The 56138-nt window shown below is 63.9% G+C and carries 54 protein-coding genes (1 of these 54 cut by a window edge); 34 read left to right on the top strand and 20 right to left on the bottom strand.

Annotation, left to right across the window (positions count from 1 at the left end):
- Positions 1-187 carry the 3' end of a GNAT family N-acetyltransferase gene (locus tag VPH41_RS11785; RefSeq protein WP_328570140.1) on the top strand. Its footprint begins 269 nt before the window's first position, so only the last 187 of its 456 coding nucleotides appear in the window; its start codon lies off the left edge, out of view; the stop codon is at positions 185-187.
- On the opposite strand, the gene VPH41_RS11790 is transcribed toward VPH41_RS11785, so the two are convergent.
- Entirely contained in the window at positions 184-579 is a 396-nt protein-coding gene (locus VPH41_RS11790; RefSeq protein WP_328570519.1) for a winged helix-turn-helix transcriptional regulator, read from the bottom strand. The two genes, VPH41_RS11785 and VPH41_RS11790, sit on opposite strands and share 4 nt — an antisense overlap.
- 162 nt (positions 580-741) lie before the next feature.
- Here VPH41_RS11790 and VPH41_RS11795 point away from each other — a divergent pair, with 162 nt between their 5' ends.
- The 4 genes from VPH41_RS11795 (at position 742) to VPH41_RS11810 (ending at position 3103) form a co-directional block, all read left to right on the top strand.
- Entirely contained in the window at positions 742-1314 is a 573-nt protein-coding gene (locus tag VPH41_RS11795) for an FMN-dependent NADH-azoreductase (RefSeq protein WP_152281439.1), read from the top strand.
- A gap of 121 nt (positions 1315-1435) precedes the next feature.
- Complete coding sequence (locus VPH41_RS11800; protein WP_328570141.1) at positions 1436-1723, top strand: putative quinol monooxygenase; 288 nt, start codon at positions 1436-1438, stop codon at positions 1721-1723.
- 79 nt (positions 1724-1802) lie between these two features.
- Positions 1803-2369 (top strand): hypothetical protein, encoded by a 567-nt coding sequence (locus tag VPH41_RS11805; RefSeq protein WP_287773629.1) that lies wholly within the window; start codon positions 1803-1805, stop codon positions 2367-2369.
- A complete protein-coding gene (locus VPH41_RS11810) occupies positions 2369-3103 on the top strand; it encodes a hypothetical protein (RefSeq protein WP_328570142.1) in 735 nt (244 codons plus the stop codon). Before VPH41_RS11805 ends, VPH41_RS11810 begins: the two co-directional genes overlap by 1 nt.
- 30 nt (positions 3104-3133) lie before the next feature.
- Here the strand turns inward: VPH41_RS11810 and VPH41_RS11815 are convergent, their stop codons facing one another.
- From VPH41_RS11815 to VPH41_RS11835, 5 genes are all read right to left on the bottom strand, one after another.
- Positions 3134-3832, bottom strand: coding sequence for a hypothetical protein (locus tag VPH41_RS11815; RefSeq protein ID WP_328570143.1), 699 nt, complete (start codon positions 3830-3832; stop codon positions 3134-3136).
- A 21-nt stretch (positions 3833-3853) separates the two neighbouring features.
- A complete protein-coding gene (locus VPH41_RS11820; protein WP_328570144.1) occupies positions 3854-6313 on the bottom strand; it encodes a penicillin-binding protein 1A in 2460 nt (819 codons plus the stop codon).
- A gap of 74 nt (positions 6314-6387) precedes the next feature.
- The gene (locus VPH41_RS11825; protein WP_328570145.1) at positions 6388-6783 is read right to left on the bottom strand and encodes a hypothetical protein; all 396 of its coding nucleotides are present in this window, start codon (positions 6781-6783) and stop codon (positions 6388-6390) included.
- Positions 6780-7592: a class D beta-lactamase gene (gene blaOXA, locus VPH41_RS11830; protein WP_328570146.1), complete on the bottom strand. Its 813-nt coding sequence runs from the start codon at positions 7590-7592 to the stop codon at positions 6780-6782. The genes VPH41_RS11825 and blaOXA overlap by 4 nt, the downstream gene beginning before the upstream one ends.
- Positions 7593-7683: 91 nt before the next feature.
- Positions 7684-10020 (bottom strand): heparinase II/III domain-containing protein, encoded by a 2337-nt coding sequence (locus tag VPH41_RS11835; protein WP_328570147.1) that lies wholly within the window; start codon positions 10018-10020, stop codon positions 7684-7686.
- A gap of 153 nt (positions 10021-10173) precedes the next feature.
- Here VPH41_RS11835 and VPH41_RS11840 point away from each other — a divergent pair, with 153 nt between their 5' ends.
- The gene (locus VPH41_RS11840) at positions 10174-10776 is read left to right on the top strand and encodes a hypothetical protein (RefSeq protein ID WP_328570148.1); all 603 of its coding nucleotides are present in this window, start codon (positions 10174-10176) and stop codon (positions 10774-10776) included.
- Positions 10777-11017: 241 nt separating this feature from the next.
- Here VPH41_RS11840 and VPH41_RS11845 read toward each other — a convergent pair whose 3' ends face one another.
- On the bottom strand, positions 11018-11191 hold the full coding sequence (locus tag VPH41_RS11845; RefSeq protein WP_328570149.1) for a hypothetical protein: 174 nt from the start codon (positions 11189-11191) through the stop codon (positions 11018-11020).
- 46 nt (positions 11192-11237) lie between these two features.
- The gene (gene folE2 / locus VPH41_RS11850) at positions 11238-12161 is read right to left on the bottom strand and encodes a GTP cyclohydrolase FolE2 (protein WP_328570150.1); all 924 of its coding nucleotides are present in this window, start codon (positions 12159-12161) and stop codon (positions 11238-11240) included.
- 128 nt (positions 12162-12289) lie between these two features.
- Here folE2 and VPH41_RS11855 point away from each other — a divergent pair, with 128 nt between their 5' ends.
- Genes VPH41_RS11855 through VPH41_RS11865 form a run of 3 tightly spaced genes read left to right on the top strand, consistent with a single transcriptional unit; the run spans position 12290 to position 13378 of the window.
- The gene (locus VPH41_RS11855; RefSeq protein WP_328570151.1) at positions 12290-12625 is read left to right on the top strand and encodes an ArsR/SmtB family transcription factor; all 336 of its coding nucleotides are present in this window, start codon (positions 12290-12292) and stop codon (positions 12623-12625) included.
- A gap of 15 nt (positions 12626-12640) precedes the next feature.
- Positions 12641-12898 (top strand): hypothetical protein, encoded by a 258-nt coding sequence (locus tag VPH41_RS11860; protein ID WP_152281429.1) that lies wholly within the window; start codon positions 12641-12643, stop codon positions 12896-12898.
- A gap of 39 nt (positions 12899-12937) precedes the next feature.
- The gene (locus VPH41_RS11865) at positions 12938-13378 is read left to right on the top strand and encodes a hypothetical protein (RefSeq protein WP_152281428.1); all 441 of its coding nucleotides are present in this window, start codon (positions 12938-12940) and stop codon (positions 13376-13378) included.
- Here the strand turns inward: VPH41_RS11865 and alkB are convergent.
- A complete protein-coding gene (gene alkB, locus VPH41_RS11870; RefSeq protein ID WP_328570152.1) occupies positions 13350-14012 on the bottom strand; it encodes a DNA oxidative demethylase AlkB in 663 nt (220 codons plus the stop codon). The two genes, VPH41_RS11865 and alkB, sit on opposite strands and share 29 nt — an antisense overlap.
- Before the next feature lie 94 nt (positions 14013-14106).
- Between alkB and VPH41_RS11875 the strand changes: the two genes are divergently transcribed.
- Positions 14107-14589 (top strand): heme-degrading domain-containing protein, encoded by a 483-nt coding sequence (locus VPH41_RS11875; RefSeq protein WP_152281426.1) that lies wholly within the window; start codon positions 14107-14109, stop codon positions 14587-14589.
- Here VPH41_RS11875 and VPH41_RS11880 read toward each other — a convergent pair whose 3' ends face one another.
- The 3 genes from VPH41_RS11880 to VPH41_RS11890 are packed head-to-tail and all read right to left on the bottom strand — an operon-like array spanning position 14590 to position 16782.
- Positions 14590-15282: an aspartate/glutamate racemase family protein gene (locus tag VPH41_RS11880; RefSeq protein ID WP_328570153.1), complete on the bottom strand. Its 693-nt coding sequence runs from the start codon at positions 15280-15282 to the stop codon at positions 14590-14592.
- 17 nt (positions 15283-15299) lie between these two features.
- Complete coding sequence (locus tag VPH41_RS11885) at positions 15300-16055, bottom strand: SDR family NAD(P)-dependent oxidoreductase (protein ID WP_328570154.1); 756 nt, start codon at positions 16053-16055, stop codon at positions 15300-15302.
- The gene (locus VPH41_RS11890) at positions 16042-16782 is read right to left on the bottom strand and encodes a GntR family transcriptional regulator (RefSeq protein WP_328570155.1); all 741 of its coding nucleotides are present in this window, start codon (positions 16780-16782) and stop codon (positions 16042-16044) included. The genes VPH41_RS11885 and VPH41_RS11890 overlap by 14 nt, the downstream gene beginning before the upstream one ends.
- 135 nt (positions 16783-16917) lie before the next feature.
- Between VPH41_RS11890 and VPH41_RS11895 the strand changes: the two genes are divergently transcribed.
- Positions 16918-17370: an acyl-CoA thioesterase gene (locus tag VPH41_RS11895; RefSeq protein WP_226941064.1), complete on the top strand. Its 453-nt coding sequence runs from the start codon at positions 16918-16920 to the stop codon at positions 17368-17370.
- Here VPH41_RS11895 and VPH41_RS11900 read toward each other — a convergent pair.
- On the bottom strand, positions 17367-18050 hold the full coding sequence (locus VPH41_RS11900; RefSeq protein ID WP_328570156.1) for a YoaK family protein: 684 nt from the start codon (positions 18048-18050) through the stop codon (positions 17367-17369). The genes VPH41_RS11895 and VPH41_RS11900 overlap by 4 nt on opposite strands.
- A 189-nt stretch (positions 18051-18239) precedes the next feature.
- On the opposite strand from VPH41_RS11900, the gene VPH41_RS11905 reads away from it, so the two are divergent.
- The gene (locus tag VPH41_RS11905) at positions 18240-19604 is read left to right on the top strand and encodes an amino acid permease (RefSeq protein ID WP_328570157.1); all 1365 of its coding nucleotides are present in this window, start codon (positions 18240-18242) and stop codon (positions 19602-19604) included.
- An 83-nt stretch (positions 19605-19687) separates the two neighbouring features.
- Here VPH41_RS11905 and VPH41_RS11910 read toward each other — a convergent pair whose 3' ends face one another.
- The gene (locus tag VPH41_RS11910; RefSeq protein WP_328570158.1) at positions 19688-21307 is read right to left on the bottom strand and encodes a hypothetical protein; all 1620 of its coding nucleotides are present in this window, start codon (positions 21305-21307) and stop codon (positions 19688-19690) included.
- Between the two features lie 257 nt (positions 21308-21564).
- Here VPH41_RS11910 and VPH41_RS11915 point away from each other — a divergent pair, with 257 nt between their 5' ends.
- The 3 genes from VPH41_RS11915 (at position 21565) to VPH41_RS11925 (ending at position 23899) form a co-directional block, all read left to right on the top strand.
- Entirely contained in the window at positions 21565-22908 is a 1344-nt protein-coding gene (locus VPH41_RS11915; protein WP_328570159.1) for a sensor domain-containing protein, read from the top strand.
- A 49-nt stretch (positions 22909-22957) separates the two neighbouring features.
- The gene (locus VPH41_RS11920) at positions 22958-23353 is read left to right on the top strand and encodes a hypothetical protein (protein ID WP_328570160.1); all 396 of its coding nucleotides are present in this window, start codon (positions 22958-22960) and stop codon (positions 23351-23353) included.
- Between the two features lie 102 nt (positions 23354-23455).
- Positions 23456-23899 carry a DUF411 domain-containing protein gene (locus tag VPH41_RS11925; protein ID WP_328570161.1) on the top strand — a complete coding sequence of 148 codons (444 nt, stop codon included), beginning with the start codon at positions 23456-23458 and terminating at the stop codon, positions 23897-23899.
- Positions 23900-23994: 95 nt separating this feature from the next.
- Here VPH41_RS11925 and VPH41_RS11930 read toward each other — a convergent pair whose 3' ends face one another.
- Positions 23995-26226 (bottom strand): NADP-dependent isocitrate dehydrogenase, encoded by a 2232-nt coding sequence (locus tag VPH41_RS11930; RefSeq protein ID WP_328570162.1) that lies wholly within the window; start codon positions 26224-26226, stop codon positions 23995-23997.
- Between the two features lie 364 nt (positions 26227-26590).
- Here VPH41_RS11930 and VPH41_RS11935 point away from each other — a divergent pair, with 364 nt between their 5' ends.
- The 11 genes from VPH41_RS11935 (at position 26591) to VPH41_RS11985 (ending at position 41686) form a co-directional block, all read left to right on the top strand.
- Positions 26591-28744: a TonB-dependent receptor gene (locus tag VPH41_RS11935; RefSeq protein WP_328570163.1), complete on the top strand. Its 2154-nt coding sequence runs from the start codon at positions 26591-26593 to the stop codon at positions 28742-28744.
- A 664-nt stretch (positions 28745-29408) separates the two neighbouring features.
- Complete coding sequence (locus tag VPH41_RS11940; RefSeq protein WP_328570164.1) at positions 29409-30719, top strand: FAD-dependent oxidoreductase; 1311 nt, start codon at positions 29409-29411, stop codon at positions 30717-30719.
- Positions 30716-33733 (top strand): iminophenyl-pyruvate dimer synthase VioB, encoded by a 3018-nt coding sequence (gene vioB / locus VPH41_RS11945; RefSeq protein WP_328570165.1) that lies wholly within the window; start codon positions 30716-30718, stop codon positions 33731-33733. The genes VPH41_RS11940 and vioB overlap by 4 nt, the downstream gene beginning before the upstream one ends.
- Position 33734: 1 nt before the next feature.
- Entirely contained in the window at positions 33735-35024 is a 1290-nt protein-coding gene (locus VPH41_RS11950; protein WP_328570166.1) for an FAD-dependent oxidoreductase, read from the top strand.
- Entirely contained in the window at positions 35024-36142 is a 1119-nt protein-coding gene (locus tag VPH41_RS11955) for a tryptophan hydroxylase (RefSeq protein ID WP_328570167.1), read from the top strand. Before VPH41_RS11950 ends, VPH41_RS11955 begins: the two co-directional genes overlap by 1 nt.
- A 9-nt stretch (positions 36143-36151) precedes the next feature.
- Positions 36152-36733 (top strand): violacein biosynthesis enzyme VioE, encoded by a 582-nt coding sequence (vioE, locus tag VPH41_RS11960; protein ID WP_328570168.1) that lies wholly within the window; start codon positions 36152-36154, stop codon positions 36731-36733.
- Between the two features lie 91 nt (positions 36734-36824).
- On the top strand, positions 36825-37988 hold the full coding sequence (locus VPH41_RS11965) for an MFS transporter (RefSeq protein WP_328570169.1): 1164 nt from the start codon (positions 36825-36827) through the stop codon (positions 37986-37988).
- 385 nt (positions 37989-38373) lie between these two features.
- Positions 38374-39633 carry a hypothetical protein gene (locus VPH41_RS11970; protein WP_328570170.1) on the top strand — a complete coding sequence of 420 codons (1260 nt, stop codon included), beginning with the start codon at positions 38374-38376 and terminating at the stop codon, positions 39631-39633.
- Positions 39630-40304 carry a hypothetical protein gene (locus tag VPH41_RS11975; RefSeq protein ID WP_328570171.1) on the top strand — a complete coding sequence of 225 codons (675 nt, stop codon included), beginning with the start codon at positions 39630-39632 and terminating at the stop codon, positions 40302-40304. The genes VPH41_RS11970 and VPH41_RS11975 overlap by 4 nt, the downstream gene beginning before the upstream one ends.
- A 139-nt stretch (positions 40305-40443) precedes the next feature.
- Positions 40444-41025 carry a PEP-CTERM sorting domain-containing protein gene (locus tag VPH41_RS11980; RefSeq protein ID WP_328570172.1) on the top strand — a complete coding sequence of 194 codons (582 nt, stop codon included), beginning with the start codon at positions 40444-40446 and terminating at the stop codon, positions 41023-41025.
- 328 nt (positions 41026-41353) lie between these two features.
- Positions 41354-41686 (top strand): hypothetical protein, encoded by a 333-nt coding sequence (locus VPH41_RS11985; RefSeq protein WP_328570173.1) that lies wholly within the window; start codon positions 41354-41356, stop codon positions 41684-41686.
- On the opposite strand, the gene VPH41_RS11990 is transcribed toward VPH41_RS11985, so the two are convergent.
- On the bottom strand, positions 41678-42790 hold the full coding sequence (locus VPH41_RS11990) for a hypothetical protein (RefSeq protein ID WP_328570174.1): 1113 nt from the start codon (positions 42788-42790) through the stop codon (positions 41678-41680). The two genes, VPH41_RS11985 and VPH41_RS11990, sit on opposite strands and share 9 nt — an antisense overlap.
- Before the next feature lie 219 nt (positions 42791-43009).
- Positions 43010-43699: a response regulator transcription factor gene (locus VPH41_RS11995; RefSeq protein WP_328570175.1), complete on the bottom strand. Its 690-nt coding sequence runs from the start codon at positions 43697-43699 to the stop codon at positions 43010-43012.
- Between the two features lie 156 nt (positions 43700-43855).
- On the opposite strand from VPH41_RS11995, the gene VPH41_RS12000 reads away from it, so the two are divergent.
- The 8 genes from VPH41_RS12000 to VPH41_RS12035 all read left to right on the top strand — a co-directional run bounded on the left by VPH41_RS12000 (position 43856) and on the right by VPH41_RS12035 (position 50357).
- The gene (locus VPH41_RS12000) at positions 43856-44539 is read left to right on the top strand and encodes a response regulator transcription factor (RefSeq protein WP_328570176.1); all 684 of its coding nucleotides are present in this window, start codon (positions 43856-43858) and stop codon (positions 44537-44539) included.
- Positions 44526-45965 (top strand): sensor histidine kinase, encoded by a 1440-nt coding sequence (locus tag VPH41_RS12005; RefSeq protein WP_328570177.1) that lies wholly within the window; start codon positions 44526-44528, stop codon positions 45963-45965. The genes VPH41_RS12000 and VPH41_RS12005 overlap by 14 nt, the downstream gene beginning before the upstream one ends.
- Positions 45962-46393 carry an EamA family transporter gene (locus tag VPH41_RS12010; protein ID WP_328570178.1) on the top strand — a complete coding sequence of 144 codons (432 nt, stop codon included), beginning with the start codon at positions 45962-45964 and terminating at the stop codon, positions 46391-46393. The genes VPH41_RS12005 and VPH41_RS12010 overlap by 4 nt, the downstream gene beginning before the upstream one ends.
- A 96-nt stretch (positions 46394-46489) precedes the next feature.
- The gene (locus tag VPH41_RS12015; RefSeq protein WP_328570179.1) at positions 46490-46837 is read left to right on the top strand and encodes a PepSY domain-containing protein; all 348 of its coding nucleotides are present in this window, start codon (positions 46490-46492) and stop codon (positions 46835-46837) included.
- Positions 46838-46888: 51 nt separating this feature from the next.
- Positions 46889-47485, top strand: a complete 597-nt coding sequence (locus tag VPH41_RS12020; protein ID WP_328570180.1) for an undecaprenyl-diphosphatase — start codon at positions 46889-46891, stop codon at positions 47483-47485.
- Between the two features lie 64 nt (positions 47486-47549).
- Positions 47550-48323, top strand: coding sequence for a COG4705 family protein (locus tag VPH41_RS12025; protein ID WP_328570181.1), 774 nt, complete (start codon positions 47550-47552; stop codon positions 48321-48323).
- 46 nt (positions 48324-48369) lie between these two features.
- Positions 48370-49032: a response regulator transcription factor gene (locus tag VPH41_RS12030; protein WP_328570182.1), complete on the top strand. Its 663-nt coding sequence runs from the start codon at positions 48370-48372 to the stop codon at positions 49030-49032.
- Positions 49008-50357: a sensor histidine kinase gene (locus VPH41_RS12035; protein ID WP_328570183.1), complete on the top strand. Its 1350-nt coding sequence runs from the start codon at positions 49008-49010 to the stop codon at positions 50355-50357. The genes VPH41_RS12030 and VPH41_RS12035 overlap by 25 nt, the downstream gene beginning before the upstream one ends.
- Here the strand turns inward: VPH41_RS12035 and VPH41_RS12040 are convergent.
- From VPH41_RS12040 to VPH41_RS12050, 3 genes are read right to left on the bottom strand one after another with little or no spacing between them, the layout of a single operon-like run.
- On the bottom strand, positions 50354-53464 hold the full coding sequence (locus VPH41_RS12040) for an efflux RND transporter permease subunit (protein ID WP_328570184.1): 3111 nt from the start codon (positions 53462-53464) through the stop codon (positions 50354-50356). The genes VPH41_RS12035 and VPH41_RS12040 overlap by 4 nt on opposite strands.
- On the bottom strand, positions 53464-54630 hold the full coding sequence (locus VPH41_RS12045) for an efflux RND transporter periplasmic adaptor subunit (RefSeq protein ID WP_328570185.1): 1167 nt from the start codon (positions 54628-54630) through the stop codon (positions 53464-53466). The genes VPH41_RS12040 and VPH41_RS12045 overlap by 1 nt, the downstream gene beginning before the upstream one ends.
- Positions 54627-56081: an efflux transporter outer membrane subunit gene (locus tag VPH41_RS12050; RefSeq protein WP_328570186.1), complete on the bottom strand. Its 1455-nt coding sequence runs from the start codon at positions 56079-56081 to the stop codon at positions 54627-54629. The genes VPH41_RS12045 and VPH41_RS12050 overlap by 4 nt, the downstream gene beginning before the upstream one ends.
- Positions 56082-56138: the final 57 nt, after the last annotated feature.

Consider the following 56138-nt stretch of genomic DNA (forward strand, 5'->3'; position numbering starts at 1 on the left):
CCATGGCAGGGCTGCCCTCGGCCTGGCGCTGGCGGAAATCCGCGCCCGGCCGGATGCGCGCAGCATCGAGATTTGCTACAAGCCCGGCAATGCCAACGCGCAGCGATTCTATGCCAGCATGGGTTTCGTGGAAACAGGCATGGATGCCGATGGCTGTGACATGCTGGCCGTCATCGACATAGCTTAATCGTCTGCGGGGAGTTGGTTCCCTGCCCTGGCATCGAACGCCAGCCGCGCCGCATCGATGGCGTCGCGGTGGCCATGGGCCCAGGCGCCCAGCGCGCTGATGGGGATCAGGAGCGAGCGGCCCAGGTCCGTCAACGCGTAGTCGACGCGCGGCGGCACGGTGGGAAACACGGTGCGCGTCACGAGGCCGTCGCGTTCCAGCCCGCGCAACGTCAGGGTCAGCATGCGCTGGGAGATGCCGCCGATCAGGCGGCGCATCTCGTTGAAGCGCTTGGTGCCATTGCCCAGCAGGATCACCACCATCACGCTCCATTTGTCGCCCACGCGCGTAAGGATGTCCGTGATGGGGCGGCAGGAATCGGCCACGCCCGCATGGCCGCCCTCGTCGCGCATGCGCCGTTCCAGCTCTGCCCCTTGCGCGGCGGCATCGCCAATAGTCACATCCGTGTGCCCCAGTGTGGAAAAAGTGCCTTCTTGTGCGTTCATTTGATAGTCACTATATTTAACTCGGTTACAAAAACATACCACCCGATCATACCACCCAAGAAGGCACCCATGAACATTCTGCACATCGATTCCAGCATCCTCGGCGAGCATTCCATCAGCCGCCAGTTGTCCGCCGCCATCGTGGCCCGCCTGCAGGCGGCCGCGCCCGGCGCCGCCGTCCACTACCGCGATCTGGCGGCCCAGCCGCTGCCGCAATTCACGGCGGCCCCCAGCGCCAGCGACGGCGCAGCGCTGGCCGGCGCGCTGGAGCAGGTGCTGGCGGCCGACGTCATCGTCGTCGGCGCCCCCATGTACAACTTCGCCCTCCCCAGCCAGCTCAAATCGTGGCTGGATGCGCTGGCCGTGCCGGGCAAGACTTTCCAGTACGGCGCCAACGGCCCGGAAGGCCTGCTGGGTAGCAAGCGCGTGATCATCGCCTCGACGCGCGGCGGCTATTACGGCGCCGACACGCCGATGGCCAGCCTGGAACACCAGGAAAGCCATCTGCGCGCCTTCCTCGGCTTCCTCGGCGTCACGCAAATCGACATCGTGCGCGCCGAAGGCGTCAAGGTCAGCGACGCCGCCAGGGCGCAGGCGTTGACGGCAGCGTTCGAGCAGATCGGGGCGCTGCAAGCCGCGTAAGGGGCGGCGGATTTTCTGGCTGCGGCGGAAACTGTTTCGGCGCAGCCAGACTGGACATGGCCGGCATGAACGTCCAGGATGCGCTAAGCTGCATCCGCCCCACCACTTTACAAGGACCACCATGACCCTGACCGTCGTCGCCACCATCGATGCCCAAGCCGACCATATCGACGCCGTGCGCGCCGCCCTGGAAGCCGTCGTGCCGCCCAGCCGCGCCGAAAGCGGCTGCCTGCGCTACGAACTGCACCTCGACAACAAGATTCCCACGCGCTTCATCATGCTGGAAGAATGGACCAGCGAGGCGGCCCTGACGGCGCACTATGCGACGCCCCATTTCCTGACGCTGGTGGCCGCCACGGACGGCAAGGTCGTCAAGATCGACGTGGCGGAGTTGAGCAAGCTGAAGTAACAGCCGGCAGCGCGTTCAAGCGCGCGGCCATCTTGGCAAGTTGCCATCTATAATGTGGCAACTTTTCTTTATGGCCATCATGACACCCTTTTTCCCGATACGCGCCGCCGCCGCGGCAGCCGCCCTTGCCCTGTGCACCGGCGCCTTTGCGCAAGCACCCATGCCCAAGCTCGTGGGCGAATACAACCTGCTCTCGTCGACGACCGTGCCGCCCAGCACCTGGGGCTATTCCAAGGCCCGTGTTTCCATCAAGCAGCTCGATGACCATCATTTGCTGATCCTGCTTGCCTGCGAATGGAAACGCGAGCCGAAGGCCGTCTGCGGCGACTATTTCTATGCCCAGTGGCGCGACGACGGCCTGTATCTGCAGGACATGAACACGTTTGCCATGCGCCTGTACTTCGATCCCGCCTCGCGCAAGCTCACCATCATCTCGCGCGGCGCCGACGCCAAGCAAAGCGTGCGGCACGAAGTGTTCGGCACGACGACCGCCCCGCTCACGGACCCCGCCCTGGTGCGGCGCATGAAGCGCGAGCAATCGAATGCCGACAGCAAGGAAAACCGACGCGTGTTCGGGCCCTACACGAAGTGGGATTACCAGGAAAACCGCATCGAATTCCAGCGCCAGGACGTGACGACGCCGTGATGCCGGGCCGTACCCAGCCCATGCGGCGCCAGCTGCTGCGCCTTGCCGGCGCCCTGCTGTGCTCACCCGTGCTGGCGCGCGCGGCCGGCGGCGGCCTGCCCCGCGCCGTGCGCCAGCGCATCGTGGCCACCCTCGACGCGCCCCTGCCGAAAATCCTCAATGTGCACCACCTGGCGCTGATACGGCGCTTCAACATTGGCTGGTCCCCCGTGGAAAGCGGCGCGCCCATGCTCAATCCGGCCCACCCGCTGGGCACGGGCGACACCCTGACACTGGCCATGCAGGCGATGGCCAGCGGCGATGCGGCACTGGCCGCGCAGCGCCTGATGGAAGCGGCGCAGCTGCTGCCCCGCTTCGTGCAGATGGCCGACCTGAAGCCAGGCAGCTATACCCACGGCAAGGCGCCGTTCGTCCTGACGGCACAGCATGTGACGCTGCTGCGCCAGCAGTCGTGGCTGACGGTGGAAATGCTGGGCATGGGCAGTGCCGAGGATTACCTGGCCGAAGGCTATTGGCCCACCCCGTCCGTGGACGGCAAGCGGCCGTATGGCAACTTCACGAATTACCCGGTAGAAATGGCGCAAGCGCTGGGCCTGCCCGTGCGCCGGCAGGCGGATGGCAGCCTGGCCGTCACGCCAGCACTGGAAGCGAAACTGCAAGCGCTGCACGAGCAGACCATGGCCGCGCTGCAAGTGTTCGTGCGGCAGGCGGGGTTGAGGCGCAATACGCCCTAAATCCGAGACTGGAACGGGCGGCGGCACGGCTTACTGGCCGCACGCATCGAGTCCCCTGTTCAAGAAGCTCAACACGCTATCGGCCCTTTTGATCAGGCGGGCCATTTCAATCCAGCTGACCACCGCGCCGCCGGATTTTTTTTGTCGATGGTGCCGGCTTTCCACGTTAGCGCTATTGGTTACAGGTACTTCGCAAAGCACGAGGCCCGATGGCACCCCGCCTCTTCCCAGGCTCAGCCACTCACCACCAAATTGTATCCCGGCATCTGCATCAAATGCCAGGGGGGCCGCATGCAGGGAAACGTAATATCCCGCTGGAAATTTACACTTCAAACGCTTGCTTTCTGCATAAGGCAAGGCCACGTTCAGGGATGCAAAGAGGTCTCTGGCCTGGCGCTCGCTTCGATGTTCCAGGAACACCAGGTACTTGAGACCCGCTTGGAGAGGAGAAGTCGCCACAGGCAGGAAAAACTGCACATCACCGTCCTGGCTGCCCTTCAATGCCTGCACGACTTTTGTCCGGTAGACAATGCCACAGGGATTCCCATCCGTAGCATCTTCGTGCGGCACCACCGTCGCGGACACGACCGTCACCCGCGCCACCAGGGAAGAGCTCTCGACGACTTGAGCTAGCTCAATATAGCCCGTTGGCGAACCGACCTGGATCAATTCTTCCGCAGAGGAATCAAGCGCGCAACACAGCATCAACGGCAGCAGTTTTTTAAGCATGGAATGCTCCCTTGGGTCCTTTTAACCCTGCGGCACGGGCACGGGTGCCGGCTGCGGAACAGGCGCCGGCGCCGCCTCCGGCACCGCCTTGCCATGCGACTCCTGTCCATCGGCCGCTTCGGCCGGCATGGCCAGCGGCGCGGCCGGTGCGCCCTCCTGCAGCAAGTCGCCCGGCTCTTCCACCGGCTCATCCTGCGGTTCCTCGACGGGTTCCACGTGGCGCAGCGGTGGCGGCGGCTTACCGCCGGGGAAGATGGCGTCGCGCGACAGCTTGCCCGTGTCCAGCGCCGTCTTGAAGAAGTCGCCCACCACCAGCACGGCGTTGTGGCCGCCCTGGCCCCAGTAATTGCTGCGCATGGTGACGCGCGCGTCATTGAAACCTACCCAGGCGCCGCCCACCAGTTCCGGGTGCATCAGGATGAACCAGCCGTCCGCATTGTTTTGCGTGGTGCCGCTCTTGCCGGCCACGTCGGAGCGGATGCCGAAGCGGCTGCGGATGGCCGTGCCCGTGCCGCGGTCGATCACACCGCGCATCATGTCCGTCAGGGTGGCCGCCGATGCGGCCTGCATGGCGCGCTTGGGCTTGTCGTCGCCGAAACGGGCGATGATCTTGCCTTCGCGGTCAGTGATGTGCGTGACGACGAACGGCAGGCGCGCCTCGCCCTGCGCCGCGATGCTGGCGTAGGCATTGACCATTTCCAGCAGGGTGACGGGACTGGTGCCCAGCGCCAGCGACGGCACTTTTTCCAGCTTGCTGTCGCGGATGCCCAGCGCACGCGCCAGCTTGATGATCGGCGGCAAGCCGACGTCCTGCATCACCTGCGCCGTGATCGTGTTTTTCGAGTACACGAGGCCGTCGCGCATAGTCATGTCGCGCCCCGTCGTGCCGCTCATGTCCGTCGGGCGCCATATCGTGCCGTCGGACGCCTTGATATCCATCACGGCGTCGCGGTACACATGGTCGGGGCTCAGCCCCTTTTCCAGCGCCGCGCCATACACGATGGGCTTGAAGGTGGAACCGGGCTGGCGCGCCGCCTGCGAGACGTGGTCGAATTGTTCGCGCGCAAAATCGCGGCTGCCCACCCAGGCGCGCACGGCGCCCGTGGCCGGGTCCATGGCGGCAAAACCCGCTTCCAGCCGCGTCTTCGACTTGCGCAGGGCGGCCATGAAGGCGCGGTCGCCCTTCAGCTGCGCCAGCGCCGCCTCGGGTGTGCTGCCGGCGGCCGTCAGCTTGCGGTAGTCGCCCGACTCGCGCACGAAGGCGTCCAGCAGGGCCGGATGCGATTTCCAGAAATAATCGAATGCCACGCTGCCGGCCTGCATGCCCGCATACATGCCCGTCGAGGTGGATGACGGCACGCCTGCGCGGCTCCATTCCACGTCGGCAATCGCCTGCAAGGCATTCGCCTGGCGCTCGACGGCGCGCTCGGCCGCCTGCTGCAAATCGTAGTCGAGCGTGGTGTGCACCACCAGCGCGTCCAGTTCCAGGTTGTAATCGTTCTCGTCGGCCCAGTCGATCAGCCATTTGCGCACATAGGCCGTGAAATGGCTGTCCGACTGCGCCCGCTCGCTCTGACGCTCGAAATGCAGGCGCAGCGGACGCTTGATCAGCTGCCTGTAGCGCGCTTCGTCGATGACGTCATGCTTGCGCATCTGGCCCAGCACCACATTGCGGCGCTGCAGGGAGCGTTCGGGATTGCCGACCGGATTGTAGTAATTCGTACCCTTGAGCATGCCGACCAGGGTGGCGCTTTCCAGGATATCGAGGCGCGAGGCGGGCTTGTCGAAATAGGTGCGGGCCGCCATTTCGATGCCGTAGGTGTTGTACAGGAACGGCACCGTGTTCAGATACGCTTCCAGGATTTCCGTCTTGCTGTAGGTGGCCTCGATCTTCAGGGCCGTGATCAGCTCCTTCAGCTTGCGGTTCAGGCTGCGCGAGCGGCCGATTTCCTCGGGAAACATATTGCGCGCCAGCTGCTGCGTGATGGTGGAACCGCCCTGCGGGTTGCCGCCCGCCGTATGCACGATGGCGCCCGCCGTGCGGGTGAAATCGACGCCGTGATGTTCATAGAAACGGTGGTCTTCCGTCGAGATCAGGGCGCTGATCACGTTCGGCGAAATCTGCTGCAGCGTCACGCGTTCCTGCAATCCCTGGTCGAAACGGGCCAGTTCCTTGCCGTCCGCGCTGACCATGGTGCTGGGCGCGGCCGCGCGCGCCTGGCGCAAGTCGTGGATGCTGGGCGTCAGGGGGATCAGCAGCAGCATGTACAGGATCAGCAGCGCCAGCAGGGCCAGAAACGACCACAGGCCCAGCACCAGCGCGCGCCGCACGGGCGGCAAGGTCATCAAGTGCGCATGGCCGCGCCGGTACAGCGCCACCGCCCTCACCCACGCCACGCCCGCCACGCGCAAGGCCTGCGCGCGCGCCCATGTCCATGCCTGCCGTGCTTTTTCCTGAAACTGCTCCATGCCTGATGCCATGCTTGTAACCTTGTCTGATGCCGGATGATCCGTTTCAGCAAGTATATAGGGCGGGCAACAAAGCGGGCTGGAATTTACGGCAGGCAAGCATCCAGGCGGGTCAGCGTAACGCCAACGTACGCGCCCACGCAGCGCTCATCGCGCGTGTGGAAAGGGTCGGCCACTTGCAGCCAGCCGCAGTCGCAGACGACGGGATCGACCTGGACCACGACGCCCAGCGCCAGGTAGCGCCAGCCATCGAGGCGCAACACGCCTTTTTCCCGGCCGGGATTGGCCTTGAACATCGCGTCCCAATCGTCCAGTTCGCTGGCTTGCGGCCACAGTGCGAGCCGCACTTGCGTGCCGGCGGCCAGTTGCGCGCCGCCGAACTCGTCCATCACGTGCAGGCGCTGGCCGTCCACGTCGATGACGGCTTCCAGGTAGTCGCCCTCGGTCGCGATGAAGGTGGCCGTGACGACCGAGTGCGTCACTTCTGCGCCTGCTCCAGCAGGGCCGGCAATTCCTTCAGCATGGTGTCGCGCGTGCGCAAGCCCGCCGACTGCTGGCCCTTCTGCTCGTCCTGCACCAGGCGCGCGAAGACGATCGACTTTTCCCCCTTGCTGGCCCAGCCCACGAACCAGCCATAGCCATGCGCTTCGTCAAAGCTGCCGTCGGCCTTGCGCGGGAAGGCCGCGCCCGTCTTGCCATGCACTTGCCAGCCGCCCACATCGGCCAGGCGCGTCAGGCGCTGCGTTTCCTGCATCGCCTGTTTCGTCACGGGCAGCTGGTAATTGACCAGCTTGCGCAAAAAGCCCAGCTGTTCCAGCGGCGAAATCTTCAGCGAAGAACTGATCCACGAGCGCTCCAGGCTATTGTCCTTGCCCTTGTCTCCCGACACATCGGCGTTGCCGTAGCCGAGCGCCCGCGTGTACTTCTGGAAACGCTCGGCGCCCAGCGCCTGCGTGATCTGCTGCGAATACCAGACGACGGAATACTGCATCCAGCGCGACGGGTCCGTATCCTGGCGCCACGCTTCGCCGCCCCAGTCCACATAACCCTGGCGGTAGGGCAAGAGAGGCTTGTGCTCATCCTTGAGGAAGCCCGCGTCGTAGCCCATCAGGCTGAGCGCGATCTTGAACGTGGATGCGGGAGTGACGCGGTCGATGCAATTACCCTCTTGCAGCAGGACGGCGCCCGTTTTGGCATCGGCCATGGCGGTGCAGATGGTGGAGGCGTGGGCCGCCGTGATGGAAAAGGCCGACAATGCAGCCAACAACGCGCTTTGCAAAAAAAGATTCATGCGTTTATTTGTTAAATAGAAGGTGGTCGTCAGTATCCGGCCACGTCAGCGGCCGGGAGCCGGTAGGCGACACAAGCCGCCTACCGCTATTCTACATGCCGATATTGACCACGCCCTCAGCCGAACTGCGGTACGTTGCACTGCCCGGCGCCGCCTGCGCCAGCACCAGTTGCTCGCCATCCGGCGCTGCAACCCGGCTCAGCAGAAAATCCGCATTGGGTAACAGTCCCGTCGCCAGGATGGTGCTTGCCGTGGCCGGCGCGTTCCAGCTCAGGCGCGCCGCTGGCGCCGCGTCGCGATTGAACGCCACCACCGTCTGCGTGCCGATCAGCACGGCTTCCGTATGACTGTCCGCCACCAGGCGCCGCGCCGAACCGCTGCCGGCACTGCCGCTGCCGAGGTCATTGTCCGCCACGTGCAAGGCGTGCATGAAATACTGGACCGCACCGGCAGGCGCGCTCCCGGCCGCCTGCACCTCCAGGCGCCAGGCGCCAATGTCTCCCGTGACACTGTCGTCATAGGGCCAGGTACGTGGCTTGGGCGGATAATTGCGCCATTTATAACTATTGTCTGCTTGCAAAGTGCGTACCGTGAAGCGGCAATCGCCGGTGGGGCCGCCTGGCTGCAAAGTGCCTATGCCGATGGCCGAATCGGCGCGGATCTGGTCGCATACCTGGCCGTGCACGTCCAGCCCCCCGACCTTGGTAATCACGGCATTCTCGGGCAGCAGCGTTTGGGTGATCAGCATGCCGCCGCCATTGCGGATGGTGATGGCGCGCGCATCGCTGGCAGCATAGGCAAAACGGTACTGTCCATTCCCCAGCGCGGGAGCCGGGACAGCCGCCACCGGTTCGTTCACCGTGTGCAGCAAAAACGTGGCTGGCGCGGCGTGCGTGCGCACGCGGTCGAACATCAGGACGATGGGCAGGGAAGCGGTGGCCGGTGCCGGCAAGTACACGATGCTGCGCAAGAAGCCTTGCGCCTGATCCAGCTTGCTTGTGGCATAAGCCTTGCTTGCATTGCCGCGGACATAAGTATAGGCGGGTGTGTATTCGTAATTGACGATGCCATCCATCGCATTGACAGCGCCCGGCTGTATCTCTTCCAGCGTGGGATAGGGCTGGCGCGCGCTGCCCACCCATTGGCCTCCGTCATTGCTGAATTCCACCTTGCTCCCGCCATTGCCCGGGCGCTGGAAGCGCTCATTAGCATCGAATGCGATGACCGTATTGTGCGCGATGCTGCGCGTATAGTAGTTGGCCCAATGCGCACTGGCATAGGCGTCGTAGCGGCCCGAATCGACCAGCAAGGGCCCCTTGTAATTGAGGGAAATGCTGTTCTGGTCCAGATGGTGGTGATTATCGCTGATAAACGAAGTGGACTTAAACTCCAGCAACGTCGCATCGGCGTACGTCCAGCGGTCGCGCATCAGCACCTGGCCCGAACGGCGGAAATGGCGCGACAGATCCAGTTCCGCCGGCGCATTCAAGGCCGCCGTATTCACGGGCCACAACAGCTGTTCGAGTATGTAGGGATAACGGTTCGGCGCCTGGCGCTGCCCACGCACTTGCTCCTGGTAAAAATTCCACGCATTGCCATCATTGGCGTGGGCGGCGGCCCACAGCGCGACGCTACCGACCAGTGTACCGGTGGACAAGGTGACGAAGTTGTCTCCGCTGGCCGGATAGCTTTTATCGTCACGCAGGCCGTAAATGTAAGGATAGATGGTTTTCGGCAGCCATTCGGACACCTGCCCCATGTCGCCCGCGTCTTGCACCGCCGTGTTCCACAGCAGCAGGCGGGAAGGCAAGTCGACCAGGCTGTAGGAAAAACCGGAGTGGTATCCGCCATCGACGGAAATATCGCGACGCACGGCCAGGAAGCCTTCGTTGAAATGGCTATACGCCGTGTCGATCATGGGCAGCACGTCGGCGTTTGACGCATCGGCGATGGCCAGCAGACCGACGGCCGCGCCGTACACGCTGCTGAAGTTCATGCCAGCCAGGTAGGCATGGGCGACCGACGGCTGCGGCGGCGAGGCATAGCGGTTCCAGTGGCTGAAAACCGGCTTGACGGCGCAATCGAATGCGGAGGAAGACAGGCCCTGCAAACCGCAGATTTCGCTGAGCAGATTGGTGTCCCCCGGCGCCGCAGGCGCAACGATGGTAGCCCGGATGGTGGCGGCCATCGCCGTCAGATAGCTTGCCTGGCCCGGGTCGCCCGGGACGACGGTCTGCCCCAACTCGGCATGCAGCCAGTCATACAGGATGCCCAGCGCGATCACGCGCCCGCCCATCGACATATCGCCGCCCGCATTCAGTGGAACGGCACGCAGTTTATCGATATAGTTCAAGACTGTCGAAAAATACACCGGCTGTTTGCTCAGTTTATAGGCCAGGGCCAGTTGCTGGGCAGTGGCAATCATCATGTTGCGATGCCCGAGCGCCGTACTGCACACGGCGGGGCTGGTCGAAGGCGAGGCTGATGTGGGACAGGTATTGAGCGATGCCACATCCAAATTCACCAGCCGTAAGAAATCCATCCAGGCCGTCGCCAGCTTCAGGTCGATGGCATCGGGATAATGTACGAGGATACTGCCCTGCCCGTCTTTCAATACAAAATTGCTGATCGGCTCATTGACCCTGCCAGGAAATTGAAAAGCCGTCTGGTCCGGGGAAAACTCGACCTTTGCGCTATTCGGATTATCCGAGTCGACACGCAGCCATTCGAGGGCCATCGGTTTGTTGACGCCGTCTATTTTGAGGCTGGTCGTCTTTGCAACGCTATTCCAGCCAAATTCTATCCGCGTCGCCACGCCTATGGGCAGATCCACCACCTGAAATGCAATATACCGGGCCACCTGGCTGCCGATGGCCTTTTGCAGCAGGCCGATCTGTATCCTTGCCGTGCTGGCAGTATCCTGATCCGTATGCCGGAAGAATATGCCGCTTCTTCCGTTATTGCTATCCATTTCGCCGAAAATCAACTGCCCGTTATCGATAGCCGGATTTTTCTGCGCTGCGGTAAAATCAAAGGCGATGGTTCCGCCCGCGGCTGGAAAAACAGCCGGCGCCAATGGCAATCGGGCCGCCAGCTGATCGATGGCCGTTTGCGTGGTAAGCAGGCGCGGATGGCCCGGAGAAATCGACAGCGGCATTGCGGCAGTATTTGCAGCTACCAGTAACAAGGAAGATAGCAATAGAGATTTCCCTTTTGCTTTTTTCCCCATCGTGTCCGCCAGACTCCGGCACCGAACGTTCTCGCCCTGAAAAAATATCGCCATCCCCGCTCCTCATATCCAAAATGATTTAAAACTATCGTCAACAATCATGACGATATCATTTTTATAAGTTTTTCAGTGGGAAATTATCAATAAAATAAATCCGGGAGGGCCATATGCGGCGCCTTTGCGCAACGATGCCAGGCTAGCGCCTGGACTTGTCTTCCTTCTCCGCCGGGTCCCCGCGCTTCAGCCGCTCTTCTTCAAGCTCATCCATCCCAAGCTTTTCCTCGTCGATCAGCGCATGCTCGCGCCGTTCGCGCTCCAGTTCCTGTTCCAGCGAGCCATCGGCGACAGCCTGTTCGTTTTTCTCCGGCATGATGCATTCCTCCAAGGTCAGGGAAAAAAAGCGCGGCGGCTTGCCGTCAAGACGGCCCCATTCCCGCCTGCGCCACGGCATCGTGCGGATGCAAGCTTTCCATATGCCGCACGGTAACACACGCCTGCCCATAATGCGGCCCAAGCGGCGCCAGCGCCGCCTGCACGCGGCGGGCCGCGTCTTCCACGTACATCAGGTTAGCACCATTCAAGCGCGCGAACGCCTGTTCGTCGGCCCGTTTCACGGCCGTCTGCAGCGGCGTCGCCAGCGCGGCCTCCACCAGGTCGATCAGGGGAAACAGGTCCAGCTCCGCCTGCTCCGTCAATGGCACGGTGACCGTCGCCGTGCTGCGCTGGCTGTGCGGCGTGGCCAGGCTTGCGTGTTCCTGCAGCCACTGGCGGGCGGCGCCCCCATCGATGGGGCCAGTGCCGAACTGCGCCGCAAAGGCGTCGGCCAGCAGCTGCCGCGCCAGCGCCGCCGAACACGGACAGGTCGATGAATAGCCGACCTCCACCGTCAGCGACAGGGCGAACCCCTGCGGCGAGCAGCTGGCCTGCAGACGCACGGGATACGATTTCCAGCCGGCCAGCCCTGCCGTCAACAACGCCGGCTGGCGCCGCAGCAGGGGAAAGGCCAGCGCCAGGCGCGCCTGCGTGCTGCCGCAATCGGCGTGGCTGTCCACCATGCGCCGCAGCACGGCGGCCAGCGCGCCCGCATCGAGCGGCTGGGCAGCGGCAAACGCATCGAGCAGCAAATACAGGCGCGACATATGGATGCCCTTGATGTGCGGGTCGGGCAAATCGACCTGCACGTCGGCCCAGGCATGCACTTGCTGCGCCTGCCCACCCTCTTCCAGCCACAGCGGCAAGGCGATGCCCTGCATGCCCACCCACTCGAGCGGCAAGGGATTGCCCAGATGGGGACCGGCCGCCACATCGGGCAGGGGCAAGGAAAGGGGATCGCGCTTCATGCTGGACACTCCATATGCAAACAAGTTGCATATCATGGAGAAAAATCACCACATTTGCAAGTACCTTGCATTAAACCGGCATCGCAATTTCGCTTGACGACCTGTCATATGTTAGATAATGTTGACACATGACAGATACACATACCTCCCCTACTGGCAACCGCTTGCTGGCCATGCTGGCGGCGCTCGACAATCCGCACCGGCTGCGCATCATCGCGGCGCTGGCCAGCGGCGGGCGCAACTACATCAGTCAGCTGGCGCGCGACCTGGGCATCAGCCGTCCCCTGCTGCATCTGCACTTGCAAAAGCTGGAACACGCAGGCCTGGTCACCAGCCAGCTGGAGCTGTCGCACGACGGCAAGGCCCTCAATTACTTCGAAGCCAGTCCCTTCGAATTGCTGCTGACGCCGGCCAGCATCGCCGCGGCCGCGTCTACGCTTACTCCCAACCCGGATCCATCCTGAACTGTAGAGGTCATCATGTCTGAAAACATCTTTTTCGCCGCCTTCTTCTTCCCCTGCACGGCGGCCGTCATCATCTTCGCCTTCAAATATGCGTCCGGCATCGTGCAGGCGCGCGCCCGGCTGGCGCAGGACGGCGCCTACCAGGAACTGGCCCGCTCCATGGCTGCCTCGCAGGCGGCAACGGCAGCGGCGCTGGCCGCGCTGAGCGCTGCCACGGCGCAGATCCAGGCGCGCCTGGACGGCCTGGAGAAAATCCTCAAGGAAGTCGAGTAAGCCCCTTTCGCCATCCCCCCACAAGCAGGAGAACCCACCATGTCCACCATGAATACCGTCTCGACCGCCCGCCTGTATGCGCTGCGCGCCATGTATCTGCTGGTCGTGCTGGGTCTCGGCAGCGTGCTGTGGCCCGGCATCGTCACGCCGCACCAGCCGTGGGAGCTGGCGCGTGGCACGGTGAACTGCATGCTGGCCGCGTTCTCGCTGCTATGCCTGCTGGGCCTGCGCTATCCGCTGCAGATGCTGCCCGTGCTGCTGTGGGAAGCGCTGTGGAAGACCCTCTGGCTGCTGCTCGTGCCGCTGCCCCAGTGGCTGAACGGCCAGCTCGATCCCGCCACTGCGGCAACGGCGTTCGAATGTGCGTTCGTGGTGCTGGTCTACCTGGCCATTCCGTGGCGCTACGTGCATGCGCACTATCTTCTCAAGCGGGGAACGGCCTGGCGCCAGCTCAGGCAGCCTTGCGAAACGTCAGATTGATGCGCTGCGCGCCAAGCAGCGCGTGTTCGCCCTCCTTCAGGGGCGCCACGCCGTGGAAGCGCAGGCGGTCGGCGCCGCCCCACGCCACCACGTCGCCGTGCAGCAGCGCGATGCGCGCCGCCTTGTCGGCCCGCTGCGCCCCGCCGAATAGAAAAGTGGCGGGCAGGCCCAGCGAGACGGACACGATGGGCGCCGTGAAATCGCATTCGTCGCGGTCCTGGTGCAGGGCCATGCGCACACCGGGCGCGTAGCAGTTGACGAGGCAGGCGTCGGGCGTGAAACCGGGATAGCCGGCCGCCAGCGCCGCCTCCTGCGCCAGGCGCAGGAACACGGGCGGCATGGGCGGCCAGGGCTGACCGCTGACGGGATCGAGGCCCGCATAGCGGTAGCCGCGCGCGTCCGTGACCCAGCCCAGGGCACCGCAATTGCTCATGGCAACGGACATGCGCAAGCCGCCCGGCGTGGCCATGTGGCGCAGGGGCGCCGCCAGCACGATGGCGTCCAGCGCCGGCAGCATCTCGTCCAGATATGGCAGGGCAAAACCGCGCAGAAGCACCGACGCTGTCGCACCGGGCACCAGCGGCGCCGGACCCAGCGGGGCGTAATCGTCATCGGCAAACAGGGACAGGTTCATGCCGCCTATTTTAGCCGCCGCGCAGAAAAAGCGCGCGCGCCGGCCCCGGGGTGCGCTACAGTAGCGCTTCCAGCCACTACCACCGACTGCCACGATGGATCATTACGCCGATTTGCTGCAAACCCTGGCGCAACAGGAAGAATCCCTGCAATTCGAACGCTTCGACAACGACGCGGCGCTGGCCGTGGGCCTGTGGATCGTCGAGGAAGTGCGCAAGCGGGGCAAGGCCGTCACCGTCAACATCACGCGCAACGGCCACGTCCTGTTCCATCACGCCATGACGGGCGCCACGGCGGACCAGGCGGACTGGATACGCCGCAAGAACAACACGGTGCAGCGCTTTTGCCGCAGTTCCTACTACATGGGCATTTCGTATAAGAGCCGCGGCAGCACCTTCGAAGACGTGAAATACCTCGACGACATCGAGTACGCGGGCCATGGCGGCGCCTTTCCCCTGCTGATACGCGGCGTGGGACTGGTCGGCACGGTCACCGTGTCCGGCCTGGCGCAGGCGGACGACCACGCGCTGGTGGTGGCCGCGCTGCAGGCGCAGCTCGATACTCAACTCGACAAATAGTCAGGCGGCCAGCGCCTGGCGCAGGGCGGCGCGCGCCAGCAGGCGCGTGGAATCGAGAGTCGGCAGCGGCGAATTGGCGTCGCTGATGATCAGCGGGATTTCCGTGCAGCCGAGGATGACGGCGTCGCAGCCCTGCTCGCGCAGGCCGGCGATGATGGCCTGGAAGCGCGCCACGCTGTCCTGCTTGACGATCCCCGGCACCAGCTCCTCCATGATGATGCGGTTGATCTCGCTGCGCTCGTCCTCGCCGGGCCGCACGCAGGCGATGCCGCGCGCGGCCAGCCTGTCCGGATACACGGCGCTGTCGACCAGCCAGCGCGTGCCCGTCAGGCCGACGCGTTGGTAAGCGCGGGCGGCCGCCTCGCTGGCCACGACGTCCGCGATATGCAGCCAGGGCAGCGGCGAACGGGGCGCCATCAGCTCGAATGCCTGGTGGATGGTGTTGTCGGGGCAAATCAGGAAGTCGGCCCCGGCGGCGGCCAGCTTGCGCGCCGACGCCAGCATCAGTTCGGCCACACCGGCCAGGTCGCCCGCGTTCAGGCACGCCACATAGCGCGCCAGCGGCGGCGTGTGCAGCGTCACTTCCGGATGTTCATACGCGCCCAGCGCATGCGCGCCCTCTTCGCAAATCGTGCGGTAGCACAGGGACGCGCCTTCGGCCGAGCAGCCGACGATACCGATATGTCGAGTCATGCGATCTTCCTTTTCAATCAAATGCGCTGGCCGCCGTCGATGGGAATTTCCGCGCCCGTGATGTACGAGGCGCGCTCGCTGCACAGGAATTCCACCAGGTCGGCCACTTCGGCCGTCGTGCCCAGGCGGCGCAGCGGGATCTGCGTGTCGACGATGTGCGAGGTGCCGGGCGACAGGATGGCCGTGTCGATTTCGCCCGGCGCGATGGCGTTCACGCGCACGTTCAGCGGCGCCATGTCGTTGGCCATTTCGCGCGTCAGCGAGGCCAGCGCCGCCTTCGAGCTGGCGTAGGCGGAACCGGCAAACGGGTGCACGCGATAGCCGGCGATCGAGCACAGATTCACCACGGAGCCATGCGCGTTCGACAATTCCTGCGCGAAGCCGCGCGTCAGCGCCAACGGCGCAAAGAAATTCGTGTTGTACATTTCCTGCCAGGTCTGCATGTCCGTCGTGAGCGAATTGACGCGCGAGCCGCCCGGCCCCTTCGGCGACACGCCCGCATTGTTCACCAGCGCATGCAGTTTGGAGTCGCCCAGCATGGGGCGCAGGGTATCGACCATCTGGCCGATCTGGCTCAGGTCCGACAAATCCATGCACACATGCGTATTGTGCTCCTGGCTGCGCGGGCAGCCGCCGGGAATCGGGCTGCGCGATACGGTGATGACGCGCCAGCCCAGACTACGGAAGCGTTCGGCCACGGCGTGGCCGATGCCGCGGCTGGCCCCCGTGACGATGGCGGTTTTCTGTTCGCTCGCGTGTTTAATGTCTGTCATGTTTGTCATGTTCTTCCTTGTCCTGTTCTGCATGTTGTTCCGCGCCACCCGCGCCGTGCAGGCGCTCCTGGCGCATCACGTAGGCCAGCATCTGCGTCCCGCCGTCGAGAATGTCCTGCTCGATGGCGCGCCGCGCGGCCGCGCCGTCGCGCTGGCGCAGCGCGACGAGGATGGCATGGTGGTGGCCCACCCGCATGTCGGGCGAAAAGCTGGCGTAGCCGGCGGCGATCAGGGGCGCCGTCTGCATCCACAAGTGGTCGACGAAGCGCTTCAGGGTCGGCATGCCGGCCGCCTGCGCCAGGCCCAAGTGAAACGCCTGGTTGCATTGCAGGGCGGCCGCCAGGTCGTGCCGCGCGATGGCGTCTTCGTTCGCCTGCAGCAGGCGCTCCAGGTCGGCCAGGGTGGCGTCGTCGATGCGCTGCGCCGCTTCAAACGCGCCCAGTCCTTCCAGTTCCAGGCGCAGCGCGCGGATTTCCAGGTAGCGCGCCACGCTCAGCACGGGCACGCGGAAGTCGCGCGGCGAGCGCAGCACGAGCGCCTCTTCCTGCACCAGTTGCAGCATGGCGTCGCGCACGGGGGTCACGCTGGTGCCCAGCTGCAGCGCCAGTTCGCGGATGCGCAGCCGGTCGTTCGGCTGGAAGCGCCCGGCCGCCAGCGCATCGCGCAGCGTCGCGTACACGGACTTGCCCAGGTTAACGTGCACCAGGCTGTCCAGGGATGGGTTCATGGGTGGCTTGAGAGTCGGTAAATTATGATGCATCATACATCAATGCAAAAAACAGCGTTTTTCCCCGCGTGCGCGGGAGGCAGGAAACGCCGCAAGAACGTACAATCGGCAGCCACTGCATCGAAAGGACCGCACTTGAACTGGGATTATCCGCACGCCTACACCCTGCCCGTCACGCCCGAAGAGGCCGACATCGATGGCTTGCAGCACACCAACAACGCCGTCTACGTGCGCTGGTGCGAACATATCGGCTGGCACCATTCGGCCACCCTGGGGCTGGATCTGGACGATTACCGGCGCCTGGACCGGGCCATGGCGATACGCCGCGGCGAGTACGACTACCTGCTGCCCACGCGCGCCGGCGAAGCGCTGACCCTGGCCACCTGGCTGTGCGCCAGCGACGGCCGCTCGAGCATGGAACGGCGCTTCCAGCTGATCCGCGACAGCGACGGCGCCACCGTCGTGCGCGGACGCTGGGAATTGATCTGCATCGAATTGAGCAGCGGACGCGCGCGCCGCTTGCCGGCGGAATTTCTGGCCGTGTACGAGCCGGCCATCGTCGCGGCGCGCCAGCCGGCGCAGGACTAGGCCGGCAGGCGCGCCGGTTCCAGCGCGATCAGCGCCAGCAGGATCACCAGCGGCACGGCCAGCGCGGCGAAGCCCACGGCCAGGTAGGCAAAGGCGGCCATGATGGCGCCCACGGCAAAGCCCAGCAATGGCCAGAAGAATTTGACGCAGCGTTCGCGCGTGGCGCCGTCGGCCGCGCCGCGCAGCACGTCGACCGTATCGATCACCACTTGCGTGACATTGCCCGTCATCATGGACGTGGGCGCCAGGTGGGCCAGCAGCAACCGGCTGATGGCGCTGTGCGCGCCCATGGCCGCCGCGCCGAACAGGCCGGCCGCCATGGCCAGCGCGCCCGGCTCGGGCCCCAGCGGTTCGGCCAGCACGCCAAACACCATGAAACCGAGCAGCAGCACCAGTTCCAGCAGCAGCGTCAGGCGCAGCGCCGGTCCGCCGCGGCGTTCGGCCGCCACGCTCAGCAGCCGCGCGGCCGCCACGCCCACGATAAACGCGGGAAATGCCAGCAGCTTGAGGGCGATCGAGGCATGCGTGGCGTTGGCCAGCGCCGCGCCGATCAGCACGAAGTTGCCCGTCACATGGGCCGTGAACAGGCCAAACAGGGCGACAAAGCCCAGGGTGTCGACATAGCCGGCCAAAAAGCCCAGGCTGATGCCCTGCAAGCGGCTGCGCTGCGCAACATTCATACGTTCTCCTTGAAATTTGCCGCCATCATACCAAGCAGGCGCCGCGGACGGCAGGGGTTTTACGCGCCGTTCAGCGAAGATACCGTGCTTTTCTTGCGCCCCCGCAGTGCAACATGCATTTCGCTCCTGATTTGCGCGCCCATGCTTTAGAATCAGCGACCTCAGCCCCGTAAAAACAGGACAAAACATATGACGGCAGTCGGGAATACCGAACCACAAGAGCTCAAGCGCGGCCTGAAAAGCCGCCACATCCAGCTCATCGCCCTGGGCGGCGCCATCGGCACCGGCCTGTTTCTGGGCATCGCGCAAACCATCAAGATGGCCGGCCCCTCCGTGCTGCTGGGCTATGGCATCGCCGGCGTCATCGCCTTTATGATCATGCGCCAGTTGGGCGAGATGGTGGTCGACGAACCCGTCGCCGGCTCCTTCAGCTATTTTGCCGACAAATACTGCGGCCACCTGCCCGGCTTCCTGTCGGGCTGGAACTACTGGGTGCTGTATGTGCTCGTCAGCATGGCCGAACTGACGGCTGTCGGCATCTACGTGCAGTACTGGTGGCCCGGCGTGCCCACCTGGGTCTCGGCCCTCGTCTTCTTTTGCGCCATCAACGCCATCAGCTTGCTGAATGTCAAAGCCTTCGGCGAAATGGAATTCTGGTTCGCCATCATCAAGGTGGTCGCCATCATCGGCATGATCGTCTTCGGCGCGTACCTGCTGGCCTCCGGCGACGCGGGCCCGCAAGCCTCCGTGGCCAACCTGTGGCAGCACGGCGGCTTCTTCCCGAATGGCTGGCAAGGCCTGGTGATGGCCATGGCCGTCATCATGTTCTCGTTCGGCGGCCTGGAACTGGTGGGCATCACGGCGGCCGAGGCGGATGACCCGAGCACGACGATCCCGCGCGCCACCAACCAGGCCATCTACCGCATCCTGATCTTTTACATCGGCGCGCTGGGCATCCTGCTGTCGCTGTATCCGTGGCAAAACGTCGTCACCGGCGGCAGCCCGTTCGTGCTGATCTTCCATGCGCTTGACAGCAACCTGGTGGCCACAGCCCTGAACGTGGTAGTGCTGACGGCCGCCCTGTCCGTCTACAACAGCGGCGTGTACTGCAACACGCGCATGCTGTTCGGCCTGGCCAAACAGGGCAATGCGCCGCGCGCACTGCTGCACCTGAACCGCCGCGGCGTACCGCTGGTGGCGCTGGGCGTGTCGGCCCTGGCCACGGGCGCCTGCGTGGTGGTCAATTATTTCATGCCGGGCGAAGCGTTCGAAGTGCTGATGGGCCTGGTGGTGTCGGCGCTGATCATCAACTGGGCCATGATCAGCTGGATCCACCTGCGCTTCCGCGCACAGAAGAAGCTCGAAGGCAAGACGACCTTGTTCCAGAGCCTGGGCTACCCGTTCACCAACTACCTGTGCCTGGTCTTCCTGGCCGGCATCCTGGTGATCATGTACCTGACGCCGGGCCTGCGCATCTCCGTCTACTTGATTCCCGTGTGGCTGGCCGCGCTGGGCATCGGCTACTGGATCAAGCAGAACAAGGCCAAGGCATAAGCTGTTTGCGCCGCATCAGACAAAAAGCCCGTCTTCGCAGGAAGACGGGCTTTTTGCATTGAACGCGGTCTCGCCGTCTATTGCTACGCGGCGGCCCCGCCCTCTCCCGGCAACACATCGGCTCGCCACAGGCCGATGCTCTGGCCCGCATACGATTGCAGCAGCACGTCGTCGCTCAAGCTCAGCATCGCCTGCTGGCGCTGCTCCGCCTTTTTCTCTGGCGTCATGCCCAGCTCGCCCGTCCGGTACGGCCCCAGCACGGGCAACAAGTCGCGCAGCACGGAATAGTTGCCTGGCGTGGTCTTGTCCGATTCCAGCTTGCCCATGAAATACTTCATGACATGCTCGGACTGGCTGCCTTCCTGCCGCAAGCTCGCCTTCACCATCTTGCCATCCTTGTAGGCCACCTGCGCGTCGCTGCTGGCCGTATCCTCGATCTGGTGGTAGGTATAGTTCTGCGATTCCGTACTGGTCGTCAGGCGCAGCGGCACGCCGGGGACGAGCGTCTGATGGAAGCTGGCGCTGAGCTTTGATTGCTGCTGCTGCCTGATCGAACGCGCGTCCTGGCTGGCACCGGTCTGTGCCGTCTTCTGCGACACTTCATAGTTGAAGCCATCCTTTTCCGCGCTGCGCATGGGATTGCTGAATTGCACGGTTTGCGATACGGAAGCGCTGAAGTCCGCCAGCCCCGTCAGGATGGACTTGTCCTCGGCCGCCAGGCGCCACTTGCCCGTCTCGGGAGTCTCCGTGGCCGCTTGCGGCGCGGCGGTATTGCTATGCAGGGCAGTAAAGCCATCCTTGAGCATGGCCACCAGGCCCGCGTCGCCATGGCCGCGCGACGCCGCCTGGTCGAATTGCTTCATATAACTGTCCAGCGCCTTGGCTTGCCGCTCGCGGCTGCCCAGGGTATTGAGCTGACTGGCGTCGACCTTCAGATCCAGGGTGCCGGCCTCGCCGCTGAAGCTGATCTTGCGCTGCGCGCCATCGGCCTGGAAATCCAGCGTTTGCACGCTTTCCGGTTCGCCGCGCACCTTGACTTCCGCATGCAGCTTCACCGACGCCAGCACCTGCTGGTCGAACTGCATCAAGCCCTCCAGCTTGATTTTCGGCGTGCTTTGGCCCATGCCGTCGATGGCGTCCTGGAAACCCTTCGCCAGGTCGCCCAGCGCGCTGGCTTCAGCATCGCTGAGGTCGCCGCTCGTCGTCATGTTCACGGCCAGGCCGTCGCCCTGGCTATCGAGCGACAGCTTGACTTCCACGCCACTCCTGGTGGTGATGCTGAGGGCAACCCTGTCTTCGCCATTGCCATGCAGGTCGCCCGGCGCGATGGCCGATGCCCCGTAGACATTGGGCGTGGTACTGGGCGGCGGCTGCCGCATCGCCTGCGAGAAATTGTAGTTTCCCAGCTTGGCCTGTCCCAGCATGGCCGCGCCCAGGCCGCTGAAGCGGCCGCCAAACGCATACGAGGAAAAACTTTTCGTCATCGCCTCGCTCACCTTGTCGCGCGTGGCGCTTTCCCACACCATCGGCGGTTTCGGCAGCGCCGCCCCGCTGCTGCCGTTCACGCTCTCGGGACTGAAAGCAACGATGGACGATGGTGTGGACACGGGCGACGGCGACGCGGCATCCGCGCGGTTCGGCGTGATGGAGGACGTGCGCGACGGGGCGCTGTTCCAGCTGGACAATGGAGAAATGGAGGTCATGGCGCTGTAACCTTGCAAGTGGCGGATAGGGGCATCATAAAATATCGATATGGTTAAATTTTTCGCAATTACCTGGCGCCAGGCAAATCTTGCGTCACCTTATCCAAGGTGGTGGCAAGTACTGCATGGCAATACTGCATTAACGGCAATAAAGGGCAAAGCATGAGCGTCGGGGAAATGAAACATTTTCATGCCGCCCACCTCGCCTACCCCCAACAAGTTGAATCACTGCCGGGAATGTCCATTAAAATGCCAGTATGGAACACAAGATTCTGCGCGCCCCGCTGTCCAGCTTTACCGACTTGTTGCTCGATGCCGTGTGCATGGTCGACGTGGACGGGCGTTTTGTGTTCGTCAGCACGGCCTGCGAACGCATCTTCGGCTACACGCAGCAGGAAATGATCGGCAAGCTCATGCTCGACATGGTTGCCCCCGCCGACCGCGCGCGCACCCTGGCCGCCGCGCGCGCCATCATGGATGGCCATGCGCAGACGCACTTTGAAAACCGCTACCTGCGCAAGGATGGCAGCCTGGCGCACATCATGTGGTCCGCCCGCTGGTCCGCGGCCGACCAGCTGCGCGTGGCCGTGGCGCGCGACATCACCCTGCTAAAACAGGCGCAGGCAAAGCAGGCGGCGCTGTACGCCATCTCCGAAGCCATGCAGGCGACGCAGGACTTGCCCGCCCTGCTGCACCGCATCCAGCACATCATCGGCGAACACTTGCCCACGCGCAGCCTGACCTTGCTGCTGCATGGCGAGCACGGCGCGCAAGCGCCCATGACCTGCCATGCGGACGACAGCACGCCCCAGCCCACGTCATCGCTGGCCAGCCTGCTGTGCGACGAAGTGCTGCGCAGCGGCCGCCCCCTGCTGCTGCAGGCGGGACAGCTGGCCGGCCTGCCCCTGGCGCTGCAAACGGCAGCCTGCGGCCTGTCCTCGTGCTGGCTCGCCGTGCCGCTGTATTCCTCGCTGGGCAGCATCGGCGTGCTGGCCTTGCAGGGCGACCAGAATGCCGTCATCGGCACGGAGCAGGACCAGGATCTGCTGCAATTCGTCGCCAAACAGCTGGCCACCGCCATCGAGCGCCAGCAACTGCAGACGCAGATGCAGTTCATGGCCATGCACGACGAACTGACCCGCCTGCCGAACCGCCGCCTGTTCCACGACCGCCTGCACACGGCGTTCGCGCGCGCGCACCGCCAGGAAGGCCGGCTGTCGCTGCTGTTCCTGGACCTCGACAACTTCAAGCGCGTCAACGACGACCACGGCCATGCCTGTGGCGACCTGCTGCTGCAGACGGTGGCGAGCCGCCTGCGGGATTGCATGCGAGAAACCGACACCCTGGCCAGAATGGGCGGCGATGAATTCGTCGTGCTTCTGGAAAGCACGGCCACTCCCATGGACGTCAGCCTGATCGAACAAAAGATCCACGCGGCCCTGGCCGCGCCGCTGCACCTGGGCAACGGGCACCAGCTGCAGATCGCAGTCAGCATCGGCGTGGCCCACTATCCGGAAGATGGCGATACCATGCAGCTGCTGCTGCGCCATGCGGACCGGGCCATGTACGCATCGAAGGTGCTCGCCGCAGCGTCGCGCTAGCGGGCGGCCGTACTCGGAGGAAATTGCCCCTATGCTATACTTTCCGGCGATGCTAAGACTCTTCAAAACATGGCTGATCCTGCTGCTGATCGCGGCAGTGCCGCTGCAAGCGGCCGCTGCGGGCACCATGCGGCTGTGCGCGCCGCCCGCCCCCGTACTTGCATCGCCTGCCGCCCCCATGGCCGCGGCATGCCGGCATCACGGTGCGCTGCCATCCGCCATCGCGGACAGCGACGGCACGCCGGAAGATGGCAAGGCCCCTGCCAAGCCGCCCGCCTGCGGCGCCTGTTCGGGGTTTTGCCTGGGCGCACTGATGCCGCCCTGCCTGGCCCTGCCGCCTGCCGCCTGCACCGGCGCGCAACAAGTCACGGCCGCAAACGCCCCCTTGCTGGCGGGATTCATTCCCGACGGCCCACGCCGGCCCCCGAGACAGTTTTCCGCCTGAGCGCAGCCAGCGCACCTGGTCCTGTGCGCGCGCGCAACTCCCCCTCAAAAAACAGGCCGCCAAGGCGGCCACGACAGACATTATTTGTATGAAAGCATCACCATGATCAAACATTTCCTATTGCGCGGCGCCTTCGCCGCCATGTTGGGCCTACCCACGTTCGCCATGGCGGCCCTGCCCGTCATTGAAGTCTACAAGAGCGCCTCGTGCGGCTGCTGTTCCGAATGGATCAAGCACCTGGAAGCGAACGGCTTTACGGTGCGCGCGAAAAACGTGGAAATGCCGGCGCAATACCGCAAGCTGGCCGGCATTCCCGATGCGCTCGGGTCCTGCCACACGGGTCTTGTCAACGGTTACGCCATCGAAGGCCATGTACCGGCCAGCGACATCAAGCAGCTGCTGCGCGACAAACCCAAGGCCAAGGGCCTGGCCGTGCCGGCAATGCCCATGGGCTCGCCAGGCATGGAAGGACCGCGCAAGGATGCGTATGACGTCCTGCTGGTCAAGAACAATGGCAGCACCGAGGTCTACAAGCACTACAAGTAAGACTGAACGCAAATGAAAAACGCCGCCGGAATCGCTTCCGGCGGCGTTTTTTTTATCAGGCAGCAGTCAGGAACTGTCTGCCTGTCAGGACTGCCTTAGATGCTGTCCAGCACGGCATTCAGGCTGGCGCTCGGGCGCATGACTGCTTCCGTCTTCGCTGGATCTGGCAGGTAGTAGCCGCCGATATCCATTTCCTTGCCTTGGACTGCTTTCAGCTCGGCAACGATCTTTTCTTCGTTCTCGGCCAGAGCCTTGGCCACTGGCGCAAAGTGGGCCGCCAGTTCCGCGTCATCCTTCTGTGCCGCCAGAGCTTGCGCCCAGTACATGGCCAGGTAGAAATGGCTGCCGCGGTTGTCCAGCTCGCCGGTGCGTGGCGATGGCGACTTGTTGTTGTCCAGCAGCTTGCCCGTCGCTTCGTCCAGGGTTTTCGCGAGGATTTTGGCCTTCGCATTGCCCGTCTTGATGCCCATGTCTTCCAGCGACACGGCCAGGGCCAGGAACTCGCCCAGCGAATCCCAGCGCAGATGGTTTTCTTCCACCAGCTGCTTGACGTGCTTCGGTGCGGAACCGCCGGCGCCCGTTTCGTACATGCCGCCACCGGCCATCAGCGGCACGATCGACAGCATCTTGGCGGACGTGCCCAGTTCCAGGATCGGGAACAGGTCGGTCAGGTAATCGCGCAGGATGTTGCCGGTCACGGAGATGGTGTCCAGGCCGCGGAACGCGCGTTCCAGGGTGTAGCGCATGGCGCGCGTCTGCGACATGATCTGGATGTCCAGGCCCTTGGTGTCGTGATCCTTCAGGTAAACCTGTACCTTCTTGATGACTTCGTTCTCGTGCGGACGGTAGGAATCGAGCCAGAACACGGCAGGCATGCCCGAGTTGCGCGCGCGCGTGACGGCCAGCTTGACCCAGTCGCGGATCGGCGCGTCCTTGACCTGGCACATGCGCCAGATGTCGCCCTCTTCCACCGTTTGCGTCAGCAGCACTTCGCCCGTTTCCAGGTCGGTGATGTTGGCGATGCCGCCTTCCGGCACTTCAAACGTCTTGTCGTGCGAACCGTATTCTTCCGCTTGCTGCGCCATCAGGCCCACGTTCGGCACGGTGCCCATGGTCTTCGGATCGAAGTTGCCATGCCATTTGCAGAAGCCGATCATTTCCTGGTAGATGCGTGCGAACGTCGATTCCGGCATGACTGCCTTGACGTCTTTCGGACGGCCATCGGCACCCCACATCTTGCCGCCGATACGGATCATGGCTGGCATCGACGCGTCGACGATGATGTCGTTCGGCGAGTGGAAGTTGGTGATACCCTTGGCCGAATCGACCATGGCCAGTTCAGGACGGTTGGCGTGGCAAGCGTGCAGGTCCTTCAGGATTTCATCCTTTTGCGACGCTGGCAGGGTCTCGATCTTGTCGTACAGGTTGCTCATGCCGTTGTTGACATTGACACCCAGTTTGTCGAACAGCTCGGCGTGCTTGGCAAACGCGTCCTTGTAGAAAATGCGTACGCAGTGGCCGAAGACGATCGGGTGCGACACTTTCATCATGGTGGCCTTGACGTGCAGCGAGAACATCACGCCCGTCTTGAAGGCGTCGTCGATTTCCTTCTCGTAGAACTCCAGCAGCGCTTTCTTGCTCATGAACATGCTGTCGATGATTTCGCCCGCTTGCAGGGAAACCTTCGGTTTCAGCACGATGGTCTTGCCCGACGCCGTGACCAGTTCCATCTTGACGTCGCGGGCCTTTTCCAGGGTCAGCGATTTTTCGCCATGGTAGAAGTCGCCATGATGCATGTGCGAAACGTGGGTTTGCGAAGCCTGGCTCCACTCGCCCATCGAATGCGGGTGCTTGCGTGCGTACTCTTTGACGGCCTTCGGTGCGCGGCGGTCGGAGTTGCCTTCACGCAGGACCGGATTGACCGAGCTGCCGATGCACTTGCCGTAGCGCGCTTTCAGGGCTTTTTCTTCGTCCGTCTTCGCGTCTTCCGGATAGTCCGGCAGCTTGTAGCCACGGCCTTGCAATTCGCGCACGCAGGCGATCAGCTGGCCTTGCGAGGCGCTGATGTTCGGCAGTTTGATGATATTGGTATCGGCCAGTTGGGTCAGCTTGCCCAGTTCAGCCAGGGTGTTCGGGACTTTTTGCGCGTCCGTCAGGAATTCGGGAAATTCAGCCAGTACACGGGCCGCCACCGAAATATCGCTGGAGACCACGTCCACGCCAGCCGGCGCGGTGAATTTTTTGATAATTGGCAGCAGGGAATACGTCGCGAGCAGCGGCGCCTCGTCAGTCAGCGTGTAGATGATTTTGGATTTTTGTGTTGCCATGTTCATTCCCTTGTATGCGGTGATGCCTGGTGGTTAACTTTCTTCATTCCAAACACAGGACGGTTAGCCTTGCTTTGGACGGCTAGTGTGCCGGCGGTGACGCCGTGCTTGCCCACCACGTATTTTAGACTGTCCTGCCGCTGTTTGTGTATCCGATGGCGACGAATCTTATATAAGACAGCAAATATCCGGGTCTGAAGGCCCAGGATGGCCATTTTCCGCGCGGAAATGCCCTCCAGGCATGCGCGCGGCATGTACGCGACCGTAGCAGCAATGGATATTTAATCATTATAAATCGTAATGATTCTCATTTATAATATCCTGAGTACAATTCCTCCCTATCAACTTTATACGCTTGCCCCTGATGCCCATTCCCCATTCCCGACTCGCCCTTCCCCACCTCACCACGCGTTTGATCCTCGCCGGCCTGCTCGTTGCCAGCGTGACGCCGCAGGCGATCGCCCAGGTGACAAGCGATGCCTCCACTCCAATTGCCACCGTGCTCGTCAACGGACAGGCCGAAGCGGACGCCGGCGGACAGATCGCCAAAAGCGCCCGCGCCGGCATGCTGGGCGAAAAAGACTTGCTCGACACGCCGTTCAGCGTCAACAGCTATACCAGCCAGCGCATGCTGGACCAGCAGGCGCTGACCCTGGCCGAAGTGCTGGGCGGCGACCCGTCCACCCGCTTCACGGGCCAGATCGGCGGCGTCACGGATTCCTTCTTCATCCGCGGCTTTCCCCTCAACGAGGGCAATCTGAGCGAAGTGGCGTTTGACGGCGTGTACGGCGTCTCGCCCAACTACCATTTATTTACGGAATATCTGCAGAGCGTGGAAGTGCTCAAGGGACCCGCTGCCCTGCTGTACGGCATGTCACCCAATGGCGGCGTGGGCGGCGTCGTCAATGCCGTGCCGAAACGCTCGCTGCCGCGCGACCTGACGCGACTGACCGTCGATTACGGTTCCACCGCGCAGCTGGGCGCGGCCATCGACGTCAGCCGCCGCTTCGGCGAGGAACGGCGCTTCGGCATCCGCTTCAATGGCTTGCACCGCCAGGGCAAGACGCCGCTCGACCACCAGACCTCGCGCGCGGAAGTGGCGGCCGTGGCCCTCGATTACCAGGGCCAGCGCCTGCGCGCCTCACTCGACGTGATCGAGCAATACCAGTGGATCGACGCGCCCACGCGCCCCTTCCTCGTGGCCGCGCGCCTGCCCGTGCCGGCAGCGCCCGATGGCCGGCGAAATATCGCCCAGTCCTGGGGCTGGTGGAAGTCCAATGACCTGGCCACCCTGGGCAAGGTCGAATACGACCTGAACGACAACGTCACCGTGTTTGCCGACGCGGGCGGCACCCGCTCCGACGTGTCGCGCTATTCGGACCAGACGCCGACCATCACCAGCGCGGCGGGCGACATGACGGTCACGCCCATGAACTGGAAATTCCGCGTGCGCCGCGCCAGCGCGGACACGGGCGTGCGCGCGCGCTTTCGCACGGGCGGCGTCGAGCATGCGCTGGTCGTGATGGGCAATGTCTACCAGGACGAATTTGGCAGCGTGAGCAATTCCGGCAAGCTTATTTCTTCGAACATCTATCGTCCCGTGGCCGTGCCCGACCCCGGCATTGCCGCGCCGGCCCGCGCGCCGAAACTGTCTGCCTCCACCCTGTCCAGCCTGGCCGTGGCCGACACCCTGGACATGCTGGACCAGCGCGTGCAGCTGACCCTGGGCGTGCGCCGCCAGCTGGTCGAATCGAAGAACTACCATGCCACCACGGGGGCGCTGACCACCCGCTACAAACAGGGAGCATTGACGCCGCTGGCCGGCATCGTCGTCAAGCCGCTGCGCAACGTGTCGCTGTATGCGAACTATATCGAGGGCTTGAGCAAGGGCGATATCGCGCCCAACATCGCCGACAACGCGGGCCAGGTCTTCGCCCCGTACAAGAGCAAGCAGTACGAGGTGGGCACCAAGGCCGATCTGGGCGTGGTGCTGGCGACCCTGGCCGTGTTCCAGGTCAGCAAACCCAGTGGCGCACTGTATGGCAAGGTGTACAGCATGGACAGCGAACAGCGCAACCGGGGCCTGGAACTGAACCTGTCCGGCGCCGCCAGCAAGGCCGTGCGCCTGCTGGCCGGCATCACCCTGCTCGACGGGCGCCTGGTAAAGACCAACAGCGCCGCCACCATGGGCAAGCGCCCCGTGGGCGTCCCCACGTCCATGGCCAACCTGGGCGGCGAATGGGACCTGCCGTACTGGCCCGGCCTGACGGCCACGGGCGCCGTCAGCTACACGGGCAAGCAGTATGTGGACCAGGCGAACGTGCAGTCGGTGCCGTCCTGGACCAAGGTGGACCTGGGCCTGCGCTACCGCACGGCCATCGCCGGCAAGGCGACCATCTTGCGCGGCGGCCTGATGAACGCGTTCGACCGCCATTACTGGGCCGGCGTGGCCTCGTACGGCACGATCTCGCAATCGGCGCCCCGCACGCTGCAACTGTCTGCCGCCGTGGATTTTTGACGGGCAGCGGCTGCCGGCATGCACTGCGCGCCGGCAGCAAGATCAATCGCGTGAAAAATAACAGCAAAAAGTAGACCAACCCACCGCCGATGGCGGCAAGCCCCGTTGCCGGCCCTGCCGCCACCGGCACACGGCGGAACACCCGCCATGACTGCTGCCTGACTGACCGGAGCAGTGGCAATAGAAGCCCCGCCACATTCTGCGTTCCGCCTTTCGCCTTCCACTCCCCGCGCCTTCCCCGCTGCCACGGCCCGGCAGACTGCCCCGCGCAATCGCGCTTTGCCGCCACGCCAGGCGCGCCATCACGCCGGCGCCACGGGCAAGCGTCACGATCCAGCACTTCAGCACAAGCGGTCCGCAGGCATCGCCGCGTCCACAGCGGCGCCACCGCAAACGACAACTACATTGATATTTATCAAATTGACTGCCCGATGCCTGGGCTACTGTCGGTGCCATCTTTGATTTGAAACAGAAACTCTGCGGCCAAGAATCGACCATTCCAGAAACAACGCCAGTTCTCGCCAGGCTCTTCATTCCCCAGCCGATAGCGCTCGCCAAGTGCGGTAACACGCAGCGTCCCCCCTCCCTTGCCTACACGTGCAGGGGAAACTTTTGCTAGCGATTTTGCAGCTTTTGATTAATGAACGTTAAAAAGGAATTTCGTATGAGCACGTATTCTGACATTTGCATCGTAGGCGCCGGCATCGGCGGCTTAACTTGTGCCAACCGGCTGATCGACGCCGCCGCCGACAGGCAGCTGCGCATCCGGGTATTCGACCTGAATGCCACCGTCGGCGGCCGCATCCAGTCGCGGAAAATCGATGGCGAGGAAATCGCCGAACTCGGCGCCGCCCGCTACTCGCCGCAGCTGCATCCGCATTTCCAGCAACTGATGCAGGGCAGCGGATTGCCGCATGCGGTCTACCCGTTCACCGAGGTCATTTCCCACGACAGCGTGCTGGAAGAACTGAAGGCAACCCTGCATGGCCTGAGCCCGATGCTGAAGGAGCATCCGAACGACTCTTTCCTCGAGTTCATCAGCCATTACCTGGGCGCCGCCAAGGCCACCCACATCATCAAGGCGACCGGCTATGACGCCCTGCTGCTGCCGATGGTGTCGGCGGCCATGGCCTACGACATCATCAAGAAGCACCCGGAAACGCAGCACTTTACGGAAAATGCCGCCAACCAGTGGCGCTATGCCACCGATGGCTACCACGAGCTGCTCTGCCAGTTGCAGCACCGGGCCCAGGCTGCCGGCGTGGAATTCCGGCTCGAGCATCGTTTGCTGTCCGTCGAGAAATCCGGCGACGACCACCATGTGCTCGCCTTCAACCACCACGGCGACACGCATATGCACCGGACACGCCATCTGGTGATGACCATCCCGCCGTCCGCCATGCCGCGCCTGAACCTGGATTTCCCGAACGCCTGGAGTCCGTTCCAGTACGACTCGCTGCCCCTGTTCAAGGGATTCCTCACGTTCGACACGGCCTGGTGGGACGCGCTGGGGCTGACCGACAAGGTGCTGATGGCGGCCAATCCCCTGCGCAAGATCTACTTCAAGGGCGACAAGTATGTGCTGTTCTACAACGACAGCAAAAGCGCCACCTACTGGCGCGACAGCCTGGAACTCGGTGAAGCGGCGTACCTGGAGCGTGTCCGCCGCCACCTGGAAGAGGTCCTGCCGCTCGATGGCCAGCCGCTGCCGCCGATCAAGGCGCACTTCCACAAGTTCTGGCCCCATGGCGTCGAGTTTTGCGTGGAGCCGGAAGCCGAGCACCCAGCCGTACTGCTGCACCAGGACGGCATCATTTCCTGCTCGGATGCCTATACCGCGCATTGCGGCTGGATGGAAGGCAGCCTGATCAGCGCCAAGCAGGCCAGCGGCCTGTTGCTGCAACGGCTGGATCAACTGGAAGACGTCGCCGCTGCCAACGATACCTTCATCACTTCCTCGACCGAGCGCGCATGAGCCTACTTGACTTCCCCCGCCTGCATTTTCGGGGATTTGCCCGCGCCAATGTGCCGACGGGGAACCGCAATACGCACGGCAACATCGATATCGCCACGAATGCGGTATCGATGGCGGGCGAGCCTGTCGACCTGAGCCGGCCGCCAGCCGAATTCCATGCGCACCTGAAACAGCTTGCCCCCCGCTTCAATGCGGAGGGCAAGCCCGATCCGGAAGGTATCTTCAGCCAGGCGGCAGGCTATAATTTTTGCGGGAACAACCATTTCTCGTGGGAAAACGCGAGGATCACGGGCATCCAGCTGCGCGATGGCGAGGTCGATACGCAGGATGCGCTGGTGGGCGCCAAGCTGGCCCTGTGGGGCCACTACAACGAGTACCTGCGGACGACCTTCAACCGCGCCAGGTGGATCGACAACAACCCCGCCCGGCCGGACACCACGCTGATCTACGCCGGCCAGTTCACCTTGAGCGACAAGCTGGCCACGCCCAACACGCCCACGCTGTTCACGGCCGACATCGGGCAGGCGCACTCGGTGCGCTGGCTCGGCAGCGGCCACATCACGGAACGCAGCGGGCATTTCCTGGACGAGGAATTTGGCCGCTCCAGGCTGTTCCAGTTTTCGGTGGCAAAGCAAGACCCGCATTTCCTGTTCAATGGGGACCTGCCGCTGCCGGCCAGCATGCTTGCCTTGCGGCAAGCGCTGGACGACGACGAGGTGCTGGGCCTGACGGTGCAATACGCGCTGTTCAATATGTCGACGCCGCAAAAACCGGACTCGCCCGTGTTCTACGACCTGGCCGGCAGCATCGGCCTGTGGCGGCGCGACGAGCTGGCCACCTATCCGTCCGGCCGCCTGCTGCAGCCGCGCCAGGGCAGCCTGGGGCCGGTGCTGGTGAAAGTGCATGCGGACCGCGTTGCGTTCAACATGCCGACCGCCATCCCCTTCACCACACGCGACGCGGGCGCCGTCTCGGAACAGCATCCCACGCACGCGCTGGGCGGCAAGCAGGCGCTGGGCGACCTGCTGCTGCATGACGGCGCCGGCACCTTGCTGGCATGCATCCCCGAACGGCTGTACCGCGATTACTGGCGCCACCACGGCGTCTTCGATGTGCCGCTGCAGCACGCCGGCGCGGCTTCGGGTTCGCTCAGCCTGGGCAGCGCGCTGGCGCAGTGGGACGAGGCCGACTGGGTGCTGCAGTCGGACAGCAACCAGCTGTATCTGGAAGCGCCGAACGCAAAAAAACACGAGGATTTTCCGCAGACGATCACCGTGCAAAGCCGCTACCGCGGCGAACTGGCGGCGCCTGCGGCCCTGCCGGCACAGGCCGAGGACGGCGCGCTGCTTGCCGTGGAGCAGCAGCCGTCGCCGCTCGGGCATGGCTACACGGCACTGACCCTGACGGGCCGCCAGCCGGGCGCGACCCGCATCGCGCTGGGCACAGGCAAGCACAAACAATACCTCGGCGTGCGCGTGCTGCCCGACGACTGGCATCTGGACGACGTGCCGGCCGAACAGGTCGATTACGCCTTCCTGTACCGGCACGTGATGAGCTATTACGAGCTCGTCTATCCATTCATGTCGGACAAGGTCTTCAGCCTGGCGGACCAGTGCAAGTGCGAAACGTATTCGCGCCTGATGTGGCAGATGTGCGATCCGCAGAACCGCGACAAGAGCTATTACATGCCCAGCACGCGCGAACTGTCGCTGCCAAAGTCGCGCCTGTTCCTGAAATACCTGACGCAGGTCGAGGCAAAGGCCAGGGCGGCGGTGCCGGAACCGACCGTGCCGCATGTCATCGGCTGCAGGGCCGAATTGATCGAAGAGCTGAAGAAGGCCATCGACCTGGAACTGTCGCTCATGCTGCAATACCTGTATGCCGCGTATTCCATTCCCAACTATGCGCAGGGAGCGGCGCTGGTGCAGGCCGGCCGCTGGCTCCCGGCCGAGCTGGAACTGGCCTGCGGCACCGACGACCGGCGCCGCAACAGCGGCACGCGCGGCATGCTGCTGGAAATCGCCCATGAAGAAATGATTCACTACCTGCTAGTGAACAATGTACTGATGGCGCTTGGGGAACCGTTCCATAGCGGCACCCCGGTATTGGGCCAGCAGGCGCGCCAGCGATTCGGCCTGGACACGGAATTTGCATTCGAGCCTTTTTCCGAACACGTGCTGGCCCGCTTCGTGCGTTTCGAATGGCCCGACTACATTCCCACGCCCGGCAAGTCCATTGCCACCTTCTACATCGCGATCCGCCGGGCCCTGGCCGAGCTGCCCGGCCTGTTCGACAGCGGCGGCGGCAAGCGAGGCGGCGAACACCACCTGTTCCTGAAGGAGCTGACCAACCGCGCCTATCCCGGCTACCAGCTGGAAGTGTCCGGCCGCGACAGCGCGCTGTTCGCTATCGACTTCGTCACCGAACAGGGGGAAGGCGTGGCCGTCGATTCGCCGCATTTCGCCTCGTCGCACTTCCAGCGGCTGCGCGCCGTCGCCGGCAGGTTTTCCGCCTGCGGCAAGCCCTTCGAGCCGGCGCTGCCGGCGCTGAAGAATCCCGTGCTCGAAGCGCGCGCGGACTGCACGGTGGTGACCGATGGGAAGGCCCGCGCGCTGATGCAGCTGTACCAAGGCTGCTACGAGCTGACCTTCCTGTTGATGGCCCACCATTTCGCGCAGCAGCCGCTGGGCAGCCTGCGCCGCTCGCGCCTGATGAATGCGTCCATCGACATCATGACCGGCCTGTTGCGCCCCCTGTCCGCCGCCCTGATGAACATGCCGTCCGGCCTGCCCGGCCGCCATGCGGGGCCGCCCGTGCCCGAGCCCGTCAACAGCCGGGTCAGCAGCGACTACAGCCAGGGCTGCGACATGCTGGCGCAGAAATGCCTGGCGCTGGCGCAGTACGCGCGCAGCCTGGAGAGCGATGTCATCGGCATGGCGCCGATAGAAATGTTGGAGTTTTTTAATCAGCAACTAACCGATTTATCTCGGGGAAAGATGTCAAGAGAGGCCTGAAATGCATAAAATCATTATCGTCGGCGGCGGACTGGCAGGTAGCCTTAGCGCCATTTATCTGGCGCAACGGGGACACGACGTCCACGTCGTCGAAAAACGGGGCGATCCGCTGCAGAAAGCGTCCGCAACCGCCGATCCCGTCAACTCGCGCGCCATCGGCGTCACCATGACCGTGCGCGGCGTCAAGGCAGTGCTGTCGGCCGGCATCGACAGGCAGGAACTGGAGCGGTGCGGCGAACGTATTCTGGGCATGGCGTTTTCCGTCGGCGGCAAATTCAAGGTGCGCGAACTGAGCCTGCGCGAAGGCCTGTTTCCGCTGTCGCTGGACCGGTCCGCGTTCCAGCGCCTGTTAAACACCTATGCCGCCAGGCACGAAGTGAAATACTACTTTGAGCATAAATGCCTGGATGTCGACCTGGAAAGGAAAGTCGTGCTGATCCAGGGTCCGGACGGTGCCGTGCAGCAGCTGCACGGCGACCTGATCATCGGTGCCGACGGCGCCCATTCCGCAGTGAGGCGCGCCATGCAGAGCGGCATGCGGCGCTTCGAGTTCAAGCAGAGCTTCTTCCGCCATGGCTACAAGACCCTCGTGCTGCCGGATGCGGAGGGGCTGGGTTTCCGGAAGGATTTGCTGTATTTCTTCGGCATGGATTCCAAGGGCCAGTTTGCCGGCCGCGCAGCCACCATCCCGAACGGCAGCATCAGCTTCGTCATTTGCCTGCCCTACTCCGGCACACCCAGCTTGAACACGCTGAACCGCGAAACCATGGCGGCCTTCTTCGACCGCTATTACGACAAGCTGCCGGCGGCCAGCCGGCAAGAGATGGTGAACCAGTTTATCGCCCTGCCCAGCAATGACCTCATCAATGTCCGCTCCAGCACCTTCCATTACAAGGACCATGTCCTGCTGATCGGCGATGCGGCGCATGCCACGGCCCCGTTCCTCGGCCAGGGCATGAACATGGCGCTGGAAGACAGCTATATCTTCGCCACGTTGCTGGAAAAACACGGCAATGCGCTCGCTCCCACCCTGGCCGAATTCACGCAGCAGCGCAAGGTGCAGGCGGACGCCATGCAGGATATGGCGATCGCCAACTACGAAGCGCTGAGCAACCCCAGCCTGATTTTCTTCCTGCAGACGCGCTACAACCGCTTCATGCACCAGAAATTCCCCCGTATTTATCCGCCGGACATGGCGGATAAATTGTTCTTTACATCGATTCCTTACGATGAACTGCAGCAAATCCAGAAGAAGCAAAACGTTTGGTACAAACTTGGGAGGGTCAACTAATGAACATTCTCGTCATCGGCGCAGGCCCCGCTGGCCTGCTCTTCGCCAGCCAGATGAAACAGGCCCAGCCCGCCTGGAATATCAGCATTACGGAAAAAAACACCCCGGAAGAAGTGCTGGGCTGGGGCGTGGTGCTGCCGGGACGGCCGCCGCGCCATCCCGCCAACCCGCTTTCTTACCTTGACCAGCCGGAACGGCTCAATCCGCAGTTCCTGGAAGAATTCAAGCTCGTGCATCACGACCAGCCCAACCTGATGAGCACGGGCGTTACCCTGTGCGGCGTCGGGCGCCAGGCCCTGGTGCAAGCCCTGCGCGCCAAGTGCGTGGCGGCCGGCATCGCCATCCGCTACGAAACGCCGCCGGCGGACACGGCGCAGCTGGAAGCCGAGTACGACCTGGTGGTCGTATCGAATGGCGTCAACTACAAATCGCTGGAGTTGACGCCAGCGCTGGCGCCGCACATCGATTTCGGCCGCAACAAATACATCTGGTATGGCACCACCCAGCTGTTCGACCAGATGAACCTGGTGTTCCGCAGCAATGCGCATGGCATTTTCATCGGCCATGCCTACAAATATTCGGACACGATGAGCACCTTTATCGTCGAATGCAGCGAAGAAACGTACGCCAAGGCCGGGCTGGAAGCGCTTTCCGAGCGCGATGCCGCCGCGTATATCGCCAAGACCTTCAAGGCCGAACTCGGCGAGCACGAACTGCTCAGCCAACCGGGACAGGGCTGGCGCAACTTCATGACCCTCAGCCACGACCGGGCGGGCGACGGCAAGTTCGTCCTGCTGGGCGATGCGCTGCAATCGGGCCATTTTTCCATCGGCCATGGCACCACCATGGCGGTGGTGGCAGCACTGCTGCTGGTCAAGATCCTCGATACGGAAGCCGACACGGCCGCTGCCCTGGACAGCTTCAATGCCTGCGCCGTGCCCTTGATGCAATTGTTCAAGGACCACGCCAACAGCAGCCGCCTGTGGTTTGAAAGCGTGGGCGAGCGTATCGGACTGAGCAATGCAGAGCTGACTGCCAGCTTCGACGCGCGCCGCAAGGACTTGCCGTCGCTACAGGAAGCGCTGATGGCCAGCCTTGGCTACGCGCTGGGCCGCTAGGGAGCCGCCATGTCTACACACGTCGCCCCGCCGCTGCTGCCGATGCAATGGAGCAGCGCCTACATCTCCTACTGGACACCGATGCAGGACGATGACCAGGTCACGTCCGGCTATTGCTGGTTCGACTATGCGCGCAACATCTGCCGCATCGACGGCCTGTTCAACCCCTGGCCGGAAAAGGTCCGTGGACACCTGCTGTGGATGTCGGAAATCGGCGACGCCAGGCGCGAGCAAAGCCGCAAGCAGAAAGTGGCGTACGCAAGGCAAGCGGAAGCAGCTGGCGAGCAGCTGCAGGCAACGGCGCTGGCCGATGAAGTCACGCCGTTCCATGCACTGTTCCTGCCGCAGGCGGTGCTGCTTGACGGCAGTGCCCGCCACGACGGGCGCCACACCGTGCTGGGCCAGGAGGCGGATGCCTGGGTAGTCGAGCGAACAGGCAAGCCGTCATCGGTCTTTTACCTGGAGGCCGGCGGCAACCGCCTGTTGCGCATGGTAACCGGCAACGACCCGCAGCACCTGTCCGTGCGCGACTTCCCCAACCTGTTTGTCGGCGACATTCCGGACAGCGTTTTTACGTCTTGCAACACCTGACCAGGGCGTGGCGCGTGCAAGGGCCGCATGCGGCCAGGGCGCGCGCCACGCCTGGCGAGGGTTTTAGTCTTTACTCTTGAAGGATATTGATATGCCGTTGGTTGTTTACATTCTGGGGTTGACGATCTTCTCGTTAACGACATCCGAATTCATGGTGGCGGGCATGATGCCGTCGCTGGCCCTGGCCATGGACGAACCGGTAACACGGATCGGCTATCTGATCTCGCTGTACGCGATGGGCATGGTCATCGGCGGCCCGCTGAGCACCATCGCCCTGCTCAAGCTGCGCGTGCCGAACAAGAAGGGACTGCTGTGGCTGCTGGGCTTTTATATCGTTGCCCAATCCGTCGCCGCATCGGCCACCAGCTATGACATGCTGGCCATCGCGCGGGTGGTCACGGGCGTGGCCGCCTCCACCTGCTTCGGCCTGTCCCTGGCGATCTGTGCCGAAATCGTCAGCCCCAACGCGCGCGGACGCGCCGCTGCCGTCGTGATCGGCGGCCTCATGCTCGCGTCCGTGGTGGGGGTCCCCGTCGCCACGCTCATCGACCAGCACCTGGGATGGCGCGCCAGCTTCTGGCTGGTGGTACTGCTGGCGCTCTTGTGCCTGGCCCTCATCACCGTGCTGGTGCCGCGCACCAGGCCATCGGACGTCGTCAGCCTGGGCAACGAGCTGGGGGAATTCCGCAACCGCCACCTGTGGGCAGCGTATGCCAGCAGCGGCCTCATCATCGGCGCGATTTTTGCGGCGTTCAGCTACTTCGCGGCCATCCTGACGGAAATTACCGGCTTTCCGGCTTCCGCGATTCCCTGGCTGCTGGGCGTCTACGGCGTCGCCAACGTGGTGGGCAATGCCGTGGTCGGCCGTTATGCAGACCGCTACACCACCGTCATCATGGTCTGGGGCATGGTCATCCTGAGCATCAGCCTGGCACTGTTCGCCATCTTTGCGCACGACAAAACCATCAGCGTCGCTTTGCTGGTCGTCACAGGCCTCGTCGGCATGTCGATGAATCCCGCCATCATCGCCCGTGTGATGCGGACCGCCCACCCAGGGCCGCTGGTCAACACGGTGCACACTTCCGTCATCAACATCGGTCTGGGCGCCGGATCATGGCTCGGCGGCTTCGGCATCGCCGCCGGCTACGGCCTGCGCGCGCCCCTGTGGATCGGTGTCGCGCTGGCAGTGCTTGGCCTGATCAGCTTGCTGCCCTACCTGGGACACAGGTCGCGCGATTCGGTGCTGTCGCATTAGCGACTGGCGGCGCGGTTGGCATTGCCAACCGCCCGCTGCCGTCATCTGCACGTCAGGCAGTTGGCCGGCAGGCTGTCAGCCGGTTTGCGCAGTTCGTGATCAGGCTTGGCCCGCCCATTACGCTGTACTACGGTCATGGTGTCTGCTGGATGGCGGCAGGGTCCTGTCACACGACCATTTACAAAAAATTATCAACTCCTCCGGTGTCAGGATAGTTGTCGCGTCACCTGATTTACCGTAGCATTGGCAAATTCTTCATTCCCGCCAATATGGAAAATCCATAAAAGGAAAATATCCTTCAAGGTCAGCCGCCCCTGATTACACGTAGCATGCTGATACACCGCGACTGAAATCGCCGACCAGAACACAATTCTTGCGAAAAATAATGCGAAAAACTCGTTCCATAATTATTTCTGTCATTCTGGCCAGCTTGGCCATGCCTGCATGGTCGGCGGATCAGCCACAATCTTTGCCAGATCGCCTGGCTGCCCTGCGCACGACGATCGCAATCGATCATGGAAAGATGGTTGGTTCCGGCGCGGCAGCATTGATGGACGCGGGTCTGGAAAGCCAATTCGTGCTCATCGGCGAGGACCATGGCATTGCAGAAATTGCGCATTTTTCAGCGGCGTATTTTGAAGAATTGGCCAGTCAAGGATTTACGACGCTGATTGTCGAAAATGGGCCCGCTGTTGCTGATGCTTTGGAAAAGACGTTGAAGTCCGATACTGGCGTCGCTGGCATAGCAGCATTTAATAAGGCCTATCCGGTCGCCACTGCTTTTTACAAATGGCAGGATGAGGCGCAATTCTTGGCCCGTATCGCCAAAGCTGCTGGACCCTCGTTCCAATTGGTGGGAATGGATCAGGAACTCATGGGCGCTTCGAAATACTTGCTCGACCAGATGGCTGGGCAACCGCTTGGTCCTTTGGCGAAATCAAAAATCGAGGCCTTCCGCAAGCTTGAAAGCGACGACTATAACCGCGCGTCAAAGAACGGAGACCCGCGCGAACTTTTTATGGTGAAAATCAAGGAAGAAGAATTATTCGCGCTACAGAAGCTGCTCACGACACCCAAGGACATGCCCGCCTTGGCGATGTTAAATGCGTTGATTGAAAGTCGCAGCATTTACAGCAAAAACATGACTCCGGGACAAGGATATTTATCCAATACACAGCGTGCCAGGCTAATGAAGCGGCAAGTGGCCAGCCATTTGACGCTTGCGCCTGCACAGCGCATGTTGCTGAAAGCGGGCGCCATTCATGTATTCCGGGGTTATAACCCGCTGAGTGCCGGTAGCCGCGAGGTCGGCAACTATTTGGCTGAATATGCGGAAGGCCGCGGACAAAAATCGCTGCATGTGTTGGTGCTGGCAGCCAAAGGCCAGCAGGCGCAATTTGCCGGCATTGCACGCGCGTCGGCCTCAACAGAAATCGAAAAAATCGATGCCAAGTCCGCCATGGCTGGCGTAATGCCCTTCTTCGCCGCGGCGAGCGAGCATAAGGAATGGTCATTGTTCGACGTGCGCCCCTTGTTGGGATCGGCTAAAACCCTGGCGAATGGAAACAGCAGTGTCCAAGGCATGATTCAGGGCTACGATTTTGTACTCGTCATTCCCGAGGGAAGCGCAACGACGGACCTGTGACACTCGTCATCGCTCATTGCCCGACCGCTGCCGATCTTTCGCCATCACAGTTCGGCCTGAACCAGGACGCTCTCACCAAAGGCGATCCAGGTAACTTGCGCCAATGGGAAAGACTTGCGCTTGGCGGTTCCGATCAGCGACTGGATCGCGGCGGCATGCCCGCCGTACGTTTCAGTATGCCCGCCAGTTACCGGCACCAAGACGAGTATCTGCAACTGAATGATGAGACTGCAGCAACTGGCCGTCGACCCATCGTGCTGCTCGACCAGAATCAGCATGGGGCCAGTCACGCCGGCACACTCTTAATTGCGGCTTTTCTGCATTTCGACCTACTAGATGTAGTGTTTGGCGGTATTTCTGGCGGTCTCAGCCCCGTGTTTTTTGACACTTTTGCTTTCGACCTACTAAATGTAGTGTCTCCAGCGCCTTCGACGCTCAGATTGACAGGCAACCTGGTCGCGCCCTGCCCCCACAGCGTGCTGGAAGCGCCCGCGTTCAGCACGGCCAGCTCTTCAGCGCGCGGGGCCGGTACGACACCACGGCAGGCAGATCGCCCAGTGCGGGTGATCGGCAGCGCGCAACATGGCAGCTCGGCCTGGTCCCAGCCTGCCGGTGCACCGGGACGCCGTTATTCGATGAGTGCTGGACTATCTGATTCCGAAGCGATTTAGCTATCCACTTGTCTTGCGCGCAGAAACGCCTTGATGAAAAATAACATTTTTATAATTCTCGACAACAACATTTTTCATTATTATAATTACAACAGTCGATTACCTTTGTAGCAACTAAAAATGAAAGCTCTGGAACCTTATGAAAAAAATCATTGCTTTACTCTTCTTACTCGCGTCACAAATCAGCACTGCCCAGGCCACTGCAGTTATCACGGACGTGAGCTACACGGCCCATTCCATTACCTTCACAGCAACTGGCGATCTCAGCGGATACACAGCGCCAACGGGGCCTTATGCCGCGGACTATATTTCCGTCCTGTACTCCGGAGATATTTCAAGTACGGACATCGCCCGCAACTTATTGACCGGAAATCTCATTACTGCAGGAGGTCCAGCAGAGGACGGTAACACTGGCGGGTACGGCGACAGACTTCCCAACTATACGTGGATCTTCTTTGGGCCAGATGTCTTGGCCGCCGCTACGTTCTCCGGCACTCCTTTTAGAGTAGAGTGGCGTAATGCTCAGCTGAATCCCACCGGCACGGGCCAAATTCATTTTCTTTGGGGAAACCCGTCCAACAACGCCACTACGCTGATTCAAGCATTTAACGTCAACGATGGCACGGTTACACCAGTCCCTGAGCCAGAAACCTACGGCATGCTACTGGCGGGCCTTGCCCTCCTGGGTTTCATGGTACGGCGAAGCAAGAATCTGGCGTAGAATTGGAAAAGCCACCCAAGAGGTGGCGTCATTTTTTGCGCGGAGACGGGGTCAGGTCCGCCATGCCGACATCCAAACCGCTGCGCAATCTCAGTGTCAATGCGCATAGTTCATGTACCACCTACCGCATGACGCGACCACTACGAATTGTCATATTTGGTCTAGTCCGGCGACAAAATCCCTCATATGCCACCAATGAGACAATGACTGTCACAATGCGATTGTTCAAGGTGATGCTTGAATTGCCGAAAAGTGGAATTAATTCTGCTGCATGGTCATCGACAATTCCTTCTGTACGGCACATGCCGGATAACCTGAGGAAGCTATGATGAACCAGAAAACAGTCGCCAGCAAGATCCCAGTAGCAAAATCAACGGATCGGAGGTCCTCACCACCAGCGGCAGTCATCCGCACTGTTCAGAAGCCAAAGATAAATGCCACCAAGTCATCGGCAGCGCAGAATGATGGATCCAGGCAGAAAAGTGCGCAACCCACGACTCCCGCCACAAAGAAAACTGTCATGGATGCGACGACTATTCACAACCGGGAACAACAACTTAACCTCAACAATGAACGTTTCTGGACAGCGCGTGGACACGATAAGCGCCCAGATAACTGGGAAACGCTAAGCCAGGATTCCCACCACAAACAATCAAAGTAAATCCGACATCCAGGTCTTTACACCGGCGCGTTGCGCACCGAGATGCGTCTCTGACGTTTCGCGTTGACGTGCCCACCATTCGAGGTAAAGTTCTGCGCCGCCTTCTGCGATGGACAGGTTATTCTTTTCTACACTTCCGATCACGAATAAGCGTGTCAAAACCACGGCGGCGTACAAAAGAGGCACTGGCGGTGAAGGGCGGCTATGTTCAGGGAACCGATTAAACATTTGTAGCCAAGCACTGTCAAAGTCATTCACCGTGAACTGGCGGCCCATGCGCCACTTTACGAGCGTGGGCGGCAGCACGTCCATCCATATCGCCGAGTCGCTAACGGACGGGATGTGTGCCGGCCATTTTCCATGTATGCGGTAATAGCGCAGGCATGCCATCATGTCGAGTAGTTTGCGCACAGGCAACCTAACCCTTCCACGTGTGCGTGGGCCGCCGCTTTTACGCACCGTCCGGGCTGGAAATAGTCCATGGAAGACTGGTACGGGTTCCAGTTTAGGCAGATAGCGCGCGCTGAATTCATGATCGAGGGTAGCGAGAAGCTGTAACTGGAGGTTGAGCAACAGTACAGCCGTCGGCATTGCCAGATCAGCCCACTGCGTCGCGTGATTCGTACTTTCCCTTAAAGCAGCGGGACCGAGCTTAAGTTCAGGATTCTTGAAGTGCTCATCCTTCAGCCAGGCAGTATGGAAGAGCTGCACGAATCCGGCCATATCGTTGCGTTCCCGCTGCTCTCCTAGGGCAAGTGAAAGCGCATCGATGCGTCGCGAGAGATCTAGTGTGGCAGGGCAACCGTCCGGGTTTCCCCAATGCAGAGTTTGGATGATTGCACTTGCCCCGCCACAATTTTCCGCAATCTGGGACAAGTAAGCTTCGCGCTTCTCCTTCGGCCATTTAGCCGCAATCAATTCCTTTTCTAGCCATGACATGCTGCGCCGAACAAAAGCATCCCGTTCCCGGTCACCTGAAACAGCTTTCCCGTTCAGCCAATTGCGTATTGTACGTTCGGATACAACACCGGTCCTGGCGATCATCCCTGGAATTGCTATCCCGTAAAATCGCTCTGCAATTGACAAAAAATATAATTCAAACATTTTTCTTTTCGAGGCTGACTTTGGTGAATATTGGGGTGCCGATGCTATCTAACCCAGTCAACATGCGCATCCGTACTTGCTATTTGGTTTTTTTGGGCGGCCAGAAGTAAATCGAAGCAATATCATTGCATAATCTGCCACACTTATACAGCCAGTGTTCACGTTTTCCGCAAATTCACCTGTCTGATAGAGAGTCAGGATGCGACCTGGCGGAAGAGATCAAGTATCGCCCGGCATGGCGCGGCGCAGGCAGTAGCCGGCGCCCGCCACCGTGTGCAGCAGTGCTTCCCCATGGCCGTGGTCGACCTTGCGGCGCAGGCGGTGCATGTGCATGTCGATGATATTGCCGCGCGGTTCAAAATCGTAGTCCCACGCCGCTTCCAGCAGCATGGCGCGCGTGACGACCTGGCCGGCGCGGCGCATCAGCAGTTCCAGCAGCAGGAATTCGCGCGGCTGCAGTTCCAGCTCGCGCCCGTCGCGCTGGGCCGTGCGGCCGGCCGTATCGATGCGCAGGCCCGCCAGTTCCAGTACGGGCTGGCGCCGGCTCGCGTCGCCGCGCCGCCCCAGCGCCTCGAGGCGGGCCAGCATTTCGGCAAACGCGTACGGCTTGACCAGGTAATCGTCCGCCCCGGCGCGCAGGCCCGCCACCCGCTCCTCGGTGCTGCCCAGGGCGCTGACCATCAGCACGGGCGTGCGCGCGTCGCGCTGGCGCAGCTGCGCCAGCAGCGCCATGCCGTCCATGCCCGGCATGCGGCGGTCGACGATCACCACGTCGTAGATGCCTTCGCCCGCCATGGCCAGGCCCGTCGCGGCATCGCCCACCTGGTCGGCCACGTGGCCGCTCTCGGCCAGGCCGCGCGCCAGGTACTGGGCCGAGCGGCGGTCATCCTCGATTACCAGTAGACGCATTGCTCGATTCTTTCCATAATCGCCAGGCGGTGACCCAACATGAACTATTTTTAATCCGCGCGCGAAGCGCCTGTAGCCGGCGGCACGGCATAATGGCCAGTATATATCAGGGGCGTACGGCGACAAACCGCCACCGCCACGCACAAGGAGGACAATATGGCCAGGGTGCTGGTAATCGAAGATGACGCGCAGACGGCCAGCGAGATCGACGCGGCCCTGTCCGACTATGGCCACCGGGTCGACCTGGCCGGCAATGGGCGCGACGGCCTACTCAAGGCCGTCACCGGCAGCTACGACGTGATCGTGCTGGACCGCATGATGCCGGGCGGCCTCGATGGCCTGGCCGTGCTGTCCACCCTGCGCACGGCCGGCACCACCACGCCCGTGCTGATCCTCAGCGCCCTGTCCGCCGTCGACGAACGCGTGCGCGGCCTGCGCGCGGGCGGCGACGACTACCTGGCCAAGCCCTTCGATTTCATCGAACTGACGGCACGCCTGGACGCCCTGCTGCGCCGCCGCGACGCGGCGCCCGCCGTCACGGGCTTCCAGCTGGCGAACCTGGAAATGGACCTGCTGACGCACACCGTGCGCCGCGCCGGTCAGACCATCGACCTGCTGCCGCGCGAATTCCGCCTGCTCGAATACCTGTTCCGCAATGCGGGCCAGGTGCTGACGCGCACGATGGTCTTCGAAGCCGTGTGGGATTACCGCAGCGACGAGCGCAGCAACGTCATCGACGTGCACATCAGCCGCCTGCGCAAGAAGATCGACCCGGACGGCACGGCGCCGCTGATCCACACCTTGCGGGGTTCAGGCTATGTCTTCCGTGTCTCCGACTAAGTGGTGGCAAGCCGCCCCCGGCGGTCCCACGGCCCTGCTGCACGGCCTGCGGCGCGCAGCCAGCTTCCGCATGGCGCTGCTGTTCCTGGCCCTGTACGGCCTGATCTCGCTGCTGCTGTTCGCCTTCCTGTACGTGCAGATCTCCGCCTACGCGCTGGGCCGTATCGACGACTGGCTGGCGCGCGAACGCAATGGCCTGATGCGCGACGGCATCGCCGAACTGCATGCGCGCGTGGACTTCCACGCCCGCCTCGATCCCGACAATGTGCGTCCGTTCGGCCTGTACGACGCGCAGGGCCGCCACCTGGCGGGCACCTTTCCAGGCCCCCTGCCCCCGATTGCCCGCGACGGCCGCGCCGTCAGCATGGCGGTGCAGGATGGGCGGCGCGAACTGCGCGCGGCCGCCTTTGCGCTGGAAAACGGCCAGACCCTGCTGCTGTCGCAGGACCTGCATGAGTTCAAGGAATTCGACGAAGTACTGGTGCAGGCCCTGGCCTCGGCCGCGGCGCTGGCACTGCTGCTGGGCATGACGGGGGCGGCCATCATCGGCCGCGGCTCCGTGCGGCGCCTGGACGCCATCACGCGCGCCATCGAAGCCATCGTCTCGGGCGACCTGAGCCAGCGCCTGCCGCAGCGCGCGGCGCAGGGCGCCAACGATGACGTGGACCGCCTCGTCATCGTCGTCAACGGCATGCTCGACAATATCGAGCGCCTGATGCGCGAAGTCAAGGGCGTCTGCGACGGTATCGCACACGACCTGCGCACGCCGCTGGCGCGCCTGCTGGCCGGCCTGGAGCGGGCGCAGCGCCGCGCCGGCAGCGCCGCCGACTACCACGAGGCGGTGCAGGCGGCAATCGGGGAAACGCTGTCGCTGCTGGCCACTTTCAACGCCATGCTGCGCATCTCCGAGGTGGAAGACGGCATCCGCCGCGCCGGTTTTACCACCGTGGACCTGGCCGCCGTGGTAGACGACGTGATCGAATTCTATGAACCCAGCGGCGAGGAAAAGCACCTGGCCATCGACTATGCGCGCCCGGCCGATCTGCGCCTGCCCATGCGCGGCGAAGCGAGCCTGCTGTTCGAAGCCTTCGGCAACCTGCTCGACAACGCCATCAAGTTCACGCCGGACGGCGGCCGCATCGCCGTGCGGCTGTGGCAGGACGACGCGGGCTACGGCATCGATATCGAGGATACGGGCCCCGGCATTGCCGCCGCCGAGCGCGAAGCCGTGTTCCGCCGCTTCCACCGCAGCGAGGCGAGCCGCCACCTGCCCGGCAACGGCCTGGGACTGAGCCTGGTGGCCGCCGTCGCGCGCCTGCACGGCTTCAGCATCACCATCGCCGACAGTCAGGCGGGCTGCCACATCGAGCTGCGCCTGCCCATATCCCTGAATACCTCCGTGCCTGAAAGGATGCCCGCCCCATGACGCCCCAATCGAACTGGATCACCTTTGCCCTCGCCTCCGCCGTATTTGCCGCGCTGACGGCGCTGTTCGGCAAGCTGGGCGTGGTGGGCCTCAATTCCAACCTCGCCACCTTCATCCGCACCGTCGTCATCCTCGCCGTCATCGGCGGCATCGTCTCGCTGCGCGGCGAATGGCAAAGCCCCGCCACCATCAGCGCGCGCAGCTGGCTGTTTCTGGTGCTGTCGGCCATCGCCACGGGACTGTCCTGGCTATGCTATTACCGCGCGCTGCAGCTGGGCCCCGTCAGCAGGGTGGCGCCGCTCGACAAGCTCAGCGTCGCCCTGGCCATCGTGCTGGGCGTGGTCTTCCTGGGCGAGACCCTGACCTGGCCCGTGGCGCTGGGCGCCGCGCTGATCGTCGCCGGCTCCATCATCATGGTGATCTTCTAGGTTTCTGCCGACGTTGCGGCGTGCTCAGTGACAGCTAAGTCTCGTTCCCTATGCTCTCCATGGCGCACCCCACGCGCACAACCACTGGAGGAAACCATGTACCGCTATACCAAACTGTCATTACTGGTCGTCGCCCTCGCCACGGGCGGCGGCATGGCCTGGGCCGTGACGGGCCAGCAGGCCGCCATGGACAACGATGCCCTGGCCATCGCCAAGGCCAGAATCTCTCTCAGCCAGGCCGTCGCCACCGCAGAACAGCATGCGGGCGGCAAGGCCACGCGCGCCGAATTCGAGCACGAAAAAGGCAGCTGGATCTTCGATGTGGAAGTAGTCAACGGCGCCAGGGTCTTCGATGTACGCATCGATGCCGACAAGGGCGCCGTGCTGTCCTCGCAAGAGGACAAGGCCGACCACGACGGCCGTGAACACGAGCACGACGACTGATCCCGCCAACCCGCCGGCCCGACCGAGTCGGGCCGGCCTGCCAGCTAAACTATGGAACACCTCAATTTCGCCCTGTTCGCCCTGCTCAACGGCCCGGCGGCGCCCTCCCCCGTCACCCTCGCCCTGGCGCTGCTGTTCGGCGAATGGCTGATCTGGCTGCTGCCAGCCGCCGCCGTCGTCGCCTGGCTGCGCGGCGGCGATGTGCTGCGTGCGCGGCTGCTGACGGCCACCGCCACGGTGGTCGCCGGCCTGTGCCTCAACCAGCTGATCGGCCTGGGATGGCAGCATCCGCGCCCGTTCATGCTGCACCTCGGGCATACCTTTATCGCACACGTGGCCGATTCCTCGTTCCCCAGCGATCACCTGACCGTCATCTGGTGCGCCGCCGGCGCCCTGCTGCTGCAGCCGTCCACGCGCGCGGCCGGCGCCGCCCTTGCCCTGCTGGGCCTGCCCGCCGCCTGGGCGCGCATCTACCTGGGCGTGCATTTTCCGCTCGACATGCTGGGCGCGGCCTTGGTCGCCTTGGCCAGCACCGCGTTGCTGGCCTGCCTGCCGCAGCGCATGGCGCAGGCGCTGGCGCGGCAAGCCATCCGCGCCTACCGCGCGCTGTTCGCGCCCTTCATCGCGCGCGGCTGGCTGCGTCCCTGACGGCTATGGCTGGCCTAAGTCTGGCGCCCCACACTGGCCGCACCACCACTGAACGGAGTCCGCCATGCCCCAGCCATCCCCCGCCGCCAGCCACGCCTGGCTAAACAAAGTCCCGCATGCCACCGTGCTATTCTGGATCATCAAGATGATGTCGACCACCGTGGGCGAGACAGGCGCCGACTACCTGAACGCCGACCTGCACTTCGGCCTGGGCGGCACCACGGCCGTCGTCGGCGCCCTGCTGGCCCTGAGCCTGTGGGCGCAACTGCGCGCCAGCCGCTATGTTCCCGTGCTGTACTGGCTGGTGGTGGTCTGCGTCAGCGTGTTCGGCACCTTGCTGACGGATAACCTCACCGACCAGCTGGGCGTGCCGCTGGCGGCCTCCACGGGCGCCTTCTGCGCCGCGCTGGCCGCCACCTTCCTGCTCTGGTACCGCAGCGAACGCACCCTGTCCATCGACAGCATCGTCACGCCGCGCCGCGAATGGTTTTACTGGGCCGCCATCCTGTTCACCTTTGCCCTGGGCACGGCCGCCGGCGACTGGGTGGCCGAGGGCATGCAGCTCGGTTACGCGCACGCGGCCCTGCTGTTCGGCGCCCTGATCGCGGCCACGGCCGCCGCCCGTTACCTGTTCCAGGCGAATGGCGTGGCCTGCTTCTGGGTCGCGTACGTGCTCACGCGCCCGTTCGGCGCCGCCTGCGGCGACCTGCTGTCGCAGCCGGCCGGCAATGGCGGCCTCGGTTACGGCACCGTCGCCACCAGCGCCCTGTTCCTCGCCACCATCGTCGCGCTGGTGGCCTATCTGTCGGCCACGCACAGGCATACCGCACCGCGCTGAGGGCAAATATGTGAAAATCGCGGCAGGACATTGAAGAAAGACAGCCATGCGGGTACTGCTGGTAGAAGACGACGCCATGATAGGCGCAGCCGTGCAGGCCGCGCTGCGCGACGCCGCGTACGCGGCCGACTGGGTACGCAACGGCCAGACGGCGCTCGACACCCTGGCCTGCCAGCACTATGACGTGGTGCTGCTGGACCTGGGCCTGCCCGGCAAGGATGGCCAAGACGTGCTGCGCGCCATCCGCGCCAGGAACAACGTGCCGCTGCTGGTCATCACGGCCCGCGACGCGCTGGAACAGCGTTTGCTAGGCCTCGATGGCGGCGCCGACGATTATGTATTGAAGCCGTTCGAGATGGCCGAGCTGCTGGCGCGCATGCGCGCCGTCCTGCGCCGCAAGGGCGGCGCTGCCGCTCCCGTACTGGGCAACGGCAGCGTCTCGCTCGACCCGGCCACGCGCGAAGCGACGGCCGGCGGCGCCGCGCCCGTGCAGCTGTCGAACCGCGAATTCGCCCTGCTGTACGCCCTGCTGCTGCGCCCCGGCGCCATTCTCTCGCGCAGCGAGCTGGAAGAGCGCATCTATGGATGGGGCGAGGAAGTGGAGAGCAATGCCGTCGAATTTCTCATCCATGCGCTGCGCAAGAAACTGGGCACCGCCATCATCAAGAATGTCAGGGGCGTGGGATGGATGACCTCAAAAGGCGCGTGAGCCGCGTGAGCAATACCCTGCGCACTTCGCTGCGCTGGCGCCTGTCCCTGTGGCTGGCCCTGGCAATCTGCTGCGTGGCGGTGCTGGCCGGCGCCTTTGCCTTTTATTCCGCCTTCCGCCAGGCGCATGCACTGCAGGACGACATGCTGCGCCAGGTCGCCGCGCTGGCCAGCCGCCAGCCGCTGGCGCCGACGGCCAATACCGAGGCGCAGGAACACGACGACAACGACAGCAAGGTCTATGTGCAGCAGCTGGGCGTCCCTGCTGCCGGCGAACCGGCCCTGCCCGCCGATTTGCCGGACGGCCTGCAGACGGTGCGCGCGGACGGCGAAACCTACCGCGTGATGGTGCGCGCCAGCGGCGGACACCGCCTGGCCGTGGCGCAGGAAACCGCCGTGCGCGATGAAACGGCGCGCGACAGCGCCCTGCTGACTTTGCTCCCCTTCCTGCTGCTCGTGCCCGTCTTGCTGCTTGTCGTCACGGACCTGGTGCGCAAGGTGTTTGCGCCCGTGCGCGAAGCCGCCCGCGCCGTCGATGCGCGGGGCGAAGACGATTTGCGCCCCGTCGCCAGCGCCGCCCTGCCCGCCGAGATTCGCCCCTTCGCCGATGCCATCAACCGGCTGCTGGTGCGCGTCGGCCTGTCGATGGATGCGCAGCGCCGCTTCATCGCCGATGCGGCGCATGAACTGCGCACGCCATTGACGGCCCTGTCGCTGCAGGCCGAGCGCCTGGCCGCCACGCCGCTATCTGCGGAAGCGCAAACGCGGCTGGCGACCCTGCGCGCAGGCATGGCGCGCAGCCGCAGCTTGCTGGAGCAGCTGCTGTCGCTGGCGCGCGCGCAGCAAGCGGCCGATGCGCCGCCCGCGCCAACCGTCTCCATGCACGCCATCTGCCGGCAGGTGCTGGAAGAACTGCTGCCGCTGGCCGACGCCAGGCAGATCGATATCGGCATGCTGGCCGGCGCCGACGTACTGGTGGACGCCAGCGCCATCGACCTGGCCACCTTGCTGCGTAACCTGGCCGGCAACGCCATCCGCTACACGCCGCCTGGCGGCAAGGTCGACCTGTCGCTGCGGCGCGAAGGCCGGTTCGCCATCCTCGCCGTGGCGGACGATGGCCCCGGCATCGCTGCGGTGGAACGTGAGCGCGTCTTCGACCCGTTCTACCGGGTACTGGGCAGCGGCGAGGAAGGCGCAGGCCTGGGCTTGTCCATCGTGCGCGCCATCTGCCTGCGCCTGGGTGCCACGGTATCGTTCGATTGCGCCGACCCGGCCAGCGGCACAGGCTTGCTGGCCGAAGTGCGCCTGCCGGCCGCCGTTTCCTAAGCCCCTGTCTCCGCCGCCACGCCATGGCGCGCGTCGCGCCGGTGTTCCAGCGCCTTGGCGGCGCGCTCGAAGTACAGATAGATGACGGGTGTGGTGAATAGGGTCAGCGCCTGCGATACGATCAGGCCGCCGACGATCGAGATCCCCAGCGGCACGCGCAATTCCGCGCCCGCGCCATGGCCCAGCGCCAGCGGCAGTGCGCCAAACAGGGCCGACATCGTGGTCATCATGATGGGCCGGAAGCGCAGCAGGCTGGCCTGGCGGATGGCCTCGAGCGCGGACAGGCCCTGCTCGCGCTCCGCCACCAGCGCGAAGTCGATCATCATGATGGCGTTCTTCTTGACGATGCCGATCAGCAGGATGATGCCGATCATGCCCATGATGGACAGGTCCTGGCCGCAGACGATCAGTGCCAGCAAGGCACCCACGCCGGCCGACGGCAAGGTGGAAATGATGGTCAGCGGGTGGATCGGGCTTTCATACAGCACGCCCAGCACGATGTACACGGCCACCAGCGCCGTCAGGATCAGCCACGGCTCGCTCTTCAGGGAGCTCTGGAAGGCCTGGGCCGCGCCCTGGAAGGTGCCGTTCAGGGTGGCCGGCATGCCGCTGGCCAGTTCCGCGTCGTGGATGGCCGTGACGGCATCGCCCAGCGCGTAGCCCGGCGCCAGGTTGAACGAGATGGTCACGGCGGGGAACATGCCCTGGTGGTTGATGGTGATGGGCGAGACGCCCTGCGTCACCTTGGCCAGCAGGTTCAATGGCACCAGCTGCTGCGTCAGCGGCGAGTGCACGAACAGGTGTTCCAGCGCCTGTGTCGACAGCTGGAATGCCGGATCGACTTCCTGGATCACGTGGTACTGGTTCAGCTGCGTGAACATGGTAGCCACCTGGCGCTGGCCGAAGGCGTCGTACAGCGTATCGTCGATGGCCTGCGCCGTGATGCCGAAGCGCGACGCCGTGGGGCGGTCGATGGTCAGGGTGGCGCTGCCGGCCGACGACTGCAGGTCCGACGACACGTCGCGCAGCTGCGGCAGCGCCGCCAGCTGCTTCGTCAGGGTCGTCGACCACTGGTTCAGGCTGGCCACGTCCGTGCCCTGCAGGGTGTACTGGTACTGCGCGGCGGAGATGCGCCCGCCCACCTGGATATCCTGGCGCACCTGCATCTGCAGCACGATGCCGGGCACCACGGCCGTGCGCGCCTTCAGGCGCGCCAGCACCTGGTCGGCGCTGGCCGTGCGCTCGCCGAACGGTTTCAGGTTGATCATCATGCGTCCCTGGCTCAGGGTCGGGTTGGCGCCGATCCAGAAGTACACATTGTCGACGGCCGGATCGCTCTTGACGATGCGCCCCAGCTGCTGGATGCGCGCCGACATGGCGTCGAACGAGGTATCGGGCGCCGCCTGCGCCAGGCCCACGATCAGGCCTGAATCGGCTTGCGGGAAGAAGCCCTTCGGGATGGCCACGAACAGGGCCGCCGTGGCGAACACGGTGGCGATGGTCACGGCCAGGGTCAGTCCCCGGTGGCGCAGCACGATGTCGAGCAGGCGGCCATAGCCGGCCGTCATGCGCTGGAAAAAGCCCTCGCTCCAATGGTAGAAACGGCCCTGCTTCGCCTTTTCCTCGGCGCCCGGCTTGATCAGCCAGGCGCACAGCATGGGCGTGACGGTCAGCGAGACGAAGACCGACATGACGATGGCGACGCTGACGGTGACGGCGAATTCGCGGAACAGCCGCCCCACGATACCGCCCATCAGCAGGATGGGAATGAAGACGGCGATCAGCGAAATCGTCATCGAGACGATGGTAAAGCGCACTTCCGTCACGCCCAGCAGGGCCGCCTCCAGCCTTCCTTTTCCTTCCTCGATATGCCGCATGACGTTCTCGATGACGACGATGGCGTCGTCGACGACAAAGCCGATGGCGATCGTCAGGCCCATCAGCGACAGGTTGTCCAGGCTGTAGCCGCACAAATACATGACGCCGAAGGTGGCGATCAGCGACAGCGGGATGGTCAGGCTGGGTATCACCGTGGCCCACAGGTTGCGCAGGAAGGAAAAGATCACCAGCACGACCAGGCCCACCGTCAGCATCAGGGTGAACTGCACGTCGCTGACGGAAGCCTGGATGGTCTGCGTGCGGTCGCCCACCACGTCCAGGCGCGCGGCCGGCGGCAGGCTGGCCGTCAGCTGCGGCAGGCTGGCCTTGACGTTGGCGATGGTGTCGATGACGTTGAAGCCCGGCTGCTTGTGCACGTCGAGGATGATGGCGCGGCGGCCCTGCAGCCACGCCGCCTGGTGCGTGTCCTCGGGCGCGTCCAGTACCCGGCCCAGGTCGCCCAGGCGGATCGGCGCGCCGTTCTTGTAGGCCACCACTATGGCGCGGTAGCCGTTCGCGTCCGTCAGCTGGTCGGTGGCGTTCAGCACCACGGCCTTGTCCGGGCCGTTCAGGGTGCCCTTGGGCGCGTTCACGGTCTGCGTGCCGATGATGCCGCGCACGTCTTCCAGGCTCAGGCCCAGCGCCGCCAGCTTGTCCGGGTCCACCTGCACGCGCACGGCGGGCCGCTGCTGGCCATGGAAATCGACCAGGCCGACGCCGTTCATCTGCGAAATCTGCTGCGCCACGTGGTTTTCCGCGTAGTCGTCGAGCTCCGTCAGCGGCATGGTGTCCGAAGTCAGGGCCAGCGACAGCAAGGTGAAGTCGACCGGATTGGTCTTCTGGTAGGTGGGCGGGCTGGGCAGGTTCTTCGGCAGGCTGCCGCCGGCCGCGTTGATGGCCGTCTGCACGTCCTGCGCGGCCCCGTCGATATTGCGCGCCAGGTCGAACTGCACCGTGATCGAAGTGGTGCCCAGCGAGCTCGATGAAGTCATCTGCGTGATGCCGGGAATGGCCGACAGCTGGCGTTCCAGCGGCGTGGCTACCGAGGTGGCCATGGTGTCGGCGCTGGCGCCGGGCAGCTTGGCCTGCACCTGGATGGTAGGAAAATCGACTTGCGGCAGCGGTGCCACGGGCAGCATGAAATACGCCACCAGGCCCACCAGCAGCACGCCGATGGCGAGAAACGAGGTGCCGACGCGGCGCTGGATGAACAGTTCGGTAAGCGACATTATCGTGCTCCCTGCGCGGCAGTAGCCGCGGCCATCGCCGTGACCAGCGCGCCCTGCGCCAGCCGGCTCTGGCCGTCGAGCACCACCTGTTCTCCGCCCTGCAGGCCGGCCGTGACGGCGGTGTAGGCGCCGTCGCTGGCGCCCGTGGCCACCTTGCGCACGCTGGCCTTGCGGTCCGGCCCCGTCACGTAGACAAAATTGCCGTCCTGGCCCGTCATGATGGCGCGAGTGGGCAGCGCAACGACGCCGTGGTCCGTGCGCAGCAGCAGGCGCGCCGTCACCAGCTGGCCCGGCCACAGGGCCCGGTCGGCGTTGGCAAAGCCCGCCTTTAACTTGATCTGCCCCGTGGCCGCGTCGACCTGGCTGTCGATGAAGGCCAGCCGGCCATCGGCCAGCGGCTTGCCGCCCGAGGCGTCGGCCACGGCGACGGCCAGCGGCGCCCTGGCCTGCTGTTGCGCCAGCTCGCCCAGGTTTTCCTGCGGCACGGAGAACAGCACGGTGATGGGCGCGATCTGCGTCAAGGTCACCAGTCCGGCCGCATCGGCCGCCTTGACCATGGCGCCCACGTCGGCCTGGCGCATGCCCAGGCGGCCGCCGAACGGCGCGCGGATGGTGGCGTAATCGAGCTGCAGGCGCGCCGTTTCCACCTGCGCCTGGTCGGCCGCCACGGCGCCCAGCTGAGCGGCCAGCTGCGCCTGGCTGGTATCGCGGCTTTGCGTGCTGCCCGCGCCGATCTCGGCCAGCTTCGCGTAGCGCTGCGCGTCGAGGCGCAGGCTGGCCACGGAGGCCGCATCCTTCTGCAAGGTGGCTTGCGCCTGCAGTAGGGCCGCGCGCAAGGGGCGCGGATCGATCTGCGCCAGCAACGCACCGGACGCCACTTCCTGGCCTTCCGCAAAGGCGATCTTCTGCAGCTGGCCATCGATGCGCGTCTTGATGTCGACGGCGTTGAGGGCCGTGACCGTGCCCACGGACGACAGCCAGACGGGCATGTCGCGCCGTTCGGCCACGCCCAGGTGGACGGGGATGGCGGCCCTGGCGACGGGCGCCGGCGCCGGTTTATGCAGCGCATACGCGCCGCCGGCAGCCAAGGCCGCGATCAGTGCGGCCAGCAGCCAGCGGCCGCGCCGCGCTCCCGCGCCTGCGCTGTCAGGTTCTTGGTGATTCATGGTGTAGCTCCCGAAATGGATGCAATGGAATGGGTTTCGCTGGCGGCGTCAAAGCCGCCGCCCAGGGTGCGGAACAGGCCAACGGCCGCCTGCAAGCGGCCCAGGCGGGCTTGCAGCAAGGCGTCCTGCGCCTGGGAGCGCGTGCGCTGCGCCGTCAGCACGTTGAGGAAATCACTGCTGCCCAACCGGTACTGCGCCTCGGCCAGGGTGCTGGCGCGCTGCGCCGAACTGGCAGCCGCCTGCGCCGCCGCTTCCAGCTCGCGCTGGTGCACGGTGGCGCTCAGGCCATCCTCGACTTCCTGCAGGGCGCCCAGCACCGTGCCCCGGTATGCAGCCGCCAGTTCCGTGGCGCGGCCCCGGCTCACCGTCAGCTGGCCTTGGCGCTGGCCCCCGTCGAACAGGGTCTGCGCCAGCGCGGCGCCGATGTCGAGGATGGGATTGGACGACAGCAGATGGCCCAACGCGGCGCTGGTCACGCCCGCGTTGGCCGTCAGGGCTAGGCTCGGGTAAAAGGCGGCGCGCGCCGCGCCGATGTCGACATTGGCGGCCTGCAGCCGCGCTTCGGCGGCGCGGATGTCGGGCCGGCGCCGCAGGATGCTGGCCGGCAGACCGGCCTGCGGCTGCGGCACGGCCACCGCCTGCACGCCGCCGTCGGCCAGCGCGAACTGTTCCGGCGTGGCGCCCACCAGTACGGCCAGCAAATGGCTGTTCTGTTCGAGCTGCTGCTGCAGTGGCGGCAGCGCCGCGGCAAAGGTCGCCGTTGCGCTGCGCTGCTGCTCCACCTGCAGGCTGCTGGCCACGCCCAGGTCGGCCTGGCTTTGCACCAGTGCCAGCAGGCGCCGCGCGTCGTCGGCGATGCCCTGCGCCAGGCGCAGGCGTTCGCGTAGCGACAGCAGCTGGAAATAGGTGTCGGCAACGGAGGCGGTCAGGGTCAGCGCCACCGTGTCGGCGTCGTACACGCTCGCTTGCGCCAGCGCCTGCGCCGCATCGCCGGCGGCGCGGTTCTTGCCCCAGAAATCGAGCTCGTAACCGGCCTGGGCGAACAGGCTTTGCGTATTACTGCTGCTGCCGCTACCCACTTTCGCCGTCGTGCCGCTGGCGTTGTGCACGCGGTCCAGCGTGCCGTTCAGGGTGACGGTGGGATACAGCGGCGCGCCGGCGGACTGGGCCGCGCCGCGCGCCTGCTCGATACGTGCCCGGGCCTGCGCCAGGGTCTGGCTGTCGCGCAGCGCCCGGTCTTCCAGCGCGGACAGCACGGGATCGCCGAAGCTGCGCCACCAGCCGCTGCGTACGGGTACGGTGGCACCCAATGGCGCCGTCTGGTAACTGTTCCAGCGCGGCGCTAGGTCCACCTGGGGACGCTCATAGGCCGGAACCAGCGAACAGCCGCCCAGCAGGACGGCGATGGCGGCCAAGGGGAGCACCCTGGCCGGTCGGAATGGGAATGTCATGGTGATGGCCTCGTTCTGAACTGGTATCCAGAATAGGCCGCAGGGGCTAAATCCCCC

The sequence above is a fragment of the Janthinobacterium sp. P210006 genome (genome assembly GCF_036231885.1).
Classification (GTDB): Bacteria; Pseudomonadota; Gammaproteobacteria; order Burkholderiales; family Burkholderiaceae_D; genus Janthinobacterium; species Janthinobacterium violaceinigrum.

Bases quoted from the DNA above. Each gene is read 5' to 3' on its own strand.
- folE2 (WP_328570150.1), bottom strand. From the start codon at position 12,161: ATGAAGCGCGATCCCCTTTCCTTGCCCCTGCCCGATGTGGCGGCCGGT.
- VPH41_RS12020 (WP_328570180.1), top strand. From the start codon at position 46,889: ATGGAACACCTCAATTTCGCCCTGTTCGCCCTGCTCAACGGCCCGGCG.
- VPH41_RS11795 (WP_152281439.1), top strand. From the start codon at position 742: ATGAACATTCTGCACATCGATTCCAGCATCCTCGGCGAGCATTCCATC.
- VPH41_RS11985 (WP_328570173.1), top strand. From the start codon at position 41,354: ATGAACCAGAAAACAGTCGCCAGCAAGATCCCAGTAGCAAAATCAACG.
- VPH41_RS11815 (WP_328570143.1), bottom strand. From the start codon at position 3,832: ATGCTTAAAAAACTGCTGCCGTTGATGCTGTGTTGCGCGCTTGATTCC.
- VPH41_RS11885 (WP_328570154.1), bottom strand. From the start codon at position 16,055: ATGACAGACATTAAACACGCGAGCGAACAGAAAACCGCCATCGTCACG.
- VPH41_RS11920 (WP_328570160.1), top strand. From the start codon at position 22,958: ATGCTAAGACTCTTCAAAACATGGCTGATCCTGCTGCTGATCGCGGCA.
- alkB (WP_328570152.1), bottom strand. From the start codon at position 14,012: ATGAACCTGTCCCTGTTTGCCGATGACGATTACGCCCCGCTGGGTCCG.
- VPH41_RS12035 (WP_328570183.1), top strand. From the start codon at position 49,008: ATGGATGACCTCAAAAGGCGCGTGAGCCGCGTGAGCAATACCCTGCGC.
- VPH41_RS11950 (WP_328570166.1), top strand. From the start codon at position 33,735: ATGCATAAAATCATTATCGTCGGCGGCGGACTGGCAGGTAGCCTTAGC.
- VPH41_RS11860 (WP_152281429.1), top strand. From the start codon at position 12,641: ATGTCTGAAAACATCTTTTTCGCCGCCTTCTTCTTCCCCTGCACGGCG.
- VPH41_RS11880 (WP_328570153.1), bottom strand. From the start codon at position 15,282: ATGACTCGACATATCGGTATCGTCGGCTGCTCGGCCGAAGGCGCGTCC.
- VPH41_RS11925 (WP_328570161.1), top strand. From the start codon at position 23,456: ATGATCAAACATTTCCTATTGCGCGGCGCCTTCGCCGCCATGTTGGGC.
- VPH41_RS11955 (WP_328570167.1), top strand. From the start codon at position 35,024: ATGAACATTCTCGTCATCGGCGCAGGCCCCGCTGGCCTGCTCTTCGCC.
- VPH41_RS12015 (WP_328570179.1), top strand. From the start codon at position 46,490: ATGTACCGCTATACCAAACTGTCATTACTGGTCGTCGCCCTCGCCACG.
- VPH41_RS11890 (WP_328570155.1), bottom strand. From the start codon at position 16,782: ATGAACCCATCCCTGGACAGCCTGGTGCACGTTAACCTGGGCAAGTCC.
- VPH41_RS12045 (WP_328570185.1), bottom strand. From the start codon at position 54,630: ATGAATCACCAAGAACCTGACAGCGCAGGCGCGGGAGCGCGGCGCGGC.
- VPH41_RS11840 (WP_328570148.1), top strand. From the start codon at position 10,174: ATGTACGAGGATACTGCCCTGCCCGTCTTTCAATACAAAATTGCTGAT.
- VPH41_RS11915 (WP_328570159.1), top strand. From the start codon at position 21,565: ATGGAACACAAGATTCTGCGCGCCCCGCTGTCCAGCTTTACCGACTTG.
- VPH41_RS11875 (WP_152281426.1), top strand. From the start codon at position 14,107: ATGGATCATTACGCCGATTTGCTGCAAACCCTGGCGCAACAGGAAGAA.
- VPH41_RS11900 (WP_328570156.1), bottom strand. From the start codon at position 18,050: ATGAATGTTGCGCAGCGCAGCCGCTTGCAGGGCATCAGCCTGGGCTTT.
- VPH41_RS11935 (WP_328570163.1), top strand. From the start codon at position 26,591: ATGCCCATTCCCCATTCCCGACTCGCCCTTCCCCACCTCACCACGCGT.
- VPH41_RS11965 (WP_328570169.1), top strand. From the start codon at position 36,825: ATGCCGTTGGTTGTTTACATTCTGGGGTTGACGATCTTCTCGTTAACG.
- VPH41_RS11905 (WP_328570157.1), top strand. From the start codon at position 18,240: ATGACGGCAGTCGGGAATACCGAACCACAAGAGCTCAAGCGCGGCCTG.
- VPH41_RS12025 (WP_328570181.1), top strand. From the start codon at position 47,550: ATGCCCCAGCCATCCCCCGCCGCCAGCCACGCCTGGCTAAACAAAGTC.
- VPH41_RS12030 (WP_328570182.1), top strand. From the start codon at position 48,370: ATGCGGGTACTGCTGGTAGAAGACGACGCCATGATAGGCGCAGCCGTG.
- VPH41_RS11855 (WP_328570151.1), top strand. From the start codon at position 12,290: ATGACAGATACACATACCTCCCCTACTGGCAACCGCTTGCTGGCCATG.
- VPH41_RS11990 (WP_328570174.1), bottom strand. From the start codon at position 42,790: ATGTTTGAATTATATTTTTTGTCAATTGCAGAGCGATTTTACGGGATA.
- VPH41_RS11910 (WP_328570158.1), bottom strand. From the start codon at position 21,307: ATGACCTCCATTTCTCCATTGTCCAGCTGGAACAGCGCCCCGTCGCGC.
- VPH41_RS12050 (WP_328570186.1), bottom strand. From the start codon at position 56,081: ATGACATTCCCATTCCGACCGGCCAGGGTGCTCCCCTTGGCCGCCATC.
- VPH41_RS11865 (WP_152281428.1), top strand. From the start codon at position 12,938: ATGTCCACCATGAATACCGTCTCGACCGCCCGCCTGTATGCGCTGCGC.
- vioE (WP_328570168.1), top strand. From the start codon at position 36,152: ATGTCTACACACGTCGCCCCGCCGCTGCTGCCGATGCAATGGAGCAGC.
- vioB (WP_328570165.1), top strand. From the start codon at position 30,716: ATGAGCCTACTTGACTTCCCCCGCCTGCATTTTCGGGGATTTGCCCGC.
- VPH41_RS11970 (WP_328570170.1), top strand. From the start codon at position 38,374: ATGCGAAAAACTCGTTCCATAATTATTTCTGTCATTCTGGCCAGCTTG.
- VPH41_RS12040 (WP_328570184.1), bottom strand. From the start codon at position 53,464: ATGTCGCTTACCGAACTGTTCATCCAGCGCCGCGTCGGCACCTCGTTT.
- VPH41_RS11940 (WP_328570164.1), top strand. From the start codon at position 29,409: ATGAGCACGTATTCTGACATTTGCATCGTAGGCGCCGGCATCGGCGGC.
- VPH41_RS11800 (WP_328570141.1), top strand. From the start codon at position 1,436: ATGACCCTGACCGTCGTCGCCACCATCGATGCCCAAGCCGACCATATC.
- VPH41_RS11805 (WP_287773629.1), top strand. From the start codon at position 1,803: ATGACACCCTTTTTCCCGATACGCGCCGCCGCCGCGGCAGCCGCCCTT.
- VPH41_RS12000 (WP_328570176.1), top strand. From the start codon at position 43,856: ATGGCCAGGGTGCTGGTAATCGAAGATGACGCGCAGACGGCCAGCGAG.
- VPH41_RS11810 (WP_328570142.1), top strand. From the start codon at position 2,369: ATGCCGGGCCGTACCCAGCCCATGCGGCGCCAGCTGCTGCGCCTTGCC.
- VPH41_RS11845 (WP_328570149.1), bottom strand. From the start codon at position 11,191: ATGCCGGAGAAAAACGAACAGGCTGTCGCCGATGGCTCGCTGGAACAG.
- blaOXA (WP_328570146.1), bottom strand. From the start codon at position 7,592: ATGAATCTTTTTTTGCAAAGCGCGTTGTTGGCTGCATTGTCGGCCTTT.
- VPH41_RS11820 (WP_328570144.1), bottom strand. From the start codon at position 6,313: ATGGCATCAGGCATGGAGCAGTTTCAGGAAAAAGCACGGCAGGCATGG.
- VPH41_RS11995 (WP_328570175.1), bottom strand. From the start codon at position 43,699: ATGCGTCTACTGGTAATCGAGGATGACCGCCGCTCGGCCCAGTACCTG.
- VPH41_RS11980 (WP_328570172.1), top strand. From the start codon at position 40,444: ATGAAAAAAATCATTGCTTTACTCTTCTTACTCGCGTCACAAATCAGC.
- VPH41_RS12010 (WP_328570178.1), top strand. From the start codon at position 45,962: ATGACGCCCCAATCGAACTGGATCACCTTTGCCCTCGCCTCCGCCGTA.
- VPH41_RS11835 (WP_328570147.1), bottom strand. From the start codon at position 10,020: ATGATGATTGCCACTGCCCAGCAACTGGCCCTGGCCTATAAACTGAGC.
- VPH41_RS11790 (WP_328570519.1), bottom strand. From the start codon at position 579: ATGCGCGACGAGGGCGGCCATGCGGGCGTGGCCGATTCCTGCCGCCCC.
- VPH41_RS11930 (WP_328570162.1), bottom strand. From the start codon at position 26,226: ATGGCAACACAAAAATCCAAAATCATCTACACGCTGACTGACGAGGCG.